55 protein-coding genes (2 of these 55 running past the window's edge) are annotated in these 57671 nt (G+C 49.4%); 6 read left to right on the top strand and 49 right to left on the bottom strand.

Translation table 11 applies throughout. The features are described 5' to 3' along the window. From ACFSUC_RS15970 to ACFSUC_RS15860, 23 genes are all read right to left on the bottom strand, one after another. Window positions 1-1950: the 5' portion of a carbohydrate binding domain-containing protein gene (locus ACFSUC_RS15970; protein WP_379930623.1), read on the bottom strand. It extends 1161 nt beyond the left edge of the window; the window shows 1950 of its 3111 coding nt (coding positions 1-1950); it begins with the start codon at window positions 1948-1950; the stop codon falls past the left edge of the window. An 883-nt stretch (window positions 1951-2833) separates the two neighbouring features. Continuing rightward, window positions 2834-3535 carry a hypothetical protein gene (locus ACFSUC_RS15965; RefSeq protein WP_379930622.1) on the bottom strand — a complete coding sequence of 234 codons (702 nt, stop codon included), beginning with the start codon at window positions 3533-3535 and terminating at the stop codon, window positions 2834-2836. After that, on the bottom strand, window positions 3525-4706 hold the full coding sequence (gene purT / locus ACFSUC_RS15960; RefSeq protein ID WP_379930621.1) for a formate-dependent phosphoribosylglycinamide formyltransferase: 1182 nt from the start codon (window positions 4704-4706) through the stop codon (window positions 3525-3527). The genes ACFSUC_RS15965 and purT overlap by 11 nt, the downstream gene beginning before the upstream one ends. Before the next feature lie 33 nt (window positions 4707-4739). Continuing rightward, complete coding sequence (locus ACFSUC_RS15955; protein WP_379930620.1) at window positions 4740-6926, bottom strand: vWA domain-containing protein; 2187 nt, start codon at window positions 6924-6926, stop codon at window positions 4740-4742. Further along, window positions 6926-7810: an AAA family ATPase gene (locus tag ACFSUC_RS15950; RefSeq protein ID WP_379930985.1), complete on the bottom strand. Its 885-nt coding sequence runs from the start codon at window positions 7808-7810 to the stop codon at window positions 6926-6928. The genes ACFSUC_RS15955 and ACFSUC_RS15950 overlap by 1 nt, the downstream gene beginning before the upstream one ends. Before the next feature lie 144 nt (window positions 7811-7954). Then, window positions 7955-8839, bottom strand: a complete 885-nt coding sequence (locus tag ACFSUC_RS15945) for a S8 family peptidase (protein WP_379930619.1) — start codon at window positions 8837-8839, stop codon at window positions 7955-7957. Between the two features lie 457 nt (window positions 8840-9296). Next, complete coding sequence (locus ACFSUC_RS15940) at window positions 9297-9773, bottom strand: hypothetical protein (protein ID WP_379930618.1); 477 nt, start codon at window positions 9771-9773, stop codon at window positions 9297-9299. A 16-nt stretch (window positions 9774-9789) separates the two neighbouring features. Next, window positions 9790-11055 carry a hypothetical protein gene (locus ACFSUC_RS15935; RefSeq protein WP_379930617.1) on the bottom strand — a complete coding sequence of 422 codons (1266 nt, stop codon included), beginning with the start codon at window positions 11053-11055 and terminating at the stop codon, window positions 9790-9792. A gap of 243 nt (window positions 11056-11298) precedes the next feature. After that, window positions 11299-11646, bottom strand: a complete 348-nt coding sequence (locus ACFSUC_RS15930) for a hypothetical protein (RefSeq protein ID WP_379930616.1) — start codon at window positions 11644-11646, stop codon at window positions 11299-11301. Window positions 11647-11715: 69 nt separating this feature from the next. Beyond that, on the bottom strand, window positions 11716-12060 hold the full coding sequence (locus ACFSUC_RS15925) for a thioredoxin family protein (RefSeq protein ID WP_379930615.1): 345 nt from the start codon (window positions 12058-12060) through the stop codon (window positions 11716-11718). A 116-nt stretch (window positions 12061-12176) separates the two neighbouring features. Continuing rightward, window positions 12177-12734, bottom strand: coding sequence for a thioredoxin family protein (locus ACFSUC_RS15920; RefSeq protein WP_379930614.1), 558 nt, complete (start codon window positions 12732-12734; stop codon window positions 12177-12179). A 124-nt stretch (window positions 12735-12858) separates the two neighbouring features. Beyond that, window positions 12859-14559 carry a DUF6382 domain-containing protein gene (locus ACFSUC_RS15915; RefSeq protein WP_379930613.1) on the bottom strand — a complete coding sequence of 567 codons (1701 nt, stop codon included), beginning with the start codon at window positions 14557-14559 and terminating at the stop codon, window positions 12859-12861. A 25-nt stretch (window positions 14560-14584) separates the two neighbouring features. Next, window positions 14585-15106, bottom strand: a complete 522-nt coding sequence (locus ACFSUC_RS15910; RefSeq protein WP_379930612.1) for an A24 family peptidase — start codon at window positions 15104-15106, stop codon at window positions 14585-14587. Next, window positions 15106-15708, bottom strand: coding sequence for a TadE/TadG family type IV pilus assembly protein (locus ACFSUC_RS15905; RefSeq protein WP_379930611.1), 603 nt, complete (start codon window positions 15706-15708; stop codon window positions 15106-15108). The genes ACFSUC_RS15910 and ACFSUC_RS15905 overlap by 1 nt, the downstream gene beginning before the upstream one ends. Before the next feature lie 61 nt (window positions 15709-15769). Continuing rightward, window positions 15770-18028, bottom strand: coding sequence for a DUF5702 domain-containing protein (locus tag ACFSUC_RS15900; RefSeq protein WP_379930610.1), 2259 nt, complete (start codon window positions 18026-18028; stop codon window positions 15770-15772). Window positions 18029-18078: 50 nt separating this feature from the next. Beyond that, entirely contained in the window at window positions 18079-19086 is a 1008-nt protein-coding gene (locus ACFSUC_RS15895; protein WP_379930609.1) for a TadE/TadG family type IV pilus assembly protein, read from the bottom strand. A gap of 101 nt (window positions 19087-19187) precedes the next feature. Then, the gene (locus tag ACFSUC_RS15890) at window positions 19188-19403 is read right to left on the bottom strand and encodes a Flp1 family type IVb pilin (protein ID WP_379930608.1); all 216 of its coding nucleotides are present in this window, start codon (window positions 19401-19403) and stop codon (window positions 19188-19190) included. 49 nt (window positions 19404-19452) lie between these two features. Further along, window positions 19453-20319, bottom strand: coding sequence for a type II secretion system protein (locus tag ACFSUC_RS15885; protein WP_379930607.1), 867 nt, complete (start codon window positions 20317-20319; stop codon window positions 19453-19455). 116 nt (window positions 20320-20435) lie between these two features. Next, window positions 20436-21221: a type II secretion system F family protein gene (locus ACFSUC_RS15880; RefSeq protein ID WP_379930606.1), complete on the bottom strand. Its 786-nt coding sequence runs from the start codon at window positions 21219-21221 to the stop codon at window positions 20436-20438. Continuing rightward, complete coding sequence (locus ACFSUC_RS15875) at window positions 21218-22462, bottom strand: CpaF family protein (protein WP_379930605.1); 1245 nt, start codon at window positions 22460-22462, stop codon at window positions 21218-21220. Before ACFSUC_RS15875 ends, ACFSUC_RS15880 begins: the two co-directional genes overlap by 4 nt. Next, window positions 22437-23702: a hypothetical protein gene (locus tag ACFSUC_RS15870; RefSeq protein ID WP_379930604.1), complete on the bottom strand. Its 1266-nt coding sequence runs from the start codon at window positions 23700-23702 to the stop codon at window positions 22437-22439. The genes ACFSUC_RS15875 and ACFSUC_RS15870 overlap by 26 nt, the downstream gene beginning before the upstream one ends. A 17-nt stretch (window positions 23703-23719) precedes the next feature. Next, complete coding sequence (locus ACFSUC_RS15865; RefSeq protein ID WP_379930603.1) at window positions 23720-23935, bottom strand: hypothetical protein; 216 nt, start codon at window positions 23933-23935, stop codon at window positions 23720-23722. Between the two features lie 33 nt (window positions 23936-23968). Continuing rightward, entirely contained in the window at window positions 23969-25525 is a 1557-nt protein-coding gene (locus ACFSUC_RS15860; protein WP_379930602.1) for a serine/threonine protein kinase, read from the bottom strand. A gap of 305 nt (window positions 25526-25830) precedes the next feature. Here ACFSUC_RS15860 and ACFSUC_RS15855 point away from each other — a divergent pair, with 305 nt between their 5' ends. Continuing rightward, a complete protein-coding gene (locus ACFSUC_RS15855; RefSeq protein WP_379930601.1) occupies window positions 25831-26004 on the top strand; it encodes a hypothetical protein in 174 nt (57 codons plus the stop codon). A 103-nt stretch (window positions 26005-26107) separates the two neighbouring features. Here ACFSUC_RS15855 and ACFSUC_RS15850 read toward each other — a convergent pair whose 3' ends face one another. From ACFSUC_RS15850 to ACFSUC_RS15815, 8 genes are all read right to left on the bottom strand, one after another. Then, complete coding sequence (locus tag ACFSUC_RS15850) at window positions 26108-27076, bottom strand: YpdA family putative bacillithiol disulfide reductase (protein ID WP_379930600.1); 969 nt, start codon at window positions 27074-27076, stop codon at window positions 26108-26110. A gap of 26 nt (window positions 27077-27102) precedes the next feature. Then, window positions 27103-27867, bottom strand: coding sequence for an ABC transporter ATP-binding protein (locus ACFSUC_RS15845; protein ID WP_379930599.1), 765 nt, complete (start codon window positions 27865-27867; stop codon window positions 27103-27105). Window positions 27868-27882: 15 nt separating this feature from the next. Beyond that, window positions 27883-28230, bottom strand: coding sequence for a cyclic-phosphate processing receiver domain-containing protein (locus tag ACFSUC_RS15840; protein ID WP_379930598.1), 348 nt, complete (start codon window positions 28228-28230; stop codon window positions 27883-27885). Window positions 28231-28253: 23 nt separating this feature from the next. Continuing rightward, window positions 28254-29135, bottom strand: a complete 882-nt coding sequence (locus ACFSUC_RS15835) for a deoxyribonuclease IV (RefSeq protein WP_379930597.1) — start codon at window positions 29133-29135, stop codon at window positions 28254-28256. Window positions 29136-29180: 45 nt separating this feature from the next. Next, window positions 29181-30092 (bottom strand): DMT family transporter, encoded by a 912-nt coding sequence (locus ACFSUC_RS15830; RefSeq protein WP_379930596.1) that lies wholly within the window; start codon window positions 30090-30092, stop codon window positions 29181-29183. A gap of 37 nt (window positions 30093-30129) precedes the next feature. Beyond that, window positions 30130-31572 (bottom strand): ribonuclease H-like domain-containing protein, encoded by a 1443-nt coding sequence (locus tag ACFSUC_RS15825; RefSeq protein WP_379930595.1) that lies wholly within the window; start codon window positions 31570-31572, stop codon window positions 30130-30132. Beyond that, window positions 31569-33854, bottom strand: a complete 2286-nt coding sequence (locus tag ACFSUC_RS15820; protein ID WP_379930594.1) for a DEAD/DEAH box helicase — start codon at window positions 33852-33854, stop codon at window positions 31569-31571. The genes ACFSUC_RS15825 and ACFSUC_RS15820 overlap by 4 nt, the downstream gene beginning before the upstream one ends. 311 nt (window positions 33855-34165) lie before the next feature. Then, on the bottom strand, window positions 34166-34402 hold the full coding sequence (locus ACFSUC_RS15815) for a hypothetical protein (protein ID WP_379930593.1): 237 nt from the start codon (window positions 34400-34402) through the stop codon (window positions 34166-34168). Window positions 34403-34682: 280 nt separating this feature from the next. Between ACFSUC_RS15815 and ACFSUC_RS15810 the strand changes: the two genes are divergently transcribed. Both ACFSUC_RS15810 and tlp read left to right on the top strand, forming a co-directional pair. After that, a complete protein-coding gene (locus tag ACFSUC_RS15810; protein WP_379930592.1) occupies window positions 34683-35006 on the top strand; it encodes a hypothetical protein in 324 nt (107 codons plus the stop codon). A gap of 116 nt (window positions 35007-35122) precedes the next feature. Beyond that, window positions 35123-35350 (top strand): small acid-soluble spore protein Tlp, encoded by a 228-nt coding sequence (gene tlp, locus ACFSUC_RS15805; protein WP_379930591.1) that lies wholly within the window; start codon window positions 35123-35125, stop codon window positions 35348-35350. A gap of 49 nt (window positions 35351-35399) precedes the next feature. Here tlp and rnz read toward each other — a convergent pair whose 3' ends face one another. Together rnz and metH are read right to left on the bottom strand one after the other, a co-directional pair. Beyond that, window positions 35400-36338 (bottom strand): ribonuclease Z, encoded by a 939-nt coding sequence (gene rnz / locus ACFSUC_RS15800; protein WP_379930590.1) that lies wholly within the window; start codon window positions 36336-36338, stop codon window positions 35400-35402. A 205-nt stretch (window positions 36339-36543) separates the two neighbouring features. Beyond that, a complete protein-coding gene (gene metH / locus ACFSUC_RS15795) occupies window positions 36544-39990 on the bottom strand; it encodes a methionine synthase (RefSeq protein WP_379930589.1) in 3447 nt (1148 codons plus the stop codon). Between the two features lie 246 nt (window positions 39991-40236). On the opposite strand from metH, the gene ACFSUC_RS15790 reads away from it, so the two are divergent. Then, entirely contained in the window at window positions 40237-40776 is a 540-nt protein-coding gene (locus ACFSUC_RS15790; RefSeq protein ID WP_379930984.1) for a 1,2-dihydroxy-3-keto-5-methylthiopentene dioxygenase, read from the top strand. 191 nt (window positions 40777-40967) lie between these two features. Here the strand turns inward: ACFSUC_RS15790 and ACFSUC_RS15785 are convergent, their stop codons facing one another. From ACFSUC_RS15785 to ACFSUC_RS15770, 4 genes are all read right to left on the bottom strand, one after another. Next, window positions 40968-41786, bottom strand: a complete 819-nt coding sequence (locus ACFSUC_RS15785; protein WP_379930588.1) for an HAD family hydrolase — start codon at window positions 41784-41786, stop codon at window positions 40968-40970. 7 nt (window positions 41787-41793) lie between these two features. Next, on the bottom strand, window positions 41794-42306 hold the full coding sequence (locus ACFSUC_RS15780) for a hypothetical protein (RefSeq protein WP_379930587.1): 513 nt from the start codon (window positions 42304-42306) through the stop codon (window positions 41794-41796). A gap of 35 nt (window positions 42307-42341) precedes the next feature. Further along, the gene (locus tag ACFSUC_RS15775; RefSeq protein WP_379930585.1) at window positions 42342-42536 is read right to left on the bottom strand and encodes a DUF896 domain-containing protein; all 195 of its coding nucleotides are present in this window, start codon (window positions 42534-42536) and stop codon (window positions 42342-42344) included. A gap of 217 nt (window positions 42537-42753) precedes the next feature. Next, on the bottom strand, window positions 42754-43269 hold the full coding sequence (locus ACFSUC_RS15770; protein ID WP_379930584.1) for a LysM peptidoglycan-binding domain-containing protein: 516 nt from the start codon (window positions 43267-43269) through the stop codon (window positions 42754-42756). 178 nt (window positions 43270-43447) lie between these two features. Between ACFSUC_RS15770 and lexA the strand changes: the two genes are divergently transcribed. After that, complete coding sequence (gene lexA / locus ACFSUC_RS15765) at window positions 43448-44068, top strand: transcriptional repressor LexA (protein ID WP_379930583.1); 621 nt, start codon at window positions 43448-43450, stop codon at window positions 44066-44068. Window positions 44069-44591: 523 nt separating this feature from the next. Here lexA and ACFSUC_RS15760 read toward each other — a convergent pair. After that, window positions 44592-45935 (bottom strand): GH1 family beta-glucosidase, encoded by a 1344-nt coding sequence (locus ACFSUC_RS15760; RefSeq protein WP_379930582.1) that lies wholly within the window; start codon window positions 45933-45935, stop codon window positions 44592-44594. A 235-nt stretch (window positions 45936-46170) separates the two neighbouring features. On the opposite strand from ACFSUC_RS15760, the gene ACFSUC_RS15755 reads away from it, so the two are divergent. Next, on the top strand, window positions 46171-46992 hold the full coding sequence (locus tag ACFSUC_RS15755) for an AraC family transcriptional regulator (RefSeq protein WP_379930581.1): 822 nt from the start codon (window positions 46171-46173) through the stop codon (window positions 46990-46992). A 130-nt stretch (window positions 46993-47122) separates the two neighbouring features. Here ACFSUC_RS15755 and glnA read toward each other — a convergent pair whose 3' ends face one another. The 11 genes from glnA to ACFSUC_RS15700 form a co-directional block, all read right to left on the bottom strand. Next, window positions 47123-48451, bottom strand: coding sequence for a type I glutamate--ammonia ligase (gene glnA / locus ACFSUC_RS15750; RefSeq protein ID WP_379930580.1), 1329 nt, complete (start codon window positions 48449-48451; stop codon window positions 47123-47125). A gap of 263 nt (window positions 48452-48714) precedes the next feature. Next, window positions 48715-49125: a MerR family transcriptional regulator gene (locus tag ACFSUC_RS15745; protein WP_379930579.1), complete on the bottom strand. Its 411-nt coding sequence runs from the start codon at window positions 49123-49125 to the stop codon at window positions 48715-48717. A gap of 95 nt (window positions 49126-49220) precedes the next feature. Next, window positions 49221-50504: a methionine gamma-lyase family protein gene (locus tag ACFSUC_RS15740; protein WP_379930578.1), complete on the bottom strand. Its 1284-nt coding sequence runs from the start codon at window positions 50502-50504 to the stop codon at window positions 49221-49223. Then, on the bottom strand, window positions 50449-51804 hold the full coding sequence (gene hflX, locus ACFSUC_RS15735; RefSeq protein WP_379930577.1) for a GTPase HflX: 1356 nt from the start codon (window positions 51802-51804) through the stop codon (window positions 50449-50451). The genes ACFSUC_RS15740 and hflX overlap by 56 nt, the downstream gene beginning before the upstream one ends. A gap of 49 nt (window positions 51805-51853) precedes the next feature. Then, window positions 51854-52834 carry an AAA family ATPase gene (locus tag ACFSUC_RS15730; RefSeq protein ID WP_379930576.1) on the bottom strand — a complete coding sequence of 327 codons (981 nt, stop codon included), beginning with the start codon at window positions 52832-52834 and terminating at the stop codon, window positions 51854-51856. A 139-nt stretch (window positions 52835-52973) separates the two neighbouring features. Then, window positions 52974-53174 (bottom strand): aspartyl-phosphate phosphatase Spo0E family protein, encoded by a 201-nt coding sequence (locus tag ACFSUC_RS15725; RefSeq protein ID WP_379930575.1) that lies wholly within the window; start codon window positions 53172-53174, stop codon window positions 52974-52976. A 167-nt stretch (window positions 53175-53341) separates the two neighbouring features. Further along, the gene (locus tag ACFSUC_RS15720; RefSeq protein WP_379930574.1) at window positions 53342-54064 is read right to left on the bottom strand and encodes a 2-phosphosulfolactate phosphatase; all 723 of its coding nucleotides are present in this window, start codon (window positions 54062-54064) and stop codon (window positions 53342-53344) included. A 177-nt stretch (window positions 54065-54241) separates the two neighbouring features. Then, the gene (locus tag ACFSUC_RS15715; protein WP_379930573.1) at window positions 54242-54802 is read right to left on the bottom strand and encodes an NADPH-dependent FMN reductase; all 561 of its coding nucleotides are present in this window, start codon (window positions 54800-54802) and stop codon (window positions 54242-54244) included. A 63-nt stretch (window positions 54803-54865) separates the two neighbouring features. Further along, on the bottom strand, window positions 54866-55483 hold the full coding sequence (locus ACFSUC_RS15710; RefSeq protein WP_379930572.1) for a YdcF family protein: 618 nt from the start codon (window positions 55481-55483) through the stop codon (window positions 54866-54868). Window positions 55484-55564: 81 nt separating this feature from the next. Continuing rightward, complete coding sequence (locus ACFSUC_RS15705; RefSeq protein WP_379930571.1) at window positions 55565-56308, bottom strand: alpha/beta hydrolase; 744 nt, start codon at window positions 56306-56308, stop codon at window positions 55565-55567. Window positions 56309-56372: 64 nt separating this feature from the next. Then, on the bottom strand, window positions 56373-57671 hold the 3' portion of the coding sequence (locus tag ACFSUC_RS15700; protein ID WP_379930570.1) for a transglycosylase domain-containing protein. Its footprint extends 1281 nt past the window's final position; the window shows 1299 of its 2580 coding nt (coding positions 1282-2580); its start codon lies off the right edge, out of view; its stop codon occupies window positions 56373-56375.

Here is a 57671-nt window from a genome sequence, read left to right as displayed (position 1 = left end):
GTTGGTGGAAAAGATCGGGGTCGTGATGCTGACGGCCGCACTCAATGCCGATGCATTCGCTGCTGCGTCCAATGCTTTAATCGTATAACTGTATGTCGTATCGCTGGCTACTGTTCCGTCCGTGTAGCCCACGCCTGTCGTAGTTGCAATCAGCGCACCATCGCGATAGACCTCATAACCGGTTACAGCCACATTGTCCGAAGACGGAGACCAGTTCAGCTCAACGGAAGTGCCATTCATACTGGCTGTTACATTTTGAGGAACGGTAGGCGCTTGGGTATCCGCAGCTTGAACCGCATATATTTTGGCTGCATGATCACCGACGGATACCGTAATTTGCTTGCCTGTTGTTCCCCCTGATTGTACGGTAATGGTATCATTCGTATTCAGTTGGTTGGTCAGTACAGTTCCCACGGCGAGTGTGCTCTCTGCGCGCAGCGGGATCGTCTGGGTCTGGGAGCCACCGCCGTTGCTGAACACACTGATGACTTCCTGTCCGGTATTGGCTCCACTGTCTACACGACGGGAAAATGCATACAGGTTCGCGGAGGACCACATCTCTCTTTGCTTCCCTGAACGCAAAGCTTCATACGTTTTGCGGATTTGATTCAATTTGGCGATATGTTGATACGTGCTAGCATTGGTATCAAAATAATCTTGAATGACATTGCCGTTCTGGTCCTTTTCGACCATCGACCAGCGATTCCATGTATCGGCAATGCCCCCGGTTATGATCTGTCCGTTTGCATTTCCGCGATTTTGCTCCGTTCCCTGGAATACAACCGGTACACCGCGAGCGGCATAAATAAAGGAAATCGCATTTTGCAGCTTCGTGACATCCCCGCCAACCTCAGTCAGGAAACGGTTGCGGTCGTGATTATCAATAAAGGTAACCATGTGATTCTCATCGCCATTGTAGCGGTAATCCTGGGCAAACGCCTGTTTCACCGTACTGTCGAAGGATTGCCCGTAAGCAAAACTGTTCAACACCTGGAAAAACAGAGGGAAATCCAGCATCCCCCACTCCCCTTGACTACCTACCCATCTGGATACAAATTCGGCATTGCCATCGAAATTTTCCCCGAAGGTATTTTTGCCAATGTACAGCTCCAGCTCACGCAACACAGACGGCTTGATCAACTTCGCTGCATCAACACGTGCTCCATCGGCACCCGTGTAATCAAACCAGTATTTGATCGCGTCAAAAATAGCCTGTTTGGCTTGCGGGTTGTCATGATCCAAATCATCCAGTCCTGCGAGATCATGATTCTCCAGATAGTCTTGTGCGGCTTGGGAATAATCCCCGTCAATCGAACCAAAATCAATGTCACCATTATGATGATACCAGCTCGGGTTGTTGAAAGGTGCAGCCGGTTGAAGTGACGGAATATCATAATAATTGTTCGTTCCGAGCATGTAGTCCCCGATATGGTTTGGCACAATATCCAGGATGACCTTAATACCGAGATTATGTGCTTCATCTACAAGTTCCTTCAGCTTTTCTTTCGTCCCGAAGTACGGATTTGCTTTGTTCGGGTCCTTGACATTGTATCCATGATAGGCTGTATTGCGACCTGTCCCATTGTTGACACGATTGGTGACCTGTGGCTCAGCTACGGGAGAAATCCAGATCGCGGTGTAGCCCATTCCCTGAATGTAGGGAAGCTTGTCGATAATTCCCTGCCAGTCTCCACCTTTCATATAACGGAAATCTTCCTCTGACGTTTCCTGGTATCGGATTGCGCTGCCAGTTGCATCGTTGGTTGCATCCCCATTGTGAAAGCGATCCACCATAATTTGATAAATCGTGTCATGCTCCGTGATGACCGAGGACGTGGTACTGGCTTCTGCAGTTTCAACCGGGGTCATGCCGCCAACATTTACAAACGAAGAGACGATGAGAGCCAGCATCAACAGGTAGCCCAACTTGATTCTTATAGCTTTTTTCATGATCTTCCTCCTTCTTAAATTTGGATTAAGGAAACCGGTTTCCTATTCTAGATTACTATGTTGACCACTGTTCAGTCAACGATAATTCTAGCATTCATTCTCATTCTGCATGTTATGATTTTCATATTATTCATTGTTAGATGATGTATTGTTTTGAACTTAAAATTGTAAATTCATGTCTGAATTAATGTATATTCTCTTTTATACTTTCTGATTTTCTTATACTCCTACCCTCTTTTTCTATCTCTTTCTCTTTCTCTTTCTCTTTCTCTTTCTCTCTCATTCTCTTTATCTTTCTATCTCTATCTGTTGCTATATATTACGATCTCTTACTGTCATTTTGAGCAACTTCTTGCCATATTCGAGTATGTAAGATTGAAATAGAGGACAATCCATTTAATATTCCTCCCCACTAGTAAACAGATACCCTGCCAGAGAAATAAACATCACGGTGCTGACCAACTGAAATTCAAATTCGATATCCTGAAACATCCACACCGATGAACCCGCTATCTGAGCAACCAGATAAAGATTGTACCAGATGCACAAGATGATGAGGACCACAAAAAATCGCTTAAATCTATTCCTAGCCTCTCTACTTTTTCCTTTAAAGAAGGCAAGGAAAAACAGGGAAACTACCATTATGATAAATATCCAGATTAAAAGCATATCCTTTCCCCTTTCCTAATCGGTTCAATCTGTGTACCCATCGCTTATCAATAAACGGTACTGCTATATATCATATTCATTTTCCACAAACATGTACATATACTAAAAATCTGCATGATGTTTCATCGTACTTCATGCAGGAGAGACCCACTATTCTTCCAGCAAAAAGGAGCCTCCTGATTTTGGAAGCTCCTTGACTGTTTCCGTGAACCATTTATGGATTGATTCTTTCATTTATCCATGCTTGCAACTCTTTCAGCGTCATTCGCACATGATCCACGAGATCGGGAAGATCCTCGATTTGTTGCTCATCAATTTTGCGATCAAAGGCAACTTCGAACCGATGCTGAGACCTGTACAGAGGACTTACTTGATCCTGATCATGATGTTCATCAGGCATTTGGGTAAAGGTCATGCTTATGTTTTGCCGAATCTGTCGCCCTTCTCCCTCCCAGATCGCCTGCACAATCGGGAGCATCTGCGCTCCCAGTCTCTCCATGCTCTCTGCCCCATCCTGCGCGCTGGACATGTCTGTGTCAAATGTGGACCGATCATAATAAAACGATAAATGAAGGCCGCAACCCGGTCTGTCCTGCACAGAACCATTCGCATCCGTATCAGGTGATTTCGATTCATGCTGACTGTCTTTGTCTGTTTGGGAAGGGCGATCCATTAGCTCCCCTGCCAGGTCAGCAAGACCCGTGTGGAGAGAGATCACAGCTGTAAAATCAGTCTGTTTGGGAGTCTGCTCTGTGTTTCGTAATCCAAAGGAAAGCTGATAGTATCGACTCATGGACGCGATATCCAGTCGATCTTCTCGACCGGTGATCTCAATCTGTTCATTCAGATCGAGATCATAGACCGCTCCTTCCAGCATCACTTTCAGATTGTCAAACACTGTAGGATCAAAGCTCATAGCGAATCTGCAACGCTTCTGCTGCCTGCTTGGCACGAGCTTTGGCTTCTTCCACTGTGCTTGCCGTGCTGAGGGCAACAGCCATGCGGCGCCCTTTCTTCGTTTCGGGCTTGCCAAATATGCGAACCTGGGTTTCGGGTATGGCAAGTGCAGTCTCGATTCCGCCAATTTCAAATTGCTGAGATTCCTCAACCGCCTTTAGCGTATGAGAAGCAGATGGACCCAGTTGTTTGATCTGAGGAATCGGATACCCGAGAATCGCTCTCACATGCAGCGCAAACTCAGACAGATCCTGCGAAACCATGGTGACCATCCCCGTGTCGTGCGGACGAGGCGAAACCTCACTGAAATATACCTCATCCTTGCCCAAAAACAGTTCTACACCATACAGCCCATAACCGCCCAGTTCATCCGTCACTGCTCTCGCAATGCGCTGCGACTCTTCGATTTGATGCTCAGTCATCTCATGCGGTTGCCAGGAAACAATATAATCCCCTTCCTGTTGCACATGTCCGATAGGGGCGCAGAAGCTGGTACCAGAGGAAGAACGAACGGTCAGCAGGGTAATCTCCGACTCAAACGGAATGAATGCTTCCACAATCACGCGCTGCTTTTTCGCACGTCCCCCCTCCATTGCTTCCTGCCAGCAGGCTTCTGCTTCCGATTCATGCCGCAGCACACTTTGTCCTTTGCCAGAGGAGCTCATGATCGGTTTGATGACACAGGGAACCCCAATTTCAGCTATCGCTGCTTTCAGTTCATCCAGGGTATTGGCAAACCGGTAGTCCGCAGTGGGTAATCCCAGTTTCTCTGCAGCCAGTCTTCGTATGCCTTCCCGATCCATCGTTAATCTTAAGGCCTGGGCTGTCGGAATGATCTTCCAGCCTTCCTGTTCCAGCTCAACAAGCGTGTCGGTTGCAATGGCTTCAATTTCCGGAACGACCAGGTCCGGCTTTTCTGTTTCAATCAAGGTTCGGAGTGCGTGCCCATCCAGCATATCGATGACATGGGCACGATGCGCGACTTGCATAGCGGGCGCGTGCTCATACCGGTCCGCAGCGATGGTTTCAATCCCGAGGCGCTGGGCTTCCAACAACACTTCCTTGCCAAGTTCCCCGGCTCCGAGCAACAGCATTTTTTTTGCCTGTTTTGAATATGGACTTCCGTACATGACCATCCCCCGTTTTCTTTTGTTCATTCATGATTAGGACTGTGATTTCAATGCCTGAAACAGTATTTTCTTCAGCAATGGTGTCAACTGATCAATCAAATGATCCATATCAGGCACGGTGACACGATAACTTCCATAAATGTGCTGCAAAGCATTCTGTTCTTCCTCCGGCATCTCCTGATCTGACAAAAAAATGCCGATCACCTCAATGCCTCGCTTGCGAGCTTCATAGACAGCGGCATACGTATCCAGCACGCCGTCCTCGAAATAATCCTCCGCAGAAGGCTGCCCATCGCAAAAGACAAGCATGATTTTCTGCTCCTCCTGCCGTTTCATCAATTCCGCGCTCGCTTGCCGTATAATATAGCCGTCGCGGTTATCCTGCTGTGGCTCCAAGTCCAGAATGGACAGACCGGCATCCGGCTCCAGCGAATGCTCCCATTCGACAGCATGATAGAACATATTCGGCAATTCCGAGTGTAACCCTGCTCCTTCTTCCCAAAATCCGATCATTTCATGCGGGACAGCCAACCGCTTCAATCCTTCATGAATGAGCACGGCTCCCTTTTTGGTCCGCTCCATTTTATTGGCCATCGATGCAGAGCAGTCAATCAAGATGGAGAAAGCAGCATGGAGTGAACGAGAGGGTGCTTGTCGATGCTGAAACAGACGGGGCAATGGCTCTGTGACCGCATCAACCAGCGAATGAATATGTCGACCCGAACGTTTTTTTCCTGAAGGAGCATGATGCTGCTTGAGCAGCAGAAGCTTAAGCTGTTGCTCCAAACGTCGGATGGGTCCTGACAATTCCGTCTTCCACTCTTCATATTGCTGTAAACGTTCGTCCTGGCTGACTTGGTTCCATTTCGGGTTCCGCTGGGATGGTCGAATGTGTACCGGTCTCACATGTTGGTGCAGCTTCTCAATCCAGTTTTGCAACGAACCTTGTCCCGGATGGAGGTGCTTCTGCGTATCCAGCTTGTCCCGACCGCCCGTCTGATACCGATTGTGCATGATATTCATTGAGGAAGACTGCTGATTGCTCTCCCTGGCCTCCGATGCGGATAACGCAAGACTCGTCCCCCTTTCAATACGCATTTGCAGGGAAGAATCCTTCGTCTGTTCCGTTTCACGATGCCACATGGGAAGATCCGCTCTTTCTGGTGCATCTCCGTCATCTTTTTCAAGTTCCGGCTGCTTGTCTGCTTCGAGCTTGCCTTTATCTGTCCGCTGTTCCTCTGTGACAGAAGCTTCATGCACGGATGGCGAAGGCTTGTCCGCATGCTGGTCATCCTGATCTGTATCCGGTAATGAAGACCCTTTAGAAGATGTCTTCACAGGTTCGGTCACGGTCTGAGCCTGGAGATGTACGGACTCCTTCCCCTTCTGCTGAAGCTTAAAATGCTGAGTTTTCAGATCCTTTATATCCTCTCTCGGTAAAAGCGCCAAACAGCTCTTTACGAAAAGGGCAAGTTCCATCGTCGTTTCCATCTGGATGGCATCATGTGCGTGTTTGCTCCATGTCCTGATAAGCGGTTCGTAAGACAACAACTCGGCGGCCACCTGATCACGTGTTCCATCGCTTCGCCATTTGGAATGCAAGGACAAGAGACTATTTGGAGGGCTAGCATGCCGAATTGGGTTCGCGTATGCAGAGATGCGAAGCGGATTCAATGTCTCGCCAGGCGGTGTCTGATGCCATACTCGTACATATGCCTCTAACAGCTCCATAAACAGATAGAGCCAGAGCAGTTCGGTGGTCTGTTTCTGCCGAAGCCAATTCGGGGCTTGCCGCAAATAGAATTGTCCGTACATCTGCAACCGTTTCATCCAAGTCCCGCTCATGCCAGGACGCTCCAGCAGGGAACGATGCATGACACGCTGCTGCTCCGTACAGGCAAAGATTTGATGTGTCAGCTTGTGTGGCCAATTGGGCTGACGGGCAAGCAGTTCCTCGAAAAACGCAATGCCTTCGTCTTGCGAAAACCAGCGTATGCCGTAACTCTGTACGTGAATATCACTTTTGCGACCTGCAAACTGAGCCTGTTTATCCATGCCATCCCAAAACGAACTGTACATACAGACGCCTTTGTCCAATTGCAGGGATGCCACGGAATCGGACGTAACTTCCATCTGTGTGATGCGGCTTAGTCCTTTGGACAAGTCCAGCAATTGGAGCTGGGATGTGACATCGACCTCTTCACGAAATGCAAAGACCATCAGCCTTCACCAAACCAGGTTTCCGCCAGATTCATCACATTCCAGCGTTCCCGTTCCTCATCTAATTTGTCTGCAATGCTGCGCTGCACAGCGCGCAAGGGATGAATGAACGAGGCCAGGTCACAGGCATCCAGCAGTGCCCGCACCGATCCGGCTTCTTCTGACAACTGACCCAATTCCAATTGATGAATCAGATCGGCAGAGAGTTGAACAAATCGGTCGATAAGCTTCTCATCTTGTAATCGGGACTGCTCCCTGATCATCTGTTTCAACTGCTCCCCTTGCAGATACGGCAAATCGAGGATGACAAACCGGTTTTTCAACGCTTCGTTAAGCGGAATGGTGCCGATATATCCTTGATTGATCGCCGCGATCACTTTAAATCCGGCAGCTGCCTGGATTTCCTGACCGGTAAACGGGTGGGTGATTGATCTTCGAAAATCCAGCACACTATTCAAAACCGGCAAGGTTTCGGCCTTCGCCATATTAACCTCATCGATATACAACAGTTGACCTTCCTCCATCGCTCGAATCACGGGTCCTGCGACAAAATCAACAACTGCTTTGCCATTTTGCTCCCGCAGTGTCTTGTATCCCAGCAGCGCTTCAGCATCTAAATCGACCGAGCAATTCACTGCATACATCTTTTTGCGATAAATGGATGACAGGGTCTCTGCAAGTCTGGTTTTCCCTGCTCCAGTTGGTCCCTGAAGCAACAGGGGCTTGTCCAGATATAAGGAGACAATCGCATCGACATATAGGACCGGATCATCCGAGCGAAAATAGACCGAATCGATCGCATGCATCGGGCCGCTCGTATGTTCCTGTCGCAGATGTTCCTTGATCTCAGCAGGCAGCTCAAATTGCTTCAATAGTTGTTCCATGCTCTCCATACAAATCGACTCCTCATTCCGTGCTCACAGGTTCCGTTTTTCCATGCCAAAATAAAAGAGAAGGCGCATCTTCCTCCTTCTCCATCCAACTTACTCCTATTTCCTGTCAGATGCAAGCGCCCTTTCAAACCGAGGTTATGGATCTACGACCGCAAGCGTTTTCAATGGTTCAGACGCAGGGTCATCGGGTATATGCAACGCCTGCCTCATATGTTCCATATTCAGAACGCGGATCGATCGATTGACTTGCTCTCTGGTTCTAAGTAGCGTGTATGCTTCCATCTGCTGAACGTGTGTTTCCAGTATATATTGCAATTGCTTGACGGTACCTTGTGGATATTGCTGTTTGACATAAGCGATGACCCCGCTCGCATAGGCGGCTGACATGCTCGTTCCGGTCATCCGTTTATTCTCTCCATCCAGATAGGCGCTTTCAATATTGATGCCAGGTGCGGCATAGGTCAGACCTTCCCCATAATTCCCGTAAATCGATTCGAAATTTTCATCGACAGCCGCCACACTGAGAACGCCTTCATACTTGGCCGGATAATAGACCGCATCCTCTTGCTGATTGCCGGAAGAAGCTACAAATACGACGCCCTGGGAAATACCGAACTGAATCACTTGCTCTGTCAACACGTCATAAGGCTCGATAAAGCTCATATTTACGATATCCGCTCCGTGCGAGATGGCATACAGAATAGCCTGAGCCGTATGCTGAACATCCTGGCCCGTAATCATGCGGATCGCTAAAATTTTGGCTTCTGGTGCATTTTGCTTAATAATCCCTGCCACATGAGTGCCATGACCGGTTTGATCCTCGGATAACGGGTCCTGATCAATGAAATCCCAGCCATGGATGACCTGGCCGGCCAGCAATGGGTGAGAATCATCCACACCGGTATCCAGCACTGCCACAATGACCTCATCCTGGGCAGTTGAAGCTGTCGTTTGAAAATAAGTAGATGGAAAGACCAGAAGGAACAAGAGCATCAGTCGCAAAAAAGGCTTCCAGGTCATCACGATCTCCTCCCTTATCTATCTTTCACCTGCTGCCAATCGGATAAACCCCTTCTACTTTTCAATTACATGACAGAACGATTACCTTTCTGCTACATGTCGTTTGGAGCAAAAGCAAAAACTGCTTCATTCCATAAAGAAAACGCTTACAAAATCAAGTAGAGAATGAAAAGTCACGATACTACTATTCATCGTACCGAATTCATTTTACATTCTGATTACACGGATTTTACACTGCGTTAACATTTGACTGGAGCAGGATGCAAATCCGGTTCACTTACCGCTTATCATACGTTATGAATATGTCATGTACTCGGGTTTTGCGATTGAAGTGATCGACAGACACGAAAAAAGCTTCTCGTGCATCACGCATCAAGAAGCTTTCAGCAGGCTAAATCGATTGAGTTCATCCGGGGGAACTCCGGTTAGCGAATGGATGAAAGAAGATAGATTCAGCTTATGTATTCTCCTTGTCCCATCGATCCATTTCATTCAAAAATTCGGCAATTTCTCCTTCACTGCGCTCCGCTGACTTCAGCTTTGCCAGTTTTTCTTTCAGCAAACGGGCGAAAGCTTCATGATCCTCATGATGTTCCTCACCTCGGGGATCAAACCATACATAGGTGCCCTCCGGTCCATTGCGCAAATAGCGATCGTGCCAGTGATCCGGATACTGGTAAGGCTGTTCACCAAGCACTATCGCGATAGCTGTATCTGGCATCAATGGCATCAGGTGGTGGTACCATTCCTCTTCCCCACCTGCAGACAAGTCTCTATGCAGATAGGTATAATGCAGATACATCTCCCCGCTTACGATATCCTTCATTAACCGGTAGCCATCCTGTTCCCCTTCATGCAACACTTCTTTTGGTTCCAACCGCTCATTGAGCAAGGCATCTTCCACCTGCTCCAGATTGCGTATCGATGTATTCATCTTGATTTTCCTCCTGCTATTGTTCGTTTAGTTCTTCCTGAATGGCCTCTTCCAGTATTTGCTTGTACAGTTGACTGACGCCTAGCCACCAGGCTGGATCTTCCGCATACTTGCGATTCACCCATTTCAGAAAAGGGACGTCAGGCGGACGATCCCGGCTTAAATTAACGACCGTTTTTGCCGCGATGCGAGCCGCTTCCTCCGTGGTCGTATTGTAGTCCTGCCAGCTATGATAAACGTTAAACGGATTATTGGCAATCTGGCTTGCCTGAGGATGGTTCATAGGTACAAACCCCTGTTCTTGCCCGGTAATGGCAAACAGTAAGGCAGGGTGCAGGTTGGCCGATTGTGCAGCTCCCACAATCGCTTCATAATAAACATCCTGATGAAGGATGGATTGCCTTTCTTTCAGCCAGTTCTGGAGCTTCTCCTTTTCTACAGGCCGATAGCGGTAGGATAACGGAATATCCAGGTGTATATCTATTAAATTCTGAAAATAGGGCAGCATGTCCAGCCTGTAAGGAGCTGCCTCCCATGCAGATTGCAAGCCTTCCCATTCAGACTCCCCTTCACGCGTTTGCGGATGAAGGGCCAGCAGCATAGCAGTCCCCAGGAAAATGACCACGACCGCACTCCATCCGAGTGACGACGTGGTGAATGGTTTCCTTGGCTTGCGCCACGAGAGGTGGTTGGCAGGACGAGACATCTCCATAGCTGAATCAGGAGACATCGCAACTTTAACAGTAGCTGCAACAGCCGATTTAGTCCCTGCAGGAAATGCCGCCGCCGCCACTTCAGCAACTGCGAGTTCTGACCATTCCTCACGAGATTGAATGATGATCTCCTGTAGTTCCTTGACCCCGTCCTCCGTCTGAAGCAAACGCTCGATCTCTTCCACAGATTGATCGGCTGCCCCATGTTCCTGTATCCAGTTGGCTAACGGCCGACGTGTCTGCAAAGGATCCAGGCTGTTTTTTTCCAGGCAAACTTGCAGAATCCGGACATGATCCAGGTTCATCACGCCAGCTTCCAGAGAACGGGAAAGCACCTCATGAAGCAGCTTGCGCTTGTACGCCAGATCGAATGCAGGCAATTCTTTCATAACGGTCTGGTGCACTCGTTCCGCCAATTTGGCTGCCCGCACACTAGAGCTCGCCGCTGCATATTGTCCTGCAATTTCCTGTTTCCATCTCTTGATCAGATCATCGTTCAGGATGACCCTGGTCATCGTCGGACACCGCCCTTGTCTTTCCATGTTCGTCGCCTGTTCACCTCTATACATCCACACGCATCCACTGGGTCCACAGGATAGATTACGTATGAGATTCAACAGCCATCCATGATTTCCTTCTGTTTCACGATGTTTCATTTTCTTTCACGATATTTCATTTTGTTCATAAAAAACAGCCCTCCTTGCGCACCAGTCATCTATCTGGCAGCTGGAGGACTGTTCGTCCGATGGATCGTCTGTTTAACAGGGCATAGTGGAAAATACGAGTTCATGTATCGGACAAGGGTGATGTGACTACCTGACATTCGCAACCGAATCTTCTCTGCACAACGCCAGCAAGTGCGTATCCTTTACTTTTAATCCGAAACGGTCTCCAAATTTATCGAAAGCCGGAATGCATACATCGAAGTTCATCGGAATCTGGTCCTCTCGAACGACATAAGGTTCCGTTTCATTTTTGACAACAATCATCAGAACCGGTACCTGCTTCGTTTTAAACCATTTCTTCACCTTCTCCACCCCTACTGCAACCTCTACCACCTGATCATAGGGAATGCTTCTAAGCTCTACATCCTTCGAATCATCGATACGCAACAGCATTTCATGGGTATCCAGGTTCATGTCCTTCACAACCATGTTCATTCATCCTTTCTCCACTTTGGATTTGTGATCATGCTTGTGAAGTATATACACCTTTTCATAACAATTGAATCATTCCCGCGTTTTCAATTGGTGTTTATCCGGTTGGATTTCCCTGAACCACGTATGCAGTTGTTCCACTGAACGAAGGGCATATTCCTTGCGTACCAGACTGCCCGACTGAAAAATCAACAGAGAGGGCACACTGCGAATTTCCCACTCCTCACACCACTGCGGCGCATGATTGACATTCATCCGGTACAAATCCAGATTCGGATGCAGCTCGGATACAATGTCGAGCATGCGCAGTGCCAATTTGCACGTTCCGCAAAAAGGCGTATAGACGAGTACAGCATAGCTGCCCTCTCCCGTTTCCCAGCGTTTCTGGAATTGTGGGAGGGTAAGGTCATTGATCATCCGTTTCCCTTCTTTCTCTGTTCAGATTCCGTCTGCTATGGGCAAGAAGAAGAGACCGTTCAGGCCACTTCACCCCAAACGGTCTCCCTTGTGCGCTGACAAGAAGCCGGTGCAGTTTATGCTTTCCATTTGATATTACAGCCAAGACTCGGCTTTTGATCCTCAAATACGGGTTCCCCGGACAGCACCTGATCCATCGCTTTTCTTAAATCCTGACCGGTAACCGGAATTTCACTACCAGGTCTTGAATCATCCAGCTGGCCACGGTACACGAGTCGGAGATCACCATCGAACAAGAAGAAGTCAGGCGTGCAGGCGGCTTCATAGGCTTTGGCTACTTCCTGCGTTTCGTCATACAAATAGGGGAAGCTGAAGGCCATGGCATGCGCCAGTTCTTTCATGTGGGCAGGAGAGTCATCCGGATATTGCTCTGCATCATTGGCGTTAATCGCAATAAAGGCAATGCCTTTCTGCTGGTACTCCGCTGCCAGATTGACGAGTTCATCCATCACATGTTTCACAAACGGACAATGATTGCACATGAAAATGATGACCGTTCCTTTATCCGATTTTAATTCCTGAAGAGACTGGGATACCCCTTCTACAGGATTCAATAGTTTAAATGACGGGGCAAGTGTCCCCAAAGGGAGCATGTTGGATGGCGTTCTGGCCAAGATTAATCATCCTTTCCATCTCATTCTCAATTTGAAGATCCTTCTCCCCTATTATAGACTTCTGAAACCCATTCGTAAAATTCATCCGTTTTCCCTGTGATAAAGGGCATTGACTTAGGCCCGCTTACGAAATTAGCCGTTGAAAGACAAATCTGCGATTGCACAACACAATCTGGTCTCCGTCTTTCATTTCGTATGACTTGTAGGGCACCATCGCCTGTTCATTCAGAAAAGTACCATTGCTGGAACCGAGATCCTTCAGCATGACCTTCCCTTGCTCTTGCAACAGCTCACAATGAAGTTTGGACACCCCTGGAGAAAGAACCGCATACTGAACCTTGGATTCATCTCTGCCAATGACAAATGGAAATGACGGAAGAGAGATTTCAGTCGTTCTGCCATCCTCACTAGCCTGCAGTACATATCTCTCTTGTTGGATAATCGCAGCCCCGTGGGTCTGAGCACTCAGAAGTACGGTTTTGTCAGGCTCCCTCGGCAGCACAACGGTCTGATCCTGTAGCTGTTCGTAATAGGGCTCTATGGAAGACACGGGAGAGGGAGACGTTCGGACGGGGCGATCATCTGCGCCTATTGGCTCTTTATGCTGCGTTTGAGAGACTGAGCGGTCCGTCTGGCTTGCGACTATCTCTTCTTGACCAAACAGCTCTTCCCAGCTTAACGGATCATATGCGGTCTCCTCATTCTCTTCGCCTGGAGCAGTGGATTCAGTCTGGGATGATTTGATCCAGGCCCAATAGGCCAGTGCTGCGATCCAGCTAGTCAGACCCAAACAAAGGTACAGCATGCCTTCACTGGGCTGCATGAACATATTCGACCAGATCAGCACCACCAATACGATACAAAGCAACAGTTTGGTTCGATATGAGGAATTGGAGGTGCTGTTGGTTGATCCGCCAGATGACGCCTTCCCTTTGGAGTTCGATACATGCACCTTCGGCCTGGACGGCGAAATGGGCTCGGAGGCAGACTTAGGTTGTTCAACAGGAGCCGTTTGGACTGCACGGTTGCCAAATTCAGATGCGGCTGCCTCCACTTGCCGAACGCTCATAGATTCCCGTTCTCCGGGATTCAACCCTGATGGAGTATCCCCTTTCCCTGATTGTGAGAAGGGGTTCTCGATTCGATGAGCAGACTGATGAGAAGCAATCCGATTCGCGTCGTCTGACTGGTCAAGTTTGTCATAGCCTGCCTGATGGGACCTGGGAGGAGACACATCTGACAGATGAGGTGCCACACCGCTCCTTAGCTGCTGGAGACCCACATAGAGGTGATCTACAGTTGGCTCCGCCTGGATCAGACTCATGATCCGCTGTATACCTGCACCATCCAGTTCCTTTACATGGGGGAGCAGATGCATCAGCAATTCCTTGAATCCTTGCAGCCAACTCGTACTCATCTCCCAATTTTCTATGGGAATATACAGACCGTACAGCTGCTGCATGTGAACATCACAAAACAAATAATCGGGATGCAGCACGGTTCTTTCCGGTTGCAGAAAGTAGCTGCTCCCGGTACGCAACAGATCCACCACAGACAGGAGCAGGCGATAGCAGTCATCCATCGACAGTTCTGTACTGCGAAGTTGCTGGGAAAGCAGCTTTTTGCCTGTAAATCCGTAACACAGCGAAAGCGCCAGATCCTTTTCCTCCACATACAGGGGCAGATAACCCTTTACATTCCCCTTCATCAGCATACTGGACTGCACACTTTGCAATTCTTCCTTTTGAATAGCCGGCATACGCTTTACGATCAGGCAATGACCGTTTCTGGTATCAAATTCCGTAATAAATGGTTGCAGGTTCAACGTTCTCCCCTCTCCTTCCTGAATGTTAAACAAGCATGAAATAGGCCGTCGTCATCCCTGGCAGAACCGCCCACATAAAAGGAAAATGGGAAGTCTGAGAGGAAGCCGTATGCCATACCTTGCGGGACTTCAATACGATAGCCGTCCATATAAAGTGATAAATTCTTTTCAACTGGGCTCCCAGCGTATGACGCAATGTCCAAATCAGAAGCCCGATTACACCCGCATACAGGATCGAATACAGCAGCCCAAGCAGGGAAAGTTCCATCCCGCCAATCGCTCCGATGGCTGCGAACAGCTTGACATCACCAGCGCCCACCGCCCCGATCAGAAACAGCACAAACAGGATAACGAACAAGACCACCATACTGACCATGGCCTGCATGACTCCCGGTATTCCTTCATGAATGAATGCCGCAACCAACCCAAGTCCCATGAATGGCAGCGTCAGCTTGTTCGATATTTTCGTTTGCGTCACATCTTGTACAAATGCCGTAACCAGCAGCACGACCATTAATCCGAATGCCAATCCACTCATTACATCCATTAAGGTTCACCTATCCATACGCGTTCTTTTGCACGCTTCGTTATCGTCAGCTCTTTCTCGTAAAACGGAATAGGCAGCTTGACTACATAGGACGCCTCTACTCCGAAATACGCTTGTCCCGGCTGCTGCAGGTTCGGGAGCGTCACCTCTGTCACTTGCAAACGTTCCGAATCCATCTCCACATCTTCTGCAAATACCGCTAAAATCGGCTTCATCGCTGCCATTTTCGCCTGATCGATCATCTTCCCGCCTTGACTGCCTATTTCCTTCGAGAAGGCATCCAGCATTTGGGGAAGCGGATCAGGGAGCAATCCTGCATAGGCATCTGTGAATTCCGAAGCGGTTTGAAGTTGCTCTCTCGCTCCCGTGATCGCTTGTCCTATTCCGGTGTTCATTCCCTGGTCGTACAGCAGCTTGACCGGATACATATGGGTTGAAATGACCTTAGTCGTCTCCGATACAGCCGTTTGCAATGCCATGTGAGCACTTTGTATTCGAATCATCGAGATCATGGCCAGGACAAACATCATGAGGAATGGCAGCACAATCGCGGCCTCCAGCGTTATGCCTCCCTCCTCCCGTTTCCAAAATGTTCGTTTCAATTGCATCTCCCCTTCCGTTCCTGACGTGCCAGGCTAAACGCGAATCGACGCATAACCCTCTCTAATAGGATTCATAGATTTCATGTGTGATCACGATTTCTCCTTCTTCACTGCTCCTGCCAAGGATGGGAAGAACAGCTGTGAAAAAGACCGGTTCCAACTCAAACGTCATGAAGGTCCTCGTATAGACAGGCTTGTTGATTAAATCCTTGCCTGTATTCAGTTCGATCAAGGCCTGCATGCGGCTCATCATTTTCGTATCCTGACTATGCAGCAACAGAAAGATGCGCAAGTAATCCTTGTAGTTGAACGTAACAGCACGTGCCCATTTATCTGAAAGTGGCACTTCTTTCCCTGCAATCAGATCCCCCATCTCCTGCCAGGCTTCGATGGCAGCCTCGGCAACTGCCCATAGAAACAACAGCCAGGGGGACACCAGCAGCGCAGCCTGCTTGTTCGGCGAAGCGAGCGCCTCCGCCAGATTGACAGCCATTCGCACTAAAAATATTTCACCATAGGCTGCGCCCAGATTCTTCTCACAGGTGCTGAGCCCGTACAGAATATACTCGACTTCCTGGTTGTACAGCGTGTGCGCATGCGGCAACGCCTTTGTGAATGATTGTTGATTGATGACGCTTGAATCTTTTGCATCAGGCGGCAACATCGTCCGATAATTGAACTTTGTCAAGGCATACTCGTTGACGTAAACCTCATCCCGAAAATTCAGAAGCGCATTTTGGATGATATCGATGAAATCAAAGGAATCTGTACCCACCTTGTCCGGGTCTTCAAGTTCCCTTTCTTGATATTCTGTTTCCTTGTCAATCTGGGCATTGTAGGATAAATATTTGTGATACAGGCCGTCCTGACCGGTAAGTTGCTTGAGTTGTCCATCTCCACTGATGGGGCACTTGAAGGTGTTGATGAGCTTGTTCAATGATTGCTCCGCACGATCTCGCTGTTCGTTTTTCTTGTCCTCAATCTTTTCATTGCGTTGATTGCGCTTGCGGTCTTCTTCCCGCACCCATATTTCCACGGTGTTTCTTTTTTGCTCCAGTGCTTCTATTCGTTGCTGCAGTAACGTGTAGCCATCCATATATGTTTTTCCGGTGAAGTGATTCAGCACATCCGTTCCGCGCTCCGGGAGACTGAAAAAGTGGGCTTGAAATGAGCGACCATATGCGGTAAACATCGCATGAACACCGCTTAGCTGACTTCTGTAATCAGCAAAGTAATTATCACCGTACACATGGATTTGCAAATCCAGTTCTTCCGTCATCTCCTCCAACTTCTTGATGAGACGTTTCTCAGCTGACTGGGCTTCTTGCAGTGCATGTTCAATTTGCTCGATCAAGGATCTGCCAATGATACCATCCAGTCTGCGTGCAGAAGCTTCCAGTTCCATCTTCATTTCCAGCACCAGCTGAGCCAGATTCTCAGCCGCCTGCTTCATGCTGTTCAGGTCAGACAGCTTCTCAGAAAGTTCTTCGATGCTGTTCTCTATTTCCTCGATGCTCGCCTGAATGTCCATAACCGTATCCGCATTCGCATTGTTGTCATGGGCCGCCTCGAGAGCCTGACTGGCTGCCTGTGCCTGTAGAGCGGATTTCTGTGCTGAAAGTTCAGACATCGATTGGCTAATCTGACTGATTTCCGTCGTCAGCGTATGCATACTGTGGATACCCAGTTCACCTGCCAGTCCATCCATTTCACTCAGCATTCGCTGCATGGACATTGAAAAACGGTGATAGTTCCCTTCTTTTCTTACGAGTTCGATCGTCATGTCCATCGCCTCATCCAGGGCGTCCTCCCGCTCCTCGATGATGCTTTCCAGGTCCTTTAGCTTGTCTGACATCCGGGACGCTTCGGACAGCTTGAGATCGAGGCCCCCTGCCTTCCACTTCTCCCACACATCTGTCATGTATTCGATGGGAGCCGCATATTTCATCTCTTCCAGAATCTGCTGCTCAAATACACCATGGTTCGCCAGTGCATGCTCGGAACTGACCTCAATCTCGCCTAACTCCGGACTGCTGAACCAGTTCTGATCCGGGGGCAGATTATCCTGTGTAACCTGCTGGACAACGTTCTCCATCTCATCCTTGTTCGCGATCGCATATAGCCCATAGGTGGCGAGGTCCAGATCATAGCCCGCATGAAGAGAGCGTACAGCCGCCTTTACAGCTCGCTCCGTCTCATACTCGGCAGCCTTGATGCGTGCGAAGTCAACAAATATAGCCTGAAACAGAAAGACCGCAGCCAGGATGATCATGAAGAAAATGGAGACTGCTCCTCGTTCGGAATGCCACAGCTTGTTCATGTTTCCCTTCCTTTCGCCTCCGTGGGCGCCAGTTGCCCGCCAACGACCCATCATTCACCATCATGAATGACAACCACGATTCCCAGCGCTTCGATTTCCTTTCTCAATGCCGCATCCGGCCCAACGGTTCCGTTTCGGCCCTTCTTGTAAAAATGATAGACGATCCCGTTTACATCCTTGCTGTTCTTCAACAGCTCAGCATCCTTTCGCATCTGCGGGGCCAGACTGGATTTTGTAAAGGAATAATACGCCTGATGGACAACCTGATCTTTGTCCAACGCATCGATTTTTCGTTTCCCCTCAGAGGTTTGCAGGTAAAAATCGTGGCGAACGGAACCGACCAGCTTTCTGGTATAGGCCACCGCCTCGACATGACTGCCGATGCTGGCGTTCTCATTTTTGAGCGCGATAAACGCAGCGGTTTTTTCCTGCGCTTGCCGCTTGTCTATGTTGCGCTGAGTCAGCTTTTGCGCGTATGTAGTCAGAAAGTCCACGGTCCGATTCAGTTCAATCGGGTCCACCACATAAGAACGGCTGGCCACTTCCAGTTCCGGCGCCTCGATCACCTTCCATCTAAAGAACGCCGAATCAGGTGTATGCGTCTCTTGTCCGTTAATCAGTTGAAAAAGCCAGTAATGATTGAAGTCCAGTTCCCCATAGTCCGGCGATTCAACCATCTGATTGATCCGACTCAGTTTGCGGTGGAGGAGGCCACTGTTTTGAGGACCATCCGGGAAGGAATAGGTACTGCTCTGTGTCCCTCCTCTGATCCATCCGAACAGATCATTGCTCGTCCAGCGCCAGTACAATCCGTCCGTTTGACCCGGGTGCACCTCTCCGGTTACCAGATCACGGGCACTATTGTTCCAGACATAGGCACTTCTCTCCACGCCGCTATGAATTTCCTGCTCAGTCGCTATTCGCTGATACACCGTTTCGGTCAAAGCAAAGAACATGAATACGGCAAGCAGGAGAACGGGCAGAATAATCGCCGCCTCCAGTGTAAAAGAACCTGCTTCATTCCGTTTAAGCTGTCTCGATTTTTCTAACACTCGCATTCCCACACCTGCCCTTATTCGCTACTCCTTTGACTTTCACGCCTCATACCGATGAACAAGTGAATCAGCGTGCTTCATGTTGATTATGTTGCCGTAGCTTATTATGGCGTCGCTGGCGGATCACTTGGTCTTAGGTTATCAATAGTATCAATTTCCTCTTGAGTATCAGTGAAAAGCTGATTTACCCAGCTCACGATCCATTTTCGGAATACGACTGCGATAACGACTAACACGGCAATAATGAGCAAAATCTCCAGCGTTCCCAGACCCTTTTCTTCTTTCCATACGGCTTTCCATTTGTTTGACAACCAATTCATATGTGTTCCTCCTCCAGAATCTATACATAGGTTTGTATGTCGCGGCTTGCTAAAAGCTGACCGACAGGATCGCGGGGGCTGCCGTAATGGTCAGTACGATCAGAAAAACGAGCACCATCGGAAAGACTAGTTTCGATGATGCTTCTTCCCCGAGTGTTTTGGCGGCAGCCTTGCGAGCCTCCCACAATTGGAAGGACAAGCCTGCCAGTGCTGCGACGAACTCTGTGCCTCCCCGCCGGAAATTCAGCAGGATGGTGTTGGTCAGCAGCGATACCTCCTGTACAGCACACCTTCGGTTAAACTCTTCCAGAGCCTGTTGAAAAGGCTCATGATTCTTCATCTGCTGCACCAGTCTGAACCATTCCTTGTACAGGGGATGGTGAGCATCTGTCTGCTTGCCCTGGACGGCTTTCATCATCGCTCCTTGCAAGGTTTCCCCTGCGTTCATAAGCAGGGTGACCTTATTCAGCAAATTCGGCAACTCCATCAGGATCAGCATCCTGCGTCGTTTTAACTGCTGCTGCACCTGCTTGTACATCACAAGTGGAAGGATCACAGCAAAGAGAACCATCATGCCCAGCAGAGACGCATCCGAACTTGCACTGAAACCGCACAGCGACAACAGCAATACAATCATGACCACCATCCCGATCACTTTGCTCAAAAAATACCGTGTTTGTTCAATCGCCTGCGCCTGACCAAACAGAATGCGATGATCACGAACCAGAATGCCGTAATATTTGCCGATTCTTTTGTCCAGCTTGAGCCACTGAACGTAAATTTCAAATCCATGCCAAAAATCACGTTTTTGCCGGGCCGCCAGACCGGGATCTGCCTGCACACCGCGTTCCTTAATCGCGCCAAGCACGACCACCACGAACAGTACCACTGTCCATCCCCCATAGACCATCTGCAACTCTCTCACCCCCTTTGTTAGACATCGCAGCTGAAACTTTTTACTTCTTTGTTTGGCTTCGCAGTCGCTGCTTCATCAGATGTTGATGCCTGCCTGACATTGAAAATTCTTCCTGGTCAAATTTTGATGTCGGTAATTTTGTGCGACAGCAGCATCGCAACAATCAACAAAATCAGAGACACCAGCATGATCAGAATGCCTTTTCCGGCATATAGCGGATTCATGTAATCCGGCGAACTGATTTTGAGCAAGAGCAAAAAGCAAAACGGTGCACCCATCAGCAATCTCGATTCAAATTTCTTCTGGGCTACAATGACGGAAATGTCTTGCTGAATTTCGAGCTTTTCACCGATCATCTGAACCGTTCGTCTCAGCACCTCAGCCAGGTTTCCCCCAGACCGCTTGCTAATGACAAACACTTCTGCGAAATTGAGGATGTCTTCCTGCCTGGATCGGACCGCAAACGCATAGATCGCCTTCTCGATCGGCTCACCTGTATCCACCTGGCGATTGATTCGCTTCAGCTCCGTCATAATTGGAGACTGCGGATCAGGAAACAAGAAGCTGAGATCCTTCATGCTCTCACGAAATGCGCTCTCCACCGATCGGCCTGCACGCAAATAGGAACTGACTACTTCCAGCGCCTGTTTGAAATCGACTGCCAGCAGAAATCGCTTCTGCTCCTTCCACGACTCGTTTTTCCACACCGGATAGAACGGTGCGAAGATCATGAGAATCAGCCCAGCTACCCACTGATCGAAAAACAGCCATCCTGCAGAACATAGAAACAGCGCTGCGATTCCGGTAAAGATCCAGTGCTTGAACGTCCAGTCCTCACGCATGATCTGCTTCACGTTATGAAGCTGTCTGCCCAGGCTGGTAAATGGTTTGGAACCACTCATATCCGATCGCTCCTTCCACTGGGCGTTGCTGCTCGCTGAAATCCGGCGAGCTCCAGCTTGCTTCTGTTGTGGATCGCATGGCCGGTAGCGGTCAGGCTGCCCGATATATGATCGAGCGTGGAAGTCTCATGTTCTTCAAAAACATACAGCGGGTTGAGCAGAACCTGCCCATTCTCTATGCCGATGACTTCGCTGATTTCTGCTACTCTCCGGCTTCGATCACGGAATCGGGACAAATGGATAAAGATATCGATGGCAGAAGCAATTTGCTGACGAATGACTTCTACCGGAAGCTGAACCGCACTGAGCACCATCGTCTCCAGCCGACTGATCATATCCTTGGTCGAATTGGCATGCCCGGTAGACAGGGAGCCGTCATGCCCGGTGTTCATCGCTTGCAGCATGTCCAGTGCTTCCGCCCCCCGCACTTCCCCGACCACAATCCGATTGGGACGCATCCGCAGAGAGGAGCGAATCAACTGACGAATGGGAATCTCTCCCTTGCCCTCTGTATTCGCATTGCGCGTCTCCATTCGCACCAGGTTCGGAACCGTGCGAATCTGAAGTTCTGCGGAATCCTCAATCGTAATGATACGCTCATCGGGCGGAATGAATTGAGCCAGGGCATTGAGAAACGTCGTCTTTCCTGAACCTGTACCACCACCAATGAAAATATTGTATTTGGCCTGGACGAGCATTTTGAGCATGTCGGCTGCTTCCTCCGTCACCGAGCCAAATCGGACGAGGTCCTGCATATGAATCGGTTGTTCGGGAAATTTCCGAATGGTCATCGTAGGCCCGTCCAGTGCAATGGGAGGAAGGACGACATTTACCCTGGAGCCGTCAGGCAGTCTCGCATCCACAATCGGGGTGCTTTCATTGACGATCCGGTTGACCTGACCGACAATCATCTGAATGACATCTTCCAGCTTCTCTTTGCTCTCGAATTGCATGGGAGCCTGCAGTACCTGACCTTCCCGCTCAATGAAAATCTGGTCATGTCCGTTGATCATAATCTCTGTAATCTGCGGGTCATCGATATAAGGCTGAAGAACATCGTAACCGCGAATGGAATGATAAATTCGGGCGATCATCTGCTGTTTTTCCGAGACCGTGTACCGGGCTCCCAGATTCAACACCTGACGCTCAATCCATTGTTTCAGCTCCTCATCTGTCGAAAAATCCTCGTATTCAATCGCTTCCCGCAGCCTGTTCTTAATTTGCTGAATGAACTGCTCCATGTGACCATCCCTTTTGCTTGCTATGATTACCTTTCAGTTGCAGCAGCTGTTTGGCCAGTTGCATCACCGCCACCTGATAGGCCTGGGGCGGCTGTGTCCATTGCGGGGAAGTCACCCATTTCCATTCTGGTACGTAAGGAAGCTCAAACAGAACATCTGCCCATTGTTCAAGTGCCCGTCGTTCCTCTCTGGAAGGGCCGCACCGGTTGACCACGATCCCGTTCAGGAGCCACTGGTTTTCTTTCGCCGCCATTCCCTCTCCAAGCGCGACACGCTCCGCCTGTTCTGCCTTGTATCTGGTTAGCTTGGATATCGCGTGAACATCATCGTTGACCACATGCAACTGCACGTCGCAGCGCTGTTGCAGCGCCCTGCCAATCTCGCTTATTCCGCTCTCTGCTTCCACAATGACGAAATCAAAGGGCTGCGCGCGAAGCCGGTCCGCAAGCAGCTGAACATCCTCTACTGTCAGTTCTGACCAGGCTCTTGTTGTCTGAAAGGAGGGCAGATAGGTCACACGCAGCGTTTCACTATGAACCAAACTGTCAACCAGCGCTGTATGCACCTCATCCGGACGAGTACGCAGCAGATAATGAATATGATCCAGCCCTGTCGGGCCAGTGGCGTCATCGTCAGGGATATCTGTTTGGTCACTCAGGTCATCCGCTCTCCAGGTCTTGCTTGATCGGTCATACGTTTCAAGTGATGGCAAGCTCTCCAGAGATACATACAAGGCCTTCTTGCCAGCGCTTTGCAGCTTTTGGATGAGCGCCAGTGCGAGAATCGACTTTCCTGCCCCTCCGCTCACCGAGGTGAGTCCAACGAGAAGGGTATCGCCGGCAGGATGAACAGACTCCTTTTCCGGCGTAGGAACGTGAGGCGTGTACGCCTGCTGAAAGCCCTCTCTGGCCTGTATGAGTAAATCCTCTACAGACTGATACTTTTCCACCCTCTGCCAACCGGAACGGACAGCCCCGGCTGGATGTTCAACCAGGATTACCTTGTGCAGGCGCCGTTCTGTGGGCAGACTCTGTGACAAGACCGTGTCTACTTCTTCGCACAGGGACGGAGAAGTCAGGATCATTCCCTCACCTGCCTCCTGTTTCCAAGATGCTTGCAGGGTGTTGACAGACGTAAAGGTTTTGCATGTATATTGCATGCGGAGTGTATCCGATGAGGCCACGAATCGACTGAACAAATTCATATACGCCTCATCTTCGAGCACGAGATACAACAGCATCTTGTCCCCCCCTTTCTTCATAAAATCCCGAATAATTTCAGCACGCCAAAAATCGTAAACATCCCGCCAGCGGCGGTTAAGATCATGAGCGTTTTCTGCTGCTGCCTGGTCAGATTCATCTCCAGCCCTCCCTGGTTTCCATTTATATCCAGACCAAAAAAATAAGCACCACCCACAAGCTGAATCCTCTTCTGATCAGCTGTGAGCGGTGCTTCCGCTTTGATTTCATTCAATTGAAACTAATATATCCTATATTCCTCCAATTTTCAACCATTTTTGCGCATTCTGGCGATCCAACCCTTCCGACTTGGCTTCGGCTGTACGTGATGTTGCCAGTGCTGCAAGTAAGGCGCAAGACATTCCCGGCATGTCTCGAACCAGTCCCGGTTGCTTAACACATGCTTTCCTTGATACTCCGCCTTGATCCATTCCGCATACGGAATATTATCCACGAAACAAATGGGCTTCCAGGGAAAGCTGCCCGCCCATTGGGCGTGAAAGTGGGGTCCCGGATCACGATTGCCGATGAAATGGACGGAATATCCCTTTTGCCTGTACGTCGCAGCCTTCTGAAAAGCCAATTCGGCGTGCCTGCTGTTAAAACGTCGCGGGCTCGCATCGGCTACGATGACCCATTCGTCTATCATCGTATGCAGCGAATCGATCAAATGAAGGTGCTCGGACAAATCCAGCACCCAGCAAGCCATGTCCGCTCTGCCGTTTATTTTGTCTTGAAGAGCATCAACGGTGGATTGAAGGGATCGGCCCCAATCGACATTTACATAATAAATTTCCTTCACCGTTCGTTTGCTGAGCTGCATTTCTTCATGAAGCAGGCTGGCATCGGCACCGCTCATGGACGCAGAGATGCCTTTTAACTCCAGCACACACGACGACAAAAACAATTGGCCAAGATAGATGGCAATGGCTTCTGCCATAAAGCTGGCTCCAACATGCTGATCAATTCCCGAAACGGCAATAATTTTCGGTCGATGACCCGACCTCTTCATTGGGTTCGCGGGACCCGCCAGCCCCTCCAGCTCGCGCAGATCCTGCTGCAGCTGCTTCACATTGGCATAACGATACAGCGGATTTTGCTGGAGCAATCGATACAGGATCGCTCGCCATTTGTCAGGGACTAGCTGCAAGCTCTCTGCTTGCTCATTCTCCACAGGTACTGCATGCTCGCCTCCTGACAGCAGATAATACAAGCAGGCACCAAGGACGTACAGATCCGTACGAGGACCAGACTGGTGACCTGCATACTGTTCCGGGGCTGCAAAGCCTATCGTCCCAAGCTGTCTGGTATCGCTTGTCTGCATCGTGTCGTATCTGCGGGAAATACCAAAATCGATCAGCTTCATATTGTCATTTGGATCAATCATGATATTGGCAGGCTTCAGGTCCCGATAAATGACAGGTTGAGCCTGACTGTGCAAATAATCCAGCACCTCGCACAATTGTCGTGTCCATTTCAGCAACTGCTCATCAGACAGCTGATGCTGCTGATTCACAAATAATTGCTGCAGGGTAACGCCCTCTATGTAATCCATCACAATGATGACGCTTTGTGAATCATGCGTCTGAATGGCATCAACGATGCGCGGCAGAAACGGGTGACTGAGCTCCATCAACAGCTTCAGCTCGCTTTCTGCCGCCAGTTTTTCATCGGCATCCATGATTTTGACCGCCCATTGCTTTCCATTGAGATGCAGATCCTCTACCGCATAGACCGCACCCATGCCTCCCTGACCCAACTCCCTGATCAAGCGGTAACGCCCTGCGAGCAGATCACCTGGCTGGTAAGAAGATGGCTTTTTCATTATGACTTCCCCCTGACTCTGAACCTGTTGCTCAACAGTATAGCACAATTTCCAAATGCTGTGACGATGAATCTTGCTGCATCGTGGAGGATTTGCGCGCAATTGTATATCTCCATGTACTATCCTGATCTCAGCCGGATTCACTCCACTCCTATCTGCCACGTCATGTTACAGTGCTGTTTCAATCCTACTTAGGGGTGGGTATAATTAAAGTGTAGTTGATCCAGCGTGATCAGACATGATGGCATTCATCATGGAAGACAAAAATGACGTCCATCGCGTCAAAAGGAGTGAAGAGGCCTCACATGGCACATCAAACACTAGAAAGAAAAAATGAATTGCTAAGAAAAGAGATTTCCCAGTATCTGATTCAGGAAAATCAGCACGGATTGAATGAGCATGACCAACAAATGAAGCAAAGAATGCTGAAGGAGTTCCATGCCAACCAATATAGTCTGCGAAACACACATTCGCAATAACACGTATTTGCAATGATAGGTTCTATCCTAAAAAATGGAGCCGCTCCCACTGTACGGTGTCGGGGAGCGGCTCCATTTTTATTTTTTTGCAAACATGTTTCAATTACTTCGCAAGCATGTGTCGGGCTATTTTACTGCCATGGTGTCTGCCATTCTCTATAAAAATTGCATTGGCCTCTCTACCTGCAGCGATGACGCCTGCGATGTACAGTCCGGGAACGTTCGTTTCCATTGTCTCCGGGTCATGCAGAGGCGCATCATGCTGCTCATCGAGCTGAACCCCCATGTTCTCCAGAAATGCCCGGTCAGGACGAAAACCAGTCAAAGCCAATACAAAATCATTTTCTATTGTCCGTTCGTTCTCCTTGTCTTTCACGGTAATACTCTCCGCCGTAATGCGCGTGACTTCGGTGTTCCAGAGCATATGGATCTTGCCCTTATCCACCATGCTCTCAAATACCGGTCGCACCCATGCCTTTACACTTGGAGACAGCTGATCCTGGCGGTAAATGACGGTTACCTCAGCGCCGACCCGAAGCAGATCCAGTGCAGCATCAATGGCTGAATTTTTTCCGCCGATGACGGCTACTTTCATTTGGTGATAGGGATGTGCCTCCTGATAAAAATGCGACACCTTCAGCAAATCCTCCCCAGGTATGCCCAAATGGTTGGGATGATCAAAATATCCGGTTGCCATAATCAGGTTTTGTGCCCTATATGCGTGGCTTTTCCCGAACCGATCCTTCGTTTCTACCTTGAAACCCTTTTCGTCTCGATTGACCGCGATGACCTTCTCGTACGTATGGACACGCAGCTGTTCGCGCTCTGCCACAGTTCGATAATACTGAAGCGCTTCCTGCCGGGTTGGCTTCTCCTGCACACTCATAAAGGGATAATTCCCTATCTCCAGATTCTCTGACGTGCTGTGAAAGACCAGATAGGTCGGATACTGATAGATGGACTGTACGATGCTGCCTTTCTCAATCACAAGCGGATCGAAGCCGGCTTGCTTGCAGGCAATGGCGGCTGCAATGCCACAGGGGCCGCCGCCGACGATGATGACTTGCTCCATGATGCTTCCCCCTTCCTGAACATGGCTCACACAACGTGAATCCAGGGACGACCAGCCTCCCAGCTTAATTGTACCTTGACATCGAAGATGTCTGCAAATTGTTCAGGTCTGATGACGTCATGCTTGGGTCCTGCTGCAGCAATCTTTCCTTGCTCAATGATGCAGACATGCGTGAAGAATGGCATCAATTCTTCAATGTGGTGAGAGACATAGACCATGGGCATCCCCTGCTCTGCCAGCATGGTCAGATCCTGAAGCAATTTCTCCCGTTCATACAGATCCAGTCCGGCACACGGCTCATCCAGAATGAGCAGTTCCGGTTTACTGAGCATGGCTCTGGCCAGCATCACTTTTTTCCGTTCTCCCTGGGAGAGGACCCCAAGCGGTGAATGACGCAAATGGGCGATTTTGAAGCGGTCCAACATCTGAACCGCCTCTTCTTCTACTTCCGGAGGAATCGTCTGATAGAATCGCAAATAGCCGAACAAGCCGGTCGCAGCAACTTCCCATACCGGATCGGAAAGGTGAAGCTTCTCGATCAGGGAAGGACTGATATAACCGATTCGTTTTCTTACTTCCCGTACATCGGTCTGTCCATAGCGCTCACCCAGCACGTGAACTTGTCCCCGAGTCGGAAACAGGTACCCGTTTATCATTTCCAGTATGGTCGTTTTTCCCGAACCGTTTCGGCCCAGGATCATCCACTGCTCTCCCTGACGTATATCTAGCTGAATATCGGACAATATGGTGCGCTGCTCCCGTATCAGGGAAACGTCTTTAAAATGAATCATCCTGTCATCCTCCTCTTACTGTGGTCGGAACTCGTTCAGCACTTCATTCGGTATCGGATACGGGAACACCACGACATGCTCCGGCTTCGAGGCTTGCAGCATGTCATGCATGCGGCGCTTCCCTTCCAGGCTGGACGTATGCAAGTATATGACATCGGCAAAAAGCCGCTCCTGAATCATCTGAATAACCAGGTCCGTTCCCGTTAATTCACCTGCACCGAGATCATGATCCAGCGATAAAATGCCCACACGACATTCGCGAAGCAGCAGCAGGCATTCCTCTGCATTTTTGGCCAGGACAAAGCCTTCCGGACAGGGTCTCCAGTCATCCAGATAAACGTGTACCTTCTCCATTTCTCCCATTCTCTCACTCTCCCACTGGTTTCTTACTTGTCCTTCCTTCCATCGCTCCGCTGTGCAAGAGACATCGCGTTGTGCCATTCCATCCGGGGATCGTCCTGCTTCGAGGCTCGGGTTTCCAATATGACGGGGACAGGCACATGCTGAAACGAAGATAACAGTTCTCCCAGCGCCTTTCTCCCGATCTCGCCCTGTCCGATGTCTGCATGTCGATCCCGGAAACTGCCGGACGGATAGAGCGAATCATTCAAATGAAGGACCTGCACATGTTGGATGTACCCTATCTTTCTGCCGTGCTCCAGCAGCTTTGCCCAATTGTGTCCATCCCACAGCCCCGCTGCATACAGATGACACGTATCGAGGCAGAAACCAATTCTGGCAGGGTCACGCACACAACTTCGCACGGTGGCACACTCTTCCAAGGTCATGCCCATCCTTGTCCCTTGTCCCGCCTGATTTTCAATCAGGATACGGGCCTGTCCGTCCCATTGTGCTAGCACCCGATTCAGGCACTGGATGCTGTTTTGATACCCTTGCAGTGGATCTTTCCCTCTGAAATGACCAAAATGCACCACGACCCCGATCGATCCGTTCGCTTCTGCAATCTGTAAATCATTGAGGATCGAACGCACCATGCGGTCTTGCTCTGCTCCCGGCGAGAGACAAGGGTTCGTTGGGTAGGGGGCATGAAGGACAGACTGAATGCCGTGCTGACGGCAGAAGGATCGACAGGCTTCTGTATCACGCAGCGGGATTTCCTTGTGGGAAAGCGTGCGCGGGTTTTTGGAGAAATATTGAAAAGCCGGTATGCCCAGTTCATGGGCACGACGGGCGGCACGGTAGTACCCGTTACGGATGCCCAAATGCACACCGATACAGGGACGCTGTGAGGCTGTCTGGTCGTTCACGCCATGTCTGCTCCTCTCTGCCTGTCATCTGCGTCAATGAGTAAATCAAGGGGACGCGGGAGTCTCGGAGGATCGATTGACCTTCTCGATATTTCCCAATGTATATAACCATACCCCTGCGATGACAACCATCGTTCCAGCGGCTTGCGGCCAAGTCAAACTTTCCCCGATCCATATATACGCAAACAGGGCGGTAAAGACCGGATTAAAATTCAGAAACATCCCGGATTGCGTACCGCCTACCTTTTGAACGCCGATATTCCAGAACAGCATCGCGAGCACGGTAGCCCCAATGCCGATATACAGCAAGGCAATCCAGAAGGAGGTGTCGGGCGAAGATATCGTCATCTCCCCCCATATAAAGGGCAACATGAGTCCCAGTCCGAACAGACCTGCCCAAAACGTTGCAAAGAGCGGACCCACCTCATCCTTGAGCGTAAACTTGGTCAATACCGAATAGACACCCCAGGTGAGCACAGCCGCCACCATATATAAATCACCCATATTAAATGAAAGCGCGAATAGCTGATCGACCTTGCCCCTCGTAATGACAATGACCACCCCGATCAATCCGGTAAGCATGCCAAGACGCTGTTTCCCATTTAATCGCTGGCCTGTGAAAATAAACGTCATGAGGGCAATGGCCAGTGGATTCAGTGCGGAAATAATGCCCGTGTTAATGGCACTCGTATGTTGCAGCGCCTGAAACATAAATAGATTGAATAAAAAAATGCCGGTCGCGCCCATCCCGATGAGGGGCAGCAAGGACGATCTGGAAGGCCAGAACTTGCGCTCTTTCCAGCGGACAAGCGGAAATAGAACCGCCACCGCAATCACATAACGCAAAAAACTCATCATGAGCGGATCGGCATGCCCCACTGTGAATTTCCCGGCTACAAAGTTCCCTGCCCACAACATGCTTGTCGCGAGCAACAGAATAAAATAAACCACTTTCATTATGTTGGACTCCTTACGTGTTCATCGCAACGAAGATTTACAGCTCAAACAGAAAGCCCTGGTGCTCATGCTGTTCAACCTGTCCTTTCCCCTGCTGTTTTTTCTGATTTCGTGAACGGGTGGACCTGGTCGAGTTTCTGTGAGCCTGCTGCTGCGATCTACGATCCAGCCGCTCGATTCGTTTTTGCAAGGCCAATCGATCCTTGTCCTGTCTGTCAGCATCCATGCGGGTAGCAGACTTCAGTCGCGTCCATTGCTCCAAGGCGTCCCGCGCATAAGTGAGCGCAGTATCCGGCTTCTTGTACACATGCTCATACAGCTTGGACAGCTCGATATAAGATGCAATGGGATGCAAACGATCACCGGCATGAGCGGTCAGATCCTCTTTCCACAGTTTTTCTGCCAACTCCCACTTTTTTTGCTTCTTGTAATAAGAGGCGATCGCGCCGAGATAAGGTTTCTGTTGCGGCAGTTCCCTGCTTAATATTCGCTCGAGCATCCCTTCTGCCAATGCGGTCAGATCCATTCGATCATACCATACAAACAAACGGTATTGTTCTTCCGGTCCCATATATTCATAGGCCAGCTTCCCCTCTGTGGCGTACCCCATGTGTGTACACAAGGTGACCAGGCTCAGCAGATCTAGTTCATTGTGATGAAAGACCCCACTCAGAACAAGCGGATCTTTTGTGGCGAGGTATTCAAAATACTTCGCTGGTGCCTCAGAGCCTGGCAAATCATCCATGCGACTTACGCCAAGCCGTTCTCTCTCGACCATACTAAGCCGACAAGATTCCAGTACGTGTTTCCACAGACTTCGGCTCGGATAGAGGGCATCCATATGCTCCAGCTGCCGGGATTCCTCTTCATAGCGGTGGATGATGAATCGATTTTTGATTAACGGCCAGTCGAAAGATTTGCCGTTGTAGGTAACCAGGTGGGTGCGCCCTCTCAGTCGCTGGAGCAGATAAGCCAGGAGCGCAGGTTCTTCTGCCGGGTGTCGGATCAGGAGCTGTTCGATGACAAACTGTTGCTCCTGGAAAAATCCGACGCCAATCATAAAGGGGAGGTTGCCAGCACCCAGGCCCAGTCCGGTCGTCTCGGTATCCATAAAGACGAATTGCTCCAGATTTTCCAGCGGCCTTTGCTTGCAAAGTATGGATAAGGCAGGCAGCCTTGCCGCTAACTCACTGAGCTGATAATGACCATGTGTCGTATGAAGCGGGTAGGTGCGTGTTCGAACTATAAATTCCCCATGCTCGGCACTTGGATAGCCAGCGTCCAGCTCCTTCCACTCCTGCTCGTCCTCCCGGATGATCACAGGCGTACTGCTTTCTTCGCTTTCCATCGGTATCGGAACAGTAGCGCTGGTTTCTTCGCCTTCTACTGGTATCGGTACAGAACCACTGGTTTCTTCCCTTTCCACAGGTGCAGTATCCTTGCGCTTGTTGCGCAGTAACTGATCTCGCATCCGGCTCATGACGACGGCTCCATCTGACGCAGCAAGTCCATCGCCCGCTGTTTTCCGGTCAGACCCACCTCTTCAATCGGTCCGACACACGACGGGCAGCCACTGAGACAGGAACAATCGCTCATCAGTTCCAGGGCATGTGCAAATAGTGTACGGTGAAGCTGAAACAGTCGCTCGCTTAGCCCAATACCGCCCGGATAACGGTCATAAAAGAACAGGGTCGGTCTTTTCGTATGAATGGCCTTGACCTGCGGGACGACTCGGATATCCAGCGGATCACACATCAAGTACAGCGGAGCAAGATGACCGAGCACATTGGACAAACCCATCAGAGCCGATTCCATCTCACTTCTGTTCATGCCCGCACTCAATTCTTCGCCAAGTGAAATCCAGAAGCTGGACGTATGCAATTCTTCCTCCGGCAAATGAATGGGGCCTGACCCGATATTCTCATGTGTCCGCAATCGGATTTTCTTGAAGATCGTGGCCTTGGCATTCACCGTCACCTCACCAAAGGAACAGGTGAACGTGCGGTAGTGCTGCTCCTGATCCTCGTGCAGTACCTTCAGTTCCACAGCCAGATTGGCATCCGTGAAGTAATCTACACTCACCTCACGTACATATGCTTTCTTTTCTTCGAAATCCAGCTTTTCCACCTGATACTGCACACCCTCGTGGATATAGATCGCTTCCTCATGCAGCAGAGTAGGGGCAGAAAAACGGTCCACCTCACCGATCACCTGACTGCCATTAGAAATATCGATGATGATCACATTTTCCTGAGCGGCTGAACGCAGTGATATGCCATGCGCCGGGAACGACTGATCCATCCAGTACCAGCGGTCATTCACATAATGCAAGGTTTGTTCCTCAACGAGAAATTCCAGCAAATCCTCCAGGGATTCCGAACCAAATCGCTCCCCGCGTTCAAAGGGCAGCTCATACGCTGCACACTTTACGTGATCCATTAAGATCAACAGATTGTCGGGATGGATACGTGCTTCCTCCGGTGCCGTTCGGAAGAAAAATTCAGGATGCTCGATCACATACTGATCGAGGGGATTGCTGCTGGCCACCAGAAAGGTAACTGCCGTTCCATGGCGGCGTCCTGCTCTGCCGGATTGCTGCCATGTGCTGGCAATCGTTCCGGGATAGCCATTCATGACACAGGCTTGCAACTGGCCAATATCGATACCGAGTTCCAGCGCATTGGTGCTGACGACGCCGCGAATTTCTCCGCTTCGCAGCCCGCGTTCGATCTCTCTGCGCTGCTTGGGCAAGTAACCGCCCCGGTAGCCGCGAATGGATTTCGTTCCGAGCTCTTTCTTCACCAGATCCTGCAAGTAGGTAAGCAGCAGTTCTACCCGCACCCGGCTGCGTGCAAACACAATGGTCTGTATGCCGTTTTTAAGCAACATGGCAGCGAGCTTCTGTGATTCCAGCACCGCACTGCGCCGAATACCAAGCTGTTGATTGACGACTGGAGGATTATAGAAGACAAAATGTTTTTCACCCGATGGCGCTCCGTTTTCGTCCACCAAGGTGACCTGCTGCTCAATAAATCGTTCCGTATGTTCCTTCGGATTGGCAATCGTCGCGCTGGCGCAAATAAACTGGGGATTGGAACCGTAAAAACGGCAAATACGCTTCAGTCTGCGCAGCACATTCGCAACATGACTGCCGAACACACCTCGATAGGCATGTACTTCATCGATCACGATATAGGTCAGATTCTCAAACAGCTTCACCCATTTCGTATGGTGAGGCAAGATCGCCGAATGCAGCATGTCCGGATTCGTTACCACGATATGACCGGCATTTCGAATGGCTTGTCTGACGTTTGGTGGTGTATCCCCGTCATAGGTATGTGTTTTCAGGTCTGCCTCCATTCGGTCCGCCAGTTCCTGAAGCTCCATCACCTGATCCTGGGCGAGTGCCTTCGTCGGAAACAGGTACAAGGCCCGTTCATGTGGATGATTCAGAATTCGCTGCAGCACCGGCAAGTTGTAGCACATCGTTTTGCCGGACGCCGTCGGGGTCACGGCGACAATATGCTCCCCCCGCTCCACCGCTTCAAATGCCTGCGCCTGGTGCGAGTATAGCTGTTCAATCCCCTTATCCTGCAAAGCTTGCCGCAGATCCGCACGCAAGCCCTCCGGAAATGGGGCAAATACGGCTTCTTTTGGCGGAAGGGTCTCCCAGTGGGTCACCTGACTCATCAATTCCGGATTGTTGCGAAGCTGCTCGATCCATTCATGGACACTATGAACCTTTCCCGTTAGTCGATTCATTCCGATTATCCCCTCTATGACGATGATGTCCCTATTTTACAGAATATACGTTCCCTCTTCAATCATTCTGTAAAAATTCATCGACAAACCCTGGCCTGTCACCAGGTAAAGCGTACATACCGTATAGCATTAAGGAATCATCAATCGGAAAGTGCGCAATAAAGCATACCGCCGTGATGGTTAGGAAAGGGGTGGGGGCCACTTTTCCCGGGAAAGCGCAGGAACTGACACCAGACACAAAAACAGGGTCGAAATCGCACTCTTTCTGGCGATTTCCACCCCTGCTGCTGCACGGTCCTGTCAGCGGCTTCTCACAATCCGGCATTGTCATCATAGTCGTAACGAAATCCGTCCAGCTCCGCAGACTGATTGCGGGTCTGTTCCATGGAAAAGGCACCGGTCTCGGACGGATATCCTTGCAGTTTGGTCAGTACATCCCGATACTGCATCATCACCTGATAATCTGTCCCCCGATTCATCGCTTCACGCAAAGCTTGCTCAATGACCGCATAATCCGTCGTATTCAGTGAATTGGCCTGTGGTTGCATGCTTCTGATCCCCTTCCATCTTGATTCATCCTCATTTCTGCCAACTAGTATGCCCAGAAACAAAAAAATGATGAGAGCCTTAATGAAAGTTGGGAGGGAGACAGGCAAGGTTCAACTTTGGTATGATAAAACCATGAAGGCTGAATTCAGAATTCCGTCATACTTAATCCGTCCTGCCATTCATAGGGCATTTTCCTTCAGTCGGATGGATCATGCGTGCGTCATGACGAATAAGACTGATACGTCATAAACTACTTCTTGAAAGCGAGGAAGCTGCATCATGCTTGAAGAATATCCACTGTCATCGGTCATAGTTCATTTTCAGGGAAATGAGGAATGGCTGACATTTGAAAAAGCAGACCTGAAAGTCAATACCGAATGGAATGTCAGCTCCTGGTTTGTTGATCTGGTTCATATCCAGAATGAAGACCTGCTGGCACAGATTCGCCGTCATTCCAGCAATGAGGTCGAGATCCAAATGGAAACCCGTAACGGTCATACCCTTCGCGGATCGGGTTACTTTTATCCTTCCACCCAGCATAATCACGGTTCCATCCGCGGCGAAGACCAGTTAGCGGGTCTGAATCAGATTCTTCCCTCCTGAATGCCACTCACGCCTATTCGTCATCAGGCATATATTTCAGCTCATGAATGGCGGATTCGCAGTGCATGCTATGACTGGCTGCAAAAGCCGATCCCATTCAAGGAGGTTGAGGTTCAGTGGCTAAACCAGACAACCGTTCCGACAATGTAGAGCGTCTGCAAGAGATCGTTCAGAATACGCAAGCGAAACTGGAAACGTCCAAGGACTATATCCAGGCGCATGGCTCCCAAATGAACGAAGAGGATTTGCAGCAAATGAAGGCGAAGAATGAACGCAGAGCCTACAGTTTGGAAGGCTTGAGAGAAGAGATTAAGGATGAGGCTTCTTATCAAGGGATGCGGTAAGGTTTTTGAAAGCTGAGTAACAGGGAGCTGAACTTTTTCAGCTCCCTGTTTAGCTGTGTGAAGCGGTTTTGCGTGGGATGGAAAAGTACCAAAAGTCTCTGGCCAGATGCGTGTTCTCAAACTGTTCCTTGGCTTCTTTTAATAATGTCTGTTCCTCTCCATGCTGATAACGCGAGCTAATATGAGTCAGAATCAGGGTTGCAGCCTTGGCCTCAGAGGCGATATGCGCCGCTTGCGCGGCGGTGGCATGATAATATTTGCGTGCCAATGCTTCTCGCTCTTGACCGAACGTCGCTTCATGGACGAGTACGTCGGCATTTTTGGAAAACGCAATGGTTTTATTCAGTACCCGGGTGTCTCCCAGAATGACGACTTGTCTGCCTGGAATGGGCGCTTCTAGAAAATCCGCTGATTTGAGGCGCGACCCGTCCGTCAACGTAATATCTTCCCCTCGTTTAATTTGTGCATATTGCGGTCCAGGCGGAATGCCCAGCGCTTTCAGCTTCTCATGACATAACCTGCCGGGCTTTTCTTTTTCCTCGATTCGGTAGCCAAAGCTCTCAATTCGATGTTCCAGCTTGGTCGCCAGCACTCGAACCTGCTCATCCTCGAACACGACGCCTTCCTCTACTTCATGAATCGTGTATGTATATCCCAAAAAGGCTTCACTTACCCTCAGTGCCGTTTCCACAAAGGCTCGCAGTCCCGCAGGGCCATACAAATCCAGATGCGTCTCCGCTCCATGATTGGAACGGCTTGTCAGCACTCCTGGCAATCCATACAGATGATCCCCGTGCAAATGGGTAATAAACAGCTTCTCAAGCCTGCCAAGTTTCAGGGATGTTCTCAGTATCTGATGCTGCGTACCTTCGCCGCAGTCAAACATCCACATCGTTCCCCGTTCCTCATTCATGTTCAGACAGATGGAGGTCACATTGCGTTCTTTGGAAGGCATGCCTGCCCCTGTGCCCATAAAGTGTAGTTCCATTTGGTCGTTCCTCCTTGTCCTTCGGTCGTGGTTGTGACATTTTACGCATATACTACCACATCTCCTATGCGGTTGGCGACCACGGTAAACGCCTCATTCCCTGCCTAATAAACAAGACCATGCTCCCAGCCTGCTTGTACAGGCCGAAGCATGGTCTTGATCTCGTCGATTTCAGCATCGAGTATAAGGATCGATTTTACTCGAATTACTCGCCTTTATCGACATTGAAATATCGTGCTTCCGGATGGGCAAATACCATGGCGGACACAGAAGCCTCCGGCTCCATCATATGTCCATCCGTCAGTTCAACTCCGATCTTCTCCGGTTTCATTAGGTCAAACAGCAGCTCCTGATCCTCCAGATTCGGACACGCCGGATATCCGAAGGAAACGCGAATCCCCTGGTATCTCGCTCCATGTCTCTGCTTCATGGTCAGGTCCTGCGGGTCCGGGAAGCCCCAGATATCCCGCATCATATGATGCACCCGCTCGGCGAACGCTTCCGCCGTTTCAAGGGCCACTGCCTGCAAGGCATGCGAACGCAGGTAGTCACCCTTGTTCTTCCATTCCTCAGCTCGCTCCCGAATGCCTCGTCCTGCTGTCACAACGAGGAAGCCAACATAATCCATTTGTCCGCTCTCCTTCGATTTGAGGAAGTCTGCCAGACAAAGGTGAGGCTCCACCTGTTGACGAGGGAAGGAGAAGGTTTTCAGGATCTTGCTGTGATCCTCCGGATCATAAACGAGGATGTCATCTCCGTCTGACTGAGCCGGAAAGAAGCGATACATGCCATTTGTCTCAACAATGCCGTCCTTTATAGCTTCCTGGATGATCTGATCGACGGTTTCCTTCAGCTGTGTCGCCTTGGGATCACCGTCAGCCAGCAGTTTTTCTACATTGCCTTTCAGCCCCAGATGATGACCAAGCAACATCTGTTCATTAATATACGGAACCAGATGGCTGAGCGGATACTGCTTGAGTACATGCTCCTTCAGATCCGGCGGCAGGAAGATCGGGGCCTCCGTAGATACGTTGGAACGCACCGCACGTGTCAGTTTCGGCATCACGGTATCGTTCTTGCCTGACTGCATCACATCGGACTGTTTCTCGTTTCTTAACTCTTCTACCATCTGCTCTCTGACTGCCGGATTCATCAGCTGATTGGCCAGATCCAGGCCGTTCATGGCGTCCTTGGCGTACAACACCAGACCGTCATATTCCGGACCGATTCGGGTTTTGGTGAACTTGCGGGTTAACGCTGCGCCTCCCACCATAATCGGGACGTCGATGCCGGCTGTCTTCATATCCTGTGCCGTGATCACCATTTGCTGTGCCGATTTGACGAGCAGGCCGGACAAACCAATTGCATCCGGTTTCTCCCGTTTGTATGCTTCAATCAGTTGTTCAGGCGGGACCTTGATGCCAAGATTCACGACTTGGTAGCCATTGTTGGACAATATAATCTCAACGAGATTTTTCCCGATATCGTGTACGTCCCCTTTAACCGTCGCCAGAATAATCTTGCCTTTGACGGACGTTTCGGCCTGTTCCATGTAAGGTTCCAGATAGGCGACAGATGCCTTCATCGCTTCCGCACTTTGCAGTACCTCGGCCACAATCAGTTCATTATTGTTGAACAATCGCCCTACCTCAGCCATTCCTTCCATCAATGGCCCGTTGATGATCTGTAGCGGACGATATTTCTCCAGCGCTTGTGCGAGGTCTTCATGCAGTCCGTCCTTGCTTCCCTCAATAATGTAATTGGCCAGACGCTCCTCCAGCGACAGGTTGGATTTGATTTCTTTTTTCTCAACCTTTTTGTCCCGATAAAAGGCAACGAATTGAGCGAGTGATTCATCGGTCGTCTCGAAAATCAGCTTTTCCGCCAACAGACGCTCTTCCTCCGGAATGGAGGCGAAACGCTCCAGCTTTTCCGAATTCACGATCGCATAGGTCAGACCGGCTTTTGTACAGTGATACAAATAGACCGCATTCAGTACCTCGCGTCCAGCATTCGGAAGACCAAAGGAGACATTTGAAAGTCCTAAAATCGAATGCGTTTCCGGCATGGCCTCGTGAATCAGGCGGATACCCTCGATGGTCTCCTTCGCAGAACCGATATACTGCTCATCTCCGGTTCCGACCGGGAAAACAAGGGGGTCAAAAATAATATCGGACGGATTCAAGCCATATTTGTTTACCAGCAAATCATAGGAACGCTTGGCAACTTCAAGCTTGCCTTCCCGGGTGATAGCTTGTCCCTGCTCATCAATCGTACCGACCACGACAGCCGCTCCATATCGATGGATCAGCGGTACAATCCGCTCAAATTTCTCTTCCCCGTCCTCCAGGTTGATGGAGTTGATGATCGCTTTCCCCTGTGAATATTTCAGTCCCAGCTCGATGACATCCGGGTCGGTGGAGTCGATCATCAGCGGTGCCTTGACTTTCTTCACCACGTGATACAAAAACTCATTCATATCTGCGACTTCATCCCGATCCGGGTCCTGCAAGCAGACATCGATGACATGAGCACCGCTCTTCACCTGGGCTCTGGCAATCTCGGATGCCTCTTCATACTTGCCCTCCACGATCAGTCTTTTGAATTTACGGGAACCGAGCACATTGGTACGCTCTCCCACCAGATAGGGACGATTTTCATTTTCGATATAGACGGTATCGATACCGGAAATGGCCGGTGGATGTATGCCAATCGTTTTGCGGGGCTCATACTGTGCCATCACTTCGGCGATCGCACGCACATGATCCGGCGTCGTTCCGCAGCAGCCGCCCGCCATGTTCAGCCAGCCTTGCTCCGCGAATGCGCCAAGCTTTTTGGCCAGTGACTCCGGTGATTCATGATAATCCCCGTTCTCATCCGGCAGTCCGGCATTGGGATAACAGCTGATAGCCGTTTTGGATACGTCCGACAAGGAGCGAATATGATCCCTCATAAACTCAGGACCCGTGGCACAGTTCAAGCCAATAGAAACCGGATTGACGTGCTCCAGGGAAATATAGAAGGATTCAATCGTTTGCCCTGCCAGTGTGGTGCCCATCGGCTCAATCGTGCCGGATATCATAATCGGCAAAGTTTGACCTGTCTTCTCAAATGCGTTGCGAATGGCGATGGTTCCCGCCTTGACATTCAGGGTATCCTGACTGGTTTCCAGCAATATGGCATCCGCACCGGCTTCAATCAAGGCAATGGTCTGCTCTTCGTAGCTGTCCACGAGTTCCTCAAAGGTGACACCGCCTGTCACAGACAACGTCTTGGTGGTCGGTCCAAGAGCCCCTGCCACATATCTCGGATTTTCGGGCGTGGAATATTTCTTAGCTGCTTCCTTTGCCAGCTTTACCGCGGCGAGGTTAATTTCACGCGCCTTTTCTGGAATATCGTATTCGGCCAGTACCACGCTGGTGGCACCGAATGTATTGGTTTCTACCACGTCTGCTCCTGCTTCGAAATACGCTTCATGAATCTGACGGATCAACTCCGGGCGGGTCAGCACGAGTATCTCGTTGCACCCATCCAAATCTTCCCCACCAAAATCCGCTTCAGTCAGATCAGCCTGCTGCAACATCGTGCCCATCGCGCCATCCAGGATCATGATTTTTTGACGCAGTCGTTCTTCCAACGGTATCTTCTTCATTATGAATTCCCCCCGACTCTCTGCAAATCTGTAGTTTGACTTGTCACTCTATATGGTCTGGCATGGTTTTACGCTTTTTTTGTTAACATTCCTCTATCAGTCTAACAGAATCATGCGGATTTGACCACGCTCAAACGGAAAATATATCTATTCAAAGTGGTTTACTTGGTTTTATACTATCGACAACCCTATATGAATCTTCTATAATGGGGATACTGGATGAAACGAGAAAGGTAGTGATCAATGATGGCAGAAATTCGCATTCGCAACAACGATGAACGTATTCGCGGAGAAGAGCAGGTACGGGCATTTCTGGATAAGCAAGAGGTACTTTACGAACATTGGAATCCAGACAAGCTTCCTCAGGAATTGAAAGAGAAGTTTGTGCTGAGCGATGAAGAAAAGAACGAGATTCTCCATACTTTTGACGAGGAAATCCGAGATCTCGCCCAGCGTCGCGGCTATCGTACCTGGGATGTGGTCGCCTTGTCTGACGCCACTCCGAACCTGGACGAAATTCTTAAAAAATTCGAGCAAGTCCATACGCATACAGAAGATGAAGTTCGCGCCATCACCGCAGGAAAAGGCATCTTTATCATTAAAGGAACCGACGATGTGGGTTACTTCGATGTGGAACTTGAAGCTGGAGATGTCATTTCCGTACCGGAGGAAAAACCGCACTTTTTTACACTGATGGATAATCGGCAGATCGTTGCCGTTCGTCTCTTTATCGAAACGGAAGGCTGGATTGCCCATCCATTCGCAGATCCGAGCTTTCAAAAATAGCAGGCTGATCTACAGGCTGTCTTGTTGAACCAGAACGGTTCAACGAGGCAGCTTTTTTCATGATGAAGCTGCATGGAAAAGATTGCAGACGATCTCACTCTTACAATCTATTAGGTTGATTTACGATATACGAACATGCTCAATTGCAAATCGAAACGCCCTGATAATAAAATCAGGGCGTTTGTGTATCATCAAATTTTTGTTTTCTGTTTTGCATTCAGTTCCTTCAAGATACCGTGTAATTCACTGAGATGCTTGATTTCATATACCGGCTTGATCTCATCTGATGGCGGATGATTCTCGCGGTTAATCCACACCGAGGTGATGCCGACGGAGTTGGCTCCCTTAATATCAGTGGTCAGCTTGTCCCCCACCATGATGGCCTCGTCCGCGCTTACACCCACTTCTTCCATGACATGCTCAAATAGCTCCGGAGAAGGCTTGCCTTTTCCGAACTTGCCGGAGATCATAATCAAATCAAAATAGGGTGCCAGCTCTGGAACCGCAGACAACTTTTCATTTTGCAAATCTGGAGAACCATTGGTCAGTAGCACCAGTTTGTAGCTTTCCTTCAATTCATCCAAAATCGTATACGTTTCCTCATATGTATACGGACGCTTTCTCCGTTCTGCGGCAAACATCTCTCCTAGCTCATGGCCCAGCTCTGCATCTTCTATGCCAAGTGCCTTGAGACCCTTCGTCCACGCATCAGTCCGATACTGCGGCACAATCTGTTCCATTTTATGAAACATTTCATGCGTCTCGCCTCTGAAGTTCCCCCATAGTCCCTCGAACGGGTTAATACCAATGTTTTGAGTAAATCCATACGTTTCGTATCCCGCATAGAGATCTCTGGCAGCTTCCCGAACCGCTTCCTCCAGCTTCGCCGCATCCAGCTCGGCGTATTTCATCGCTGCTTTCTCACAGGTTACCTCAAATGATTCCTGTACACTTCTTGCATCCCATAACAATGTATCATCAAGGTCAAACCAAACCGCTTTGATCGCCAAATTCCTCTCACCCTTCATGTTTATTCGAGTAGGTAATGCCGTTTTTCAGTGCAAATTCCTTTAGCGAGGTCGCCATCGCATCCACGGGATAACGATTCAGGCCTTTGGAGAACATCCATTTCGTCCGTTTGTTTTGAAGAGAAATGGCAATGCCCTTGCCATCATAGGCAATACTCTGAATCTCTGCTGGCTTCAGATAGACTTCCCTGCCCAGCTTTCGTGTGGCCAGTTCATTCTTCATAATTTTCAGGTAAGGTCTGCGGAAATAATAATAGATCGCCAGAAGCACATACATCCCTACCGTAAACCAATACAGCGTGTCCTGATTACCAGCCTGAGAGTATGTGAAGAAGAACAATATACCGATCAACATCAGGAAGGAGGGAAGAATGAGACTTCTTCCCTTATATAGTTGATAAGAGACAGGCCCCGAGCTCAACTCCGGCTGCCCCTTCTTTTTTCGTTGCTGATTTAACTGACTGCTATTTTTATCAATCATTCTTTTCCATTTTCTTGACACAACGTCCGGCCTCCCGTCAATGGGTCCAATATCAATTAGTGTTTGGTTCTCGGTTCCTCATCATCTACAATTTCAATCTGATCCAGCTGCTGTCTCAGTTGACCGCGGAATTGCTCCAAATAGATTTCTCTCAGTCTGGCTCGCTCTTTTTCCTCAGCAGGTGTTAGCCCTGTTGATTTTTTCTTGCGTGCCAGTTCATTGATTTTTTCTATGATTTTCGCATCAATCATGGTCTCCCCTCCTGTCTACTTCATTACTTTGCCATCATGCCTGTCGGTTGTCAAGCAGGAGGAATTCTCAATTTTTTCAATCCATACAAAAAAGGCTATCCCGCAAAGACCGGATAACCTGTCACCATCAAATTCGACTGTTCGATTCAAAAGTATGAAGGTAGAGAAAAGAAGGAGAAAAAGAACGCAGCTGGTGAAAGCAAATGTCATGCGATAGTTATGGAAGGAGCAGGACATCTCCAGGTTGGAGCAGCTGATTCTTCAAATTGTTCACTTGCTTGAGTTCATATACATAAGCCTGCAGGGACGTTCCCTTGGGTGCATGTAACTGAGCCAGTTCCCACAACGTGTCACCGGGCTGGATGACCACTTGCTGTTTGGTTTCTTCTATTGTATACACGGCTTCTTGACCTGATTCGTCCGTCGAATGTCCGGCCCGCGCAATCGCCCCGTACAAGAAACTGACCAAAAGAATCGCAATCGCCGTAAGCAGAACGAAACGCATCATTCTTCTTTTGTGTAACCGGGTTTTTTGGTCCAGGCCTGTTTCGGAACCGATCGAATTGGAATAGGTGTAAAGCAGTGATCTTGTATGCTGCGCATCCAGAAACGGTGGTTTGCCCGACTTGGATGAAACAGAAGGATGTGTAGAAGCAGATGGTGTTGGAGCAGATGGTGTTGGAGCAGACTTCGTTGTAGAAACAGGGGAAGCAAGAAATTGATCGTAGTGCATGAGAACGACCTCCAAACATTTGTTCTGTAATCAGATTAACAAGAACATCTGTTTGTGTCAAGCCTTTTTACGAACTCATGTTTGTGGGAACCGGAGTTCTATGGTATAATTTCCTACAAGAAGAATGTGACAGTTCCAGCAAGACCGAATACATTACCAAGGTTGTGGAGTGATGACAGTGACCAAGCTTTCAAATCGACAGCAAGCGATACTTGAATTTATTAAAACCGAGGTTAAAGAAAAAGGCTATCCGCCTTCCGTTCGGGAGATCGGAGAAGCCGTAGGACTGGCTTCCAGTTCCACGGTACACGGACATCTCGAGAGACTGGAAAAAAAAGGTCTCATCCGGCGTGACCCAACCAAGCCGAGAGCCATTGAAATTCTCGATGAGGAAACCGGAGAGCCGCAATTCCCACTCGCTGTAAGCAAGGTACCTTTGCTGGGGAAAGTAACAGCAGGCGCACCCATCCTGGCAACCGAACACATTGAAGAATATTTTCCACTACCCAGCTATTATGTTGGGGATGAAGAAGTGTTTATGTTGTCTGTCATCGGAGACAGTATGATCGAAGTCGGCATTCATGATGGCGATTACGTCATTGTACGTCAACAGAACACCGCGGCCAACGGGGAAATTGTAGTGGCCATGACAGACGAGGATGAAGCTACGGTCAAACGGTTCTATAAAGAAAAAGATCATATCCGACTGCAACCAGAGAACGCCTCCATGGAACCGATACGCCTGCCAAATGCCACAATTTTAGGAAAAGTGATCGGACTGTTTCGCAACATTCACTAATGAACAAGCATGGACAAGCTCTTATATGTGCAATCATCGTCAAAGCCCTCCGTTTTTGGACAGAGGGCTTTGTTGCGTGCAGCTCCCGGCTTTCCTGCCGCCTGCTCGCTATTACATTTGAAGATGAAGAGGGCTATTCGCTTTTGCACGATACAAATATGCGACAGGGTCACCTGTATGATGCGTGCCCTGTTTCGAGGAAATGGGCTGAACAGCCAGTATGTTTTCTGTACGAAAGCTTCTGACCGCCTGCTTGTTCATACAATAAGCCCTGACGATTCCATTTCTGACAGACTGTATCATGACCTTCCGTTTAGAAAAGGTCCCCTGCTGGTCCATATAAATGATTTCCACCCATCGTCCGATATACTTATTCACAAAACCACCTCGAATAACGAACATTTGTTTGTATTATAACCGAACAAATGTTCTAATAGCAAGTGAATCGAGGATGAATCCGTATATACCTAACAACGATGGATCGAACAAACCGATTCGATATCATCCGGTTGCTTGATGCGAATCAGACTTCAAGCCTATTGTGTGCAATCACCTGCTGATACCATTCGAAGCTTTGTTTGGGTGTCCGCACCAGCGTTTCAAAGTTGACATGAACGATACCGAAACGCTTGCTATAACCCTCTGCCCATTCAAAGTTATCCATGAGCGACCAAGTCATGTACCCTTTCATATTGACCCCGGATGCAATTGCGCGGTGGAGCTGAAGCAAATGTTTTTGTAAATAAGCAATTCTGCGCGTATCGGCTACTTTGCCATTTTGCACCTCATCATTGTAGCAAGCCCCATTTTCCGTAATATAGATCGGCACATCACCGTATTGTTCCGTCAGCCAGGTTAAGACGTTGTAGAAGCCTTCCGGGTAAATATTCCAGCCAATGTCCGTTCTTTCCCGGCCTTCTTCTACATCTTCCCCATCATAATCACCTTCACCTTGCTTGTATGTGACCAGAGAACCCGTGTAATAGTTAATACCTAGAAAGTCGATCGGTTGCTGAATGATTGCCATATCTTCAGGCTGAATATTTACAGAGGCGCCCATCTTTTGATACCACGCCACCATGAAGTCTGGATAGCTTCCCTTGAATAAGGGATCGAGGAACCATTCGTTACATGCACCTCTCATTCTTCTTGCAGCAGCAACATCTTCTTCCCGATTGCTGTACGGCTCGTTCCAAGACACATTGGGCGCAATCCCAATCTGACCTTCCATATTTAGCTGGCGAAAGCGTTGCACCGTTTTACCGTGGGCAAGCAACAGATGATGGCCGATATCCAGTGCCATCTGAAGATCCTGATTTCCCGGAGCATGAGCGCCAAGATAATTGGAAAGGATCGAGACACACCAAGGCTCATTGATCGTAATCCAGTTTTTAATTTTTCCATTGAATTGCTGAAAGAGCGTTTCGGCATAGTGGACAAAATGATCGATCGTTTCCCGATTATCCCAGCCACCTTTTTCCTGCAAGGCTTGCGGCAAGTCCCAGTGATACAGCGTGCAAAACGGCTCGATATCTGCTGCAAGCAATGCATCCACCAAACGATGATAGTAATCCAACCCCGGTTTATTGAGCGTGCCTGTCCCCTCTGGATAAATACGAGGCCAGGCGACCGAGAAGCGATAGACTTTGACACCCAGCTTCTGTAGCAACGCAACATCCTCATCGATTCGATGATAGGAATCACAAGCCACATCACCTGTGTCCCCATTTTTCACCTTACCTGGCGTATGGGAAAATACATCCCAGATCGACAATCCTCTTCCGTCCGCGTTCCATGCTCCTTCGATTTGATACGACGCAGTCGCAGTTCCCCACTGAAAATGCTCCGGGAATATTAATTTTTGCATATCTACCATCTCCTTTCCTGACTCCACCTGCTGATTAATCAACCACCGCATGCCCTGGCCAAGCCTTGTTTCCCATACATTGTTTGCCTTACCTTTACCTTGCTTGCAATTCAAGGCCTTCAGACATCCATTACAACTGGTTTCTACTTTACCTGCAATTGAACCTGAAAGGAATGAAGGATATGATAAGCATATGAAGAATATAACTATTGATTTTTAAAGGAGAGGTGCATATATGCCAGATTCCTATGGCTGTCAAGTGCTGGCTGCCGGTTATTCTTATCACACAAAGCCCTTCCGTATCCATTTACAAGACGGTATGAATCACTACCTCATCCGTTTGCAAACAGAGGGGATGTGTCAGCTGCTCATAGATGGCGAGATGAAGAAAATCACCCCAGGACACCTAACCCTCTTCCAGCCGCATGATCCATACACACTATTAGTCGATCATACGTTCTCTACCGATCAAACCTGCAAGCTGGAAAGCGGAGACTATTATTTGTTCGTTGTCGGACCTTTTATCAAAAAATGGTGGGAGAGAGTAAAGCCAGGCAAATTGTACAAGGTAACGCTAGAAGAGGATATGGTGACCATGATCAAGCTGGTCACCAAGGAGCAGCTTCGCTCGGGTCAGCTCGCCAGTTCGATGCAGGACTACTTGACTCGAACCTTGCTGCATGCGATTGAGCTGTTGATGCAAGAGCAGGATGCACGATCAAATCAAACGTTTGTCGCTAACCAAATGAAGCGATATATCGAGGAGCACATTTCTACTCCTTTTCAAATTAAGGACATCGCGGCCCACATTGGACTCAGCCCATCACGCACCGGCCATCTGTTCAAAGAAATGTTTCATACGAGCATCATTAAATATACACTGGAGCTGCGACTTTCGATTGCCAGTGAGAAAATCAGATATACGCCCATGCCGCTGGAACAAGTTGCAGAAAGTTGCGGTTTTCAGCATTACACCTATTTCTATCAAATGTTCAAGCGTAAATTTCAAATGTCTCCAAGCGAATTCCGGCAAGGGTCACAGTACAAAATTCCCTAGCCACACCCTTCATGATCCACGATTATGGCAACAAACAAACCCCCTCTACACATTCCGTAAAGGGGGTTTGAACGTTCTTTATTTCCTCTTATCGTCGATGTCTTGCAGACGATTAGATATCTCGTTGATCTTAGTACAGCGTCAGATATTGATCTCTTTCCCACTGATGGACTTGCGTACGGTACATATCCCACTCGATTTCCTTCAGCTCAACGAAGTGGGCAAGGGCATGCTCACCAAGTGCATCGATGATAATATCATCTACCAGCATCTCATCCAGACCTTCTTTTAGAGAAGTTGGCAAGCTAGGGATACCCGCCTGCAAGCGCTCTTCTTCGGTCATCACATAGATGTTGCGGTCTGTCGGATCTGGAATGCTCATTTTGTTCTGAATGCCGTCCAGACCTGCACGCAGCATTACAGCAAGAGCCAGATAAGGATTGGCTGCCGGGTCCGGGTTACGCACTTCAATACGAGTGCTCAGACCACGGGAAGCAGGAATACGAATCATCGGACTACGGTTGCTCGCAGACCAAGCAACATAACACGGCGCTTCATAGCCTGGCACCAGACGCTTGTACGAGTTTACAGTCGGGTTGGTAATCGCTGCAAATGCACGAGCATGCTTGAGAACGCCCGCCATGTAATTGCGAGCCGTTTCACTCAGGCCCAGCTTGTCGCTCTCATCGTAGAAGGAGTTTCCTTCCGAGGTGAAGAGAGACTGGTGACAGTGCATACCGGAACCGTTAACGCCAAACAGTGGCTTTGGCATAAAGGTAGCATGCAGGTTATGTTTTCTGGCAATGGTTTTCACCACAAGTTTGAAAGTTTGAATTTGGTCAGCTGCTTTAATCGCATCCGCATATTTAAAGTCAATTTCATGCTGTCCTGGCGCTACCTCATGGTGAGAAGCCTCAATTTCAAAGCCCATTTCTTCAAGCGTCAGCACGATCTCACGACGACAATTCTCACCGAGGTCAGTCGGCGCAAGGTCGAAGTATCCACCCTGGTCATTCAGTTCCAAAGTCGGATTTCCCTTTTCATCGTTCTTGAACAGGAAGAATTCTGGCTCCGGACCTACCATCATGGACTCAAAGCCCAGTTCCTCAGCAAGCTTCAGATTGCGCTTCAGGATACCGCGAGGGTCACCTGCAAATGGAGTGCCATCCGGCATATATACATCACAAATCAAGCGAGCGATGCGGTCTTCTTGCACCCAAGGATAGATCAACCACGTATCCAGATCCGGATAGAGGTACATATCGGACTCCTCAATGCGAACGTAACCTTCGATCGAAGAACCGTCAAACATCATTTTGTTGTCCAATGCTTTTTCAAGCTGACTGACCGGAATCTCTACATTCTTGATCGTTCCGAGCAAATCAGTAAATTGCAATCGAATGAATCGTACATTCTCTTCTTTGGAAATGCGTAGAATATCTTGTTTCGTGTAACCCACAATATCCTCTCCTCAACTTCATTTGTTTTTGGATCGTAGCACCAGAAATGCTTCGACATGTCAGGTTCCATCATGTTGCGATACATTTTTGCCAGCTTGCCTGGACTTGCCTTCTTTTGTTACTTGTCTGACTTGACTTCTTGTCTTACTGGCTTGACTTACTTTGCTACTTTGGCTTTTTGCCTGGTCTGACACTTGTTCACTTTCACTTAAGTTATTACTTAAGTTTTTACTCAAGCTTTCCCTTTACCCTGCGTGCACGATTACGGTTTCTTAAAGAAACGAGTTAATTCACCCTGAATCAGTGAAACCTGCCCAGGTCGTTTCTCCAGGAGCTGACGCTTCAAGATCTTGTGCAGTTGCGAGTCGGACATTTCTTTCCTTCTCGACTCACTTTGCTCATTGATCACGGTCGCTTCCTCGGAGTCTTTTCCGACCGGATTCAGTACCTGTTTGATTCCTGCGATGTTGACGCCTTTTTCAATCAAATTCTTGATTTCCAGCAGGCGTTCTACATCGTTAAAGGAAAACAAACGCTGATTGCCGCCAGTTCGTGCAGGCACGATCAGCTCATGCTGCTCATAATAACGAATTTGTCTAGCGGTCAAATCCGTGAGCTTCATGACGATTCCGATGGGAAACAAGGCCATGTTTCTGCGAATATCTCCGCTCATCTCACATCAACCTTCCAGTATCTTTGTGATATTTCTATTGTAACGTGTCCGCAAAAACATGTCAAGGGATGTGAAGTTTCATTACAGAACCTGTTCTAAAATGTAGAGCTCTCCTTTTCGGGCATCCCATTTGGGTAAATGCGAGCCACTGCTTCCAGTACCGCCATTTTCACATGGGAGTAAGTAAGCCCACCCTGCATGTACGCAATGTAAGGCGCACGAATCGGGGCATCCGCAGATAGTTCCAGGCTACCGCCCTGAATAAACGTCCCGGCCGCCATGATGACGGGATGGTCATAGCCCGGCATATCCCAAGGTTCCGGAACGACATGAGCATCCACTGGAGAGGCTTTCTGTATGCTCTGAACGAACTGGATCACATCCGATTCCTGTTCGAACTGCACGGCCTGAATCAGGTCTGTGCGTGGTTCATCCCAGCGTGGCTGTGTGGACAAGCCCAGCCTTTCAAACAACGCCGCAGCGAAGATACTTCCTCTCACAGCCTGTCCCACCGCGTGGGGTGCTAGAAACAGCCCCTGGTACATAGCTCGCAATGTACCGAGCATGGCGCCCACCTCGCTCCCGATGCCCGGTGCGGTCAACCTGTAGGCGCTTTGCTCTACCAGCTTTCGTCGACCCACAATATAACCACCGGTGGATGCCAGTCCGCCACCGGGATTTTTGATCAGGGAACCGGCCATCAGATCCACGCCTACGTCGGTTGGCTCTTGCATCTCCGTAAATTCACCGTAGCAGTTATCTACAAAGACAATCAGGTCTGAGCGAATTGCCTTGATCCGCTTTGTCATCTCCCCGATCTGCTCCACGGTAAACGAGGCACGCCAGTCATACCCCCTGGAACGCTGGATGGCGATGACTTTGGTACGGGCAGAAATGACCTGTTCAACCTGCGGCCAGTTCACTCCGCCGTCTTCCAGGAGATCGACACATTGATAGGAGATGTCGAAGTCCTGCAACGAGCCTGTCCCGTCTCCCGGCTGACCAATCACCTTGTGAAGCGTATCATAAGGTCTGCCGGTTATATATACCAGCTCGTCACCTGGACGCAGCACCCCGAACAGGGCGCAAGCAATCGTATGGGTACCTGAGGCAAAATGAGGGCGAACCAATCCGGCTTCTGCCCCAAACACCTCCGCATAAACCTCGTCCAAAATTTCCCGGCCCCGATCATTGTAGCCATATCCGGTCGATCCCTGAAAATGATAATCGCTCACGCGATGATGCTGAAAGGCGCGCATGACCTTCATCTGGTTTTCGTCCACCGTTTGCTCCAGCTGCTGCACAACAGACGCGATCTGTTTTTCAATGTCTGACTTGAGTTGTATCCATGGCGGATTCATCTGCGGATTCCTCTTCATGTCTGTTCTCCTCTGTACAATTGGCCGGCTCCACTTCATACCGTTTCAGTAAATAGCCTTTTCGTGTATATTGTGATTTCGTCGTTCGCACGCAAACATAAGCCTCTTCTTCCTCCATCGACTGATGAACAATGTCTCCGAGCGAGTAGGCTGTAGACAGCAGCTTGCCTTCGTGAGAAGGAATGCGATAGGCGACCAGCTGACCAAACAACCAGTCTTGCATCGACAGTTTCAATTGATGCAAATCCTTTCGATCGAGCGCACTGAGTTTCACGTTCGGATGGTCGGAGCTGGCCGATATGACTGCTTCCTGCTGGGAAACCTGGTCCATCTTGTTGTACACGAGAATCTGCTCCTTGCCCTGTGCGCCAAGTTGTCCAAGCACGTCATCCACAACCCGAATCTGCTCAGCCGCATAGGGATGGGAGGCATCCACGACATGAAGAATGAGATCCGCCTCCAGCACTTCCTCCAGCGTAGATTTAAAAGCCGCTACCAAATCATGCGGAAGCCGCTGGATAAATCCGACCGTATCCGTTAACATGATTTCTCTGCCGCTTGGCAGCTTGAGCTTGCGTGTAGTCGGATCGAGCGTCGCGAACAGACGATTCTCGCTGAGCGTATCCGCACCCGTCAACTGATTCAGGAGAGTGGATTTACCCGCATTCGTATAGCCGACAAGCGCCACCTGCGGCACACCGTTTTTCTGTCTGCGTTCCCGATACAGTTTTCGGTGCTTCGTCACTTGCTCCAGCTGACGCTTCAAATCCCGGATACGGGTTCGAATATGTCTGCGGTCCGTCTCCAGCTTCGTTTCACCCGGTCCTCTTGTCCCGATTCCTGCTCCCAACCGGGAAAGCTGCTTGCCATGACCGATGAGACGGGGAAGTAAATAATTTAACTGAGCCAATTCAACCTGTAATTGACCTTCCTTTGTTTTCGCACGCTGGGCGAAGATATCCAGAATCAATTGGGTGCGATCCAGAATTTTCACCTGCAGCACTTCCTCGATGTTGCGAACCTGAGCACCCGTCAATTCGTGATCAAAAATGATCACATCTGCGTCAAGCTGTTCGGTCAACGCCTTCAACTCCTGCACCTTGCCCTTGCCCATCACCCATCTGGGATCATGGGATTCCCGGCGCTGAACCATCTGATCGAGCACGATCATGCCGGCCGTATCTGCCAGTTTTCTCAGCTCCTGAAGGGACTCTTCCTCCTGTTCCCCCTGCTGGGTCACGACACTGACGAGAATACCGGATTCCTGTTTGGATTGCTGTGTGGTATCTGCTGTATTCATGAAATAGCTTCCTCTTTCTATCGCTTAATATTGGTGGCGGGATACGCATTCAATCCCAGCGAAAATCCTCTGCTTTTAACAGCATCAAGTCTGCCCGCTGCGGGGACTGCACATGCTGTTCGAGCAGTCTGACCGCCTGAAACCGGATTGCCTTTTCAATCTGATTGCGAATATAGCGTGCATTGCTGAACGAGAGCTGCTGTTCCTGCTTGACTTTCAACATATGCTGTTTCAGCTTTTGCGTCGCATTGGGATGCAGTCTGTAATCCCGTAATTCCACCATCTGGCTGCATATTTGCATCAACTGCTCTACGGAATAATCGGAAAATTCGACCTGGATCGGAAAACGTGACGGCAGTCCCGGATTCGTCTGCAAAAAATCATCGATTTCATCCGGATAGCCTGCCAGGATGAGAATGAACTGGTTTTTGTGATCCTCCATCGCTTTGACCAGCGCATCAATCGCTTCCTTGCCAAAATCCTTTTCCCCACCGCGAGCGAGACTGTACGCTTCATCTATAAATAGAATACCACCCATGGCTTTTTTTACAAGTTCTCTTGTCTTCAAAGCCGTATGTCCAATGTATTCACCCACCAGGTCAGCACGTTCTACTTCAATGAGGTGGCCTTTACTGAGCACGCCCATGGCCTGGAACAGTTTAGCTATCATGCGAGCCACAGTCGTTTTGCCTGTGCCCGGATTTCCTTTGAAAATCATGTGATACACATGTGACTCCACATTCAGGCCCTCTTCTTGCCGGAACTTGCGGATTTGCAACAGGGCATAAATTTCATAAACCAGCTGCTTCACATTTTCCAGACCAATCAGTTGGTGCAGATCTTCGAACAGCTGCGTCGTTTCCTCTTCTGTGGAAACATGCCGAGGAATATTTCGTTTCACGGGAGCATCCTGGATCGGTTTTTGTGGCTCCGGATGATTCAGCACGACCTGTATTTTACCTGAATGTTTGGGAACGGCCAGATCTGTATGGGTCTTTCTTGCCTTCGCAGGAAGGATTTGCTCTTTCACACGATTCACCTCAGCAATCAAATTCCCTCTGCAAGACGACAGGGATATGATCATATATACGCGATATGCGGGGTGAAACATGCAGAAAAGCACCGATCGATCTTCTTTCCAAGATCAAGCGATGCTTCTGGGTGATGTGCTACCCTGCAGCCAGGGAATGGTCCTGGCGAGAGGCAACGACAGCACCTGTCTTCATTTTTTGATAATACACGAGCAGTCGGTCGAGCTGATGACTGAGTTGAATGACTTCCTCATGCAACATGCTTCCTCTATCCATGGCCGTTTCCACCATTTCCTGACGCAGCCGCTCAATCGCTTCCATCATCATTCTATCTTTCATTGCGCAACTCCTTACAAACACGTTTGCCATTATCTATCGTTCTTCCCTATACCCGTTCTCATCGCCCCTGAAACAAGCAACGAGCCTATTGTATACAAAATTTGATGTAAAATACTGTCGGAATCCCGTACTGAATTTGTCAAATTTGTGAACGAAGTTTTCACGCCTCAGCCAGATGTGCTCACTTGTTGCTCTACCGGAATTCGTTCCAGCTGCAAATGCTCGTTCTCAGGATGCCAATTGGCCTTCAGAACAAACGGAAAAGCGTCAAGCTGCATGCAATAATGGAAATCCTCCGGAGGTGCGGATGGATCATTCGCCAGTCGCAAAAAGCTTTCCGTTTTGCTTTCCGTTTGCAAATAAGCAGAAATTTCAGCGAAACGGGTCTCTTTTCCAAGCAGCCGATCCCTCAGAAATGCCGCACAAAGGGTATCCTCATCCGCTTCCTGCTGCCCTCCCCATCCCATGCATACCAGACTGACCTCAGCCGGTGCCTTTTGCTGAATATAAGAAACGATCGCACCTGCATTGACGAAGCTTCCGGTCAGCACTTCATCGGCCTGTCCAGCATGAACCAGACCTTGTGTTCCTGCACTGGTCGTATGTATAACGGTCTTTTCTGCAAAGGAAACGCCTTTGATTTGAGCGGGGGAATTGCCGTAATCAAAGCCTGGCAAAATGGTGCCTCCACGCTCCCCGATCAGGACCGATTGCGGATACTTCGCTTTTAGGCGGTGCGCATGGGCCAGATCTCCGACCGGAATAATTCGTTTTGCATCCTGATCGGACATATAGCAGGCCATGGTAAAGGCTCGAAATACATCAATAATGACGGCAATGCCTTTGGCCTGTTTTGCTCCTTCGATATAATGCAACGTGTGAATCTTCATCGTTCATCCCTCTCATTCAGCAATTGTCTGTGCTTGACTTGTCCTCGTGGGCTTTCACCCCCAAAGCGCACATCAAAGTCGGTTGGACTTTCACCAACTGGATCATACGTGCCTCTGGACACGCTTCAAGAATAAAAGATGTTTGCTGCTGCAAACGTTCGAAATGGCTATCATTCTTCATAATGCTTGCTTCTCTTCACAGGTGGTATGCAATTTTCGCAATAGAGCCTGTACAGCTTGTTTGGTATCCTCATCTGTGATCTCACCCTGTGCATTCAATTTCAGGCCAATATGCGGAATCATCAATGTTGCTCCTTCTGAAACTTCCGCGTGGATCATATTCAAGGTTAGCAGCAGGGATTCCATCGCTTTATCGCCGCCCCGCGGAGATGGGGACGCCGTAATGATCGCTGCGGGCTTGTTCATCAGCTCAGCAGAAGATACGACCCAATCCAGCGCATTTTTCAATACACCGGGGACACCATTTCCATATTCCGGGGTACATATGAGCAAACCATCCGCTGCCCGCAGCTTTCCTCTAAAGTCCTGCACGGCTATAGGTCCTTCCTCCACATCCAGATCAGGATTGAAATGAGGAAGGGAGTTCAGTTCCTCATAAACGGTAAAGTTCATATGTATAGGCGCGAGTAAAATCGCCGCCTTCATGAGTGCTTTATTCGAAGAGCTGCGCCGCAAGCTCCCAGAGATCGCTAAAATATTACATTCCTTTTCCCTCATATTGAGCCAACAACCTTTCCTTGCGAAATCCGCCTTTTTCTCATCCCATCAGTCACCCATCATTCATTCCAACCACAGCATTTTCCACTTTTCCAAGCTCCATTTTGTGTAGGCAAGCGTCTCTCTAAACTTGTGCCAGCTCATGTTCATGACCTTGGAAGGGGTCGTGGAAACAATGGCAGGCTCTATGCCTAAAAAGGCTGCCATATCCTGCGCTCTTGCTCCATGATAGCTGTGCGTAATAATGACTGCTGTCTCATATCCATGCTCATTCATTAAATCCTGACTATAGCGGAGATTTTCATAGGTGCTGGTCGCCTCATTCTCGAGGATGACTGCCTCGTCCGGCACACCCTGGGCTACCAGGTAGCGTTTCATACCCTCCGCTTCTGTCAACGAAGAGGTCGGTACGTCATACCCGCCGCTCACAATAAAGGCCGTGAAGCGTCCCTCTTCATACAAATCAAGGGCGTGATCCAGCCGCTCCCTGAGCCCCGGAGACGGTTCTTCTCCACGCAGCGCAGCGCCAAGTACAATTCCCACATCCACCGACTCACTTAGTCTGGCATCCTGAACCGTATGAATATTCCACTGTACATAGGCTACCCAGAAAATTCCGCTAGCCACGATGAACGCCAAACCTTTCCACAACCAGTTTCCCCGACGACGTTTTTTCTTCACTTTTGCCCTTCCCCCTGTCTTCCTCTCCCTAATTCTCCACTACGCTCCTTTCCTATCCTTAACTCCCCCTTAATTCCCGGTTCACGAGCGCATGACCAACTGCTCCGACGGACAAGTCAGAAATTGCAGCACATCTTCCGCCAGTTGTCCCGCGTCCTGATCCCAGCATATCAGATGACCCGAATTCGGGTACGAATGAAAGTGCTTCAACCCTTTTAGCCTGCGGTAAACAATTGAGCCGCTCATGGGATGCACAATGGGATCCAGGGCTGACGATGCAACAAAGGTTGGTACTTCGATCCGATCAAACTCATGTTTGGCTTGCTTCACCACTTTGCGGAATTCCTGCACCGCACAATAGGGAGTCAGCTTCATCTTCTGGAAATGGGTAAAGTCACGCTTCCAGAAGCTGGACCAGACAAATCTCGCAAAGCGTCCGGGACTCATATACAAATAGGCCGGGTTCAACAGAACCAGCCTTCTCACCTTTGCCCGGTTGGCCGCATAGGCGGCAAGCAGGCCGCCCATGGAAAAACCGATGAGATCAAATTGCGCGTACCGCTGAGCCATATTCTTTGCAGCCTGCTCCACCTCACTTAGCCAGTCCGCATGACAAGCGGATCGCAGATTGGTCAAACTGCGATCCTCGTGTCCTTTCAATGTCGGCAGTACACATGAAATCTGATGGTCACTCAGCCTGCTCGCCAGCGGCTCCAGCTCATAGGGACCCCCAGTAAATCCATGAATGAGCAGGCAGCCATGAGTGGAGGTGGTCGTTGCAACTGGCTGCTTTTCCAACGTTTGAGTATCTGTCATGTTTCTCATCAACGGCCTCTCACCTCCATCGCCTATTTCACAGCTTTGTACGATCCGTCTTCTTCATCGTCGCCTATCGATTCAATACGTCCGTTTCAGGTGTGTTCGTATTTGGCAACGGTTGTTCCGGATAATCCGGGTCTACCGGATTGCCGTCTGCCGCTCCGCCGTCTTCATTCGGCTGATTACCGCTGCCGCTTCCATCAGATGGCGGGTCCTGCTGCCCGTCACCGGCAGCCCCTCCACCATCACCTTCTGACTCCCCGTCCTCATTTCCACCATTCTCATCCTTGCGCTTCTTCTTATCTTTCTTGTCCTCATTGTTGCTGCCTGACTCACCTTCTCCGTTTTCACCCTCCGTATCTCCTTCTTCTTCTCCTTCACCCTCTTCTCCATCTTCCTCATCTTCCCGTCGTTCCTCTTCATCCTCATTCTCATCACGTTCCGGCAGATCCACCCTGACGACGGAGGATGGTTCGCTCTCCAGTTCTGTATTGGCATTATAAGCCACTATATAATAGGAATAACTTGAAGCGTCCCCTAACGAGAAATCTTCTACCTGCGTACTTGCTGTCTCCAGCAACAACTCAAATTCAGAACTGTCATCGGCTGCGCGATAGACCATAAACGTGTTGCCTTCCTCACCATTCCAGCTTAATTGAACAGACTGGGTGGATTCATCGTAACGAGCGCTCAAATCCGATACCGAAGAAGGCGGAACGAGTTCTGGTTCTGGCTCCGTTTCCATACCTGCCGGCATCTCGAATTCCTGTACCGGCATCCCTTCCATCGCCTTGCTCATGACCGCAGAGAATATCGCAGCAGAGAGAGAACTGCCTTCCAGGATATAATGATCCTGGTTCGTGATGTCGAAGCCTACCCATACGGACGCCGTCCATTCCGGTGTATATCCAACAAACCACAAATCGCGATTGGCTTTCTCAGATACCCCTTCCAGGTTGATCTGGGTAGATCCGGTCTTACCGGCAACCGGGCGATTCATGCGAGCTGATTTACCTGTTCCGCTCTGCACCACCTGCTGGAGCATTTCTGTCATTTGATACGCATGCTCCGCCGCCATGACTTGCTCACGGTCTGATTGATGCTCATAGATCAACTTGCCGTTGGTGTCTTCAATCTTCACGATCGCATATCCGTCCTGGTAGCTGCCCTGCTGGGCGAATGCGCTGTAAGCCTGCGCCATTTCCAGCGGACTAACCCCGCGTGTCAGTCCACCAAGCGCCACCGCCAGATTCCGATCATCCTTCTCCAGGTCCATGCCCAGTTCACTTGCAAACTCAATCCCTGTATCGATGCCAATCTCATTCAGCAACCATACCGCCGGCACATTCTTCGATACGCGAATCGCTTC

It is taken from the genome of Marinicrinis sediminis (assembly GCF_042685085.1).
GTDB classification, from domain to species: domain Bacteria; phylum Bacillota; class Bacilli; order Paenibacillales; family KCTC-33676; genus Marinicrinis; species Marinicrinis sediminis.
The sequence above is the reverse complement of the archived record's forward strand: the minus strand, read 5'-3'. Positions and strand labels throughout refer to the sequence as shown.

Excerpts from the sequence above, each read along its gene's own strand:
- ACFSUC_RS15965 (WP_379930622.1), bottom strand. The coding sequence starts at position 3,535 with ATGAGCTTTGATCCTACAGTGTTTGACAATCTGAAAGTGATGCTGGAA.
- purT (WP_379930621.1), bottom strand. The coding sequence starts at position 4,706 with ATGTACGGAAGTCCATATTCAAAACAGGCAAAAAAAATGCTGTTGCTC.
- ACFSUC_RS15955 (WP_379930620.1), bottom strand. The coding sequence starts at position 6,926 with ATGGTCTTTGCATTTCGTGAAGAGGTCGATGTCACATCCCAGCTCCAA.
- ACFSUC_RS15950 (WP_379930985.1), bottom strand. The coding sequence starts at position 7,810 with ATGGAACAACTATTGAAGCAATTTGAGCTGCCTGCTGAGATCAAGGAA.
- ACFSUC_RS15945 (WP_379930619.1), bottom strand. The coding sequence starts at position 8,839 with ATGACCTGGAAGCCTTTTTTGCGACTGATGCTCTTGTTCCTTCTGGTC.
- ACFSUC_RS15940 (WP_379930618.1), bottom strand. The coding sequence starts at position 9,773 with ATGAATACATCGATACGCAATCTGGAGCAGGTGGAAGATGCCTTGCTC.
- ACFSUC_RS15935 (WP_379930617.1), bottom strand. The coding sequence starts at position 11,055 with ATGTATAGAGGTGAACAGGCGACGAACATGGAAAGACAAGGGCGGTGT.
- ACFSUC_RS15930 (WP_379930616.1), bottom strand. The coding sequence starts at position 11,646 with ATGAACATGGTTGTGAAGGACATGAACCTGGATACCCATGAAATGCTG.
- ACFSUC_RS15925 (WP_379930615.1), bottom strand. The coding sequence starts at position 12,060 with ATGATCAATGACCTTACCCTCCCACAATTCCAGAAACGCTGGGAAACG.
- ACFSUC_RS15910 (WP_379930612.1), bottom strand. The coding sequence starts at position 15,106 with ATGGATGTAATGAGTGGATTGGCATTCGGATTAATGGTCGTGCTGCTG.
- ACFSUC_RS15900 (WP_379930610.1), bottom strand. The coding sequence starts at position 18,028 with ATGAACAAGCTGTGGCATTCCGAACGAGGAGCAGTCTCCATTTTCTTC.
- ACFSUC_RS15895 (WP_379930609.1), bottom strand. The coding sequence starts at position 19,086 with ATGCGAGTGTTAGAAAAATCGAGACAGCTTAAACGGAATGAAGCAGGT.
- ACFSUC_RS15890 (WP_379930608.1), bottom strand. The coding sequence starts at position 19,403 with ATGAATTGGTTGTCAAACAAATGGAAAGCCGTATGGAAAGAAGAAAAG.
- ACFSUC_RS15880 (WP_379930606.1), bottom strand. The coding sequence starts at position 21,221 with ATGAGTGGTTCCAAACCATTTACCAGCCTGGGCAGACAGCTTCATAAC.
- ACFSUC_RS15875 (WP_379930605.1), bottom strand. The coding sequence starts at position 22,462 with ATGGAGCAGTTCATTCAGCAAATTAAGAACAGGCTGCGGGAAGCGATT.
- ACFSUC_RS15870 (WP_379930604.1), bottom strand. The coding sequence starts at position 23,702 with ATGCTGTTGTATCTCGTGCTCGAAGATGAGGCGTATATGAATTTGTTC.
- ACFSUC_RS15860 (WP_379930602.1), bottom strand. The coding sequence starts at position 25,525 with ATGAAAAAGCCATCTTCTTACCAGCCAGGTGATCTGCTCGCAGGGCGT.
- ACFSUC_RS15855 (WP_379930601.1), top strand. The coding sequence starts at position 25,831 with ATGGCACATCAAACACTAGAAAGAAAAAATGAATTGCTAAGAAAAGAG.
- ACFSUC_RS15850 (WP_379930600.1), bottom strand. The coding sequence starts at position 27,076 with ATGGAGCAAGTCATCATCGTCGGCGGCGGCCCCTGTGGCATTGCAGCC.
- ACFSUC_RS15845 (WP_379930599.1), bottom strand. The coding sequence starts at position 27,867 with ATGATTCATTTTAAAGACGTTTCCCTGATACGGGAGCAGCGCACCATA.
- ACFSUC_RS15840 (WP_379930598.1), bottom strand. The coding sequence starts at position 28,230 with ATGGGAGAAATGGAGAAGGTACACGTTTATCTGGATGACTGGAGACCC.
- ACFSUC_RS15830 (WP_379930596.1), bottom strand. The coding sequence starts at position 30,092 with ATGAAAGTGGTTTATTTTATTCTGTTGCTCGCGACAAGCATGTTGTGG.
- ACFSUC_RS15825 (WP_379930595.1), bottom strand. The coding sequence starts at position 31,572 with ATGAGCCGGATGCGAGATCAGTTACTGCGCAACAAGCGCAAGGATACT.
- ACFSUC_RS15820 (WP_379930594.1), bottom strand. The coding sequence starts at position 33,854 with ATGAATCGACTAACGGGAAAGGTTCATAGTGTCCATGAATGGATCGAG.
- ACFSUC_RS15815 (WP_379930593.1), bottom strand. The coding sequence starts at position 34,402 with ATGCAACCACAGGCCAATTCACTGAATACGACGGATTATGCGGTCATT.
- ACFSUC_RS15810 (WP_379930592.1), top strand. The coding sequence starts at position 34,683 with ATGCTTGAAGAATATCCACTGTCATCGGTCATAGTTCATTTTCAGGGA.
- rnz (WP_379930590.1), bottom strand. The coding sequence starts at position 36,338 with ATGGAACTACACTTTATGGGCACAGGGGCAGGCATGCCTTCCAAAGAA.
- metH (WP_379930589.1), bottom strand. The coding sequence starts at position 39,990 with ATGAAGAAGATACCGTTGGAAGAACGACTGCGTCAAAAAATCATGATC.
- ACFSUC_RS15790 (WP_379930984.1), top strand. The coding sequence starts at position 40,237 with ATGGCAGAAATTCGCATTCGCAACAACGATGAACGTATTCGCGGAGAA.
- ACFSUC_RS15775 (WP_379930585.1), bottom strand. The coding sequence starts at position 42,536 with ATGATTGATGCGAAAATCATAGAAAAAATCAATGAACTGGCACGCAAG.
- ACFSUC_RS15770 (WP_379930584.1), bottom strand. The coding sequence starts at position 43,269 with ATGCACTACGATCAATTTCTTGCTTCCCCTGTTTCTACAACGAAGTCT.
- ACFSUC_RS15760 (WP_379930582.1), bottom strand. The coding sequence starts at position 45,935 with ATGCAAAAATTAATATTCCCGGAGCATTTTCAGTGGGGAACTGCGACT.
- ACFSUC_RS15755 (WP_379930581.1), top strand. The coding sequence starts at position 46,171 with ATGCCAGATTCCTATGGCTGTCAAGTGCTGGCTGCCGGTTATTCTTAT.
- ACFSUC_RS15745 (WP_379930579.1), bottom strand. The coding sequence starts at position 49,125 with ATGAGCGGAGATATTCGCAGAAACATGGCCTTGTTTCCCATCGGAATC.
- ACFSUC_RS15740 (WP_379930578.1), bottom strand. The coding sequence starts at position 50,504 with ATGAAGAGGAATCCGCAGATGAATCCGCCATGGATACAACTCAAGTCA.
- hflX (WP_379930577.1), bottom strand. The coding sequence starts at position 51,804 with ATGAATACAGCAGATACCACACAGCAATCCAAACAGGAATCCGGTATT.
- ACFSUC_RS15725 (WP_379930575.1), bottom strand. The coding sequence starts at position 53,174 with ATGAAAGATAGAATGATGATGGAAGCGATTGAGCGGCTGCGTCAGGAA.
- ACFSUC_RS15720 (WP_379930574.1), bottom strand. The coding sequence starts at position 54,064 with ATGAAGATTCACACGTTGCATTATATCGAAGGAGCAAAACAGGCCAAA.
- ACFSUC_RS15715 (WP_379930573.1), bottom strand. The coding sequence starts at position 54,802 with ATGAGGGAAAAGGAATGTAATATTTTAGCGATCTCTGGGAGCTTGCGG.
- ACFSUC_RS15705 (WP_379930571.1), bottom strand. The coding sequence starts at position 56,308 with ATGAGAAACATGACAGATACTCAAACGTTGGAAAAGCAGCCAGTTGCA.